Source organism: Streptomyces sp. NPDC001728, assembly GCF_040297565.1.
Lineage (GTDB): Bacteria > Actinomycetota > Actinomycetes > Streptomycetales > Streptomycetaceae > Streptomyces.
Window position 1 is genome coordinate 1 of sequence record NZ_JBEOZK010000018.1, and the last position, 55,008, is coordinate 55,008.

Genomic DNA, 55,008 nt, shown 5'->3' on the forward strand with positions numbered 1-55,008 from the left:
AGCTTCACCAGGAAGCAGTAGCTGCCGAGCAGCGCGGCCAGCCACCCCACACCAGCCTCACCCGGAAATGGACATCAAGTCGCGAACCGCCCTCTGAGAGCCATTGCCCACGGGCGGGTGCCAACAAGGCGCCCGCCCGTCCGCGTTCCTGTCAGGGGAAGCAACCGGGCGGGCTCCGTGGACCACGCGCGACCGGCCGCCGCAGAGGACCACCCGCACCTGACCGCCTCCGTCCCAAGACGTCCACGAACGTCACCCGTGGCCACTTCGGACCGTTCCTCCTCGGCACGGCCCCCATGACCCACGCGGCCCCAACGTGGCGCCAGGCGAGACCGTTCCAGTGGGCGGGGCCACATCACGCCGTCGAAACATCACCCGCCCCCGACCGCCTCCGCCACCAGCCGGATGCCCGTCTCCACCGCCGCCGGAGCCAGGTGCGCGTACCCGATGACCAGGCGTACCTCGCCGTCCGCGGGCCGTGCCGTGCCGTACTCCTCCAGGGGCCGCAGTGCCACCCCGGCCTCCGCCGCCCGCGCCAGGAACCGTTCCGGAGGGCCGAAACACCCCGGTACGCGCGCGATGACGTGCAGTCCGGCCGCGATGCCGCTCACCCGCGTGCCCGGCAGGTGCTCCGCCAGCGCGGCGAGGAGGGCGTCCCGCCGCTCCCGGTAGGCGCGCTGACAGCGGCGCAGTTGCCGGTCGTACCCGCCGCCCGTCACGAGCTCGGCGAGCACCGCCTGGTCGAGCACCGGGTTGCCGAGGTCCATCGTCCGCTTGCGCTCGACGACCTCACCGAGCAGTGCCTCGGGGACGAGCATCCAGCCGAGCCGCAGACCCGGCGCGAGCGACTTGCTGACCGAGCCCGCGTAGACCACCCGCTCGGGATCGAGGCCCTGGAGCGCGCCGACCGGCGCCCGGTCGTACCGGAAGTCGCCGTCGTAGTCGTCCTCCAGGACGTACCCGTCGACCTCCCGCGCCCAGTCGAGCAGCGCGGCCCGGCGCTCCGCCGACCAGCTGATCCCGGACGGGAACTGGTGCGAGGGCGTCGCTACCACCGCACGTACCCCCGACGCGGAGAGCGCGTCGGGCCGCAGGCCCTCCTCGTCCAGCGGCAGCCACACCGTCTCCAGGCCCGTCGAGGCGAACAGCCGCCCGTGCTCAGGGCTGCCCGGATCCTCCACACCGACCGCGTCGAGTCCTCGCGCGCGCAGCACGAACCCGAGCAGCGTCGACGCCTGCGCCACGCCCGAACAGACCACCAGCCGCTCCGGGTCGGCCACCACGCCCCGCCGCCTGGTCAGCATCCCGGCCAGCGCCTCCCGCAGCTCGGGCAGGCCCCGGGGGTCCGGGTACCCCAGCGACGGATGGGGGAGCCGCGCCAGGACGGCGCGCTGCGCCGCCGCCCAGGCGGCCCTGGGGAAGAGCGACAGGTCGGGCGTTCCCGGCCGGAAGTCGACCCGGACGTCCGGGTCCGCGTGGGCCGTTCCACGGGCTCCACGCGCGCGCGTACCCGGGTCCGGAGCGCCGCCGCCGCGCGTGCGCGTGCTGTCGGCGGTTCCAGGGTCCCGGCCCGCCTCCCCGGTCCGGACGGCGATCCGGCCCCGCGCCGCGTCACCCACCCAGGTGCCCGCGCCCCGGCCGCTGCGGAGGTACCCCTCGGCGGTGAGCTGTTCGTACGCCTCCGTCACGAGCCCGCGCGAGACGCCCAGGTCGGCCGCGAGCGCGCGGGTGGACGGCAGCCGGGTCCCGGCCGCGAGCCGCCCGCAGCGCACCGCCTCGCGCAGCGCCTCCTGGAGGGCCCTGCCGCGCCGCCGTGCCGGGGCCCCCACGGCCGGCAGCAGCAGCTCCCAGGCCACCTGCCCATGGCTCGTCATCTCGCGTGCCCCTCCCGCCCGTACCGCCCCGGGGCCGCTCGTTCCCTCCCGGCCGGGGACCATGATGCCGGGCCCGGGACACAGGGACGGACCGTACGGGCCGCCTCCGCCGACGGCGAGCCCCGCACCGCCCGCCCGCACGCACACACGCGTGGAGGCTCCCGCGGCAGCCCCCACGCGCGGCGACCCCAGCCACACCCGCCCCTACGGGTTCACCTCCACCGAGATGTGGGCCGACAGCGCCCGCAGGAAGTCCCGCGCGTCGAAGATCTCGCCCGCCGACGCGACCCCGGTCGTCCTCGTCCGCCCGGTGAGGATCCGGTCGACCGCCTCCACAGCGAGCGGCGCGGTGACGGCGTAGATGTCCTGCCCGGTGGCGACGGCCCGCCGTTCCGCGTCCCCGGAACGCACCACGACGTCCACGAGGAAGGTCTGCGCGGACCGGCCGCGCCCGTCGACAGCGGCCGGCGCCGACGCGTCCGGTGCCGACAGGTCCTGGGCGGCGTCGACGGCCATGTAGGTGCGGACCTCGGGGACCGCCAGGTGGCTGGGGATGGTCACGACGTCGGCCATGGTGAACTCCCCGATGACCGGCCGCGCGCCCATCGGCGCGGGGAAGGACCACTCCAGGACGGAGAACGCGTCGTCGTGGTACTCGAGCCGCCCGCCGGTGTAGCGGACGTGCCGGCCGTCGCGCCGCTCCCGGGAGACCTTGCCCGCGGCGAGGGTTCCGGCCGTGGGGTGCCAACTGCTCAGCCCGTACGCGACGTGCGCCTCGTCGGCCGATGTCCAGTCGCCCATCGCCGCGGTCGCGAGCAGGTCGCCCAGGCCGCCGTAGAAGGCCATCGCGGGGACGACCACCGTCCCCGCCGCGCGGGCCCGGTCCCCGAACGCCGCGAACGTGTCGGCGTTGGCCTCGATCTCGGCCGCCACGTCCACGTACGGGATCCCGGCGCGCAGCGCGGCCTCGATCACGGGAGCGCCGGTCGCCGCGAAGGGCCCCGCGCAGTTGATCACAGCCGCCGCACCGGCCAGCGCGCGGTCCAGCGAGGCCGGGTCGTCGACCGAGGCCGGCCGCACGTCGAGTCCCGGCCGCAGCGCCGCCAGGGTCCGGAGCCGGTCCGCGTCCCGGCCGGAGAGGACCGGGACGAACCCCCGGTCGAGCAGCTCCGCGACCACGAACCGCCCGGTGTGTCCATAGGCGCCGAACACCGTCACCGTGCGTCCCGATTCCATGACTTCTCCCTGTACTCGCGCTGTTCCCGAACGATCCGTCGTGACCATCCTGGTTCCGGCGGCCGTCCCGTACGAGTGTCCGGAACGACCTGGTGCGTACAATTCCGGACGTGAACACCGTCGCGCTGGCCGTCACCGAGGGAATGCGTCACTTCGAACTGTCCGTGGCGTACGAGGTCTTCGGTACCGCCCCGGCGGGGGCGCCCGACCCCTGGTACGACGTCGCCCTCTGCGGAGCGGACGCCGTGCGCGTCGGACGGTTCCGGCTCGACCCCGACGGCGGCTTCGACCGGCTGGCGCGCGCCGACACCGTCATCGTCCCGGCGCTGGCCGACGCCGAGGAGGACCCGCCCGGCGAACTGGTCGACGCGGTGCGCGCGGCCCACGAGGCGGGCGCGCGGGTGGCGTCCCTCTGCACCGGCGCGTTCGTACTGGCCGCCGCCGGACTCCTGGACGGCCGGCGGGCGACCACGCACTGGGCCCACACCGAGGCGCTGGCGGCCCGTCATCCCCGGGTGGAGGTCGACCCGGACGTGCTCTACGTCGACGACGGCAGCGTCCTCACCTCCGCCGGCAAGGCCGCCGCGATGGACCTGTGCCTGCACCTGGTCCGCCTCGACCACGGTTCCGCGGTCGCCAACACGATCGCCCGCAGCCTGGTCGTACCGCCGCACCGCGCGGGTGGCCAGGCCCAGTTCGTCACCGCCCCGGTACCCGTCCAGGACGACCATCCGCTCGCCGCTCTCCTCCCCTGGGCGATCGAACGGCTGGACCGCCCGCTGACCGTGGAGGACCTGGCCCGCCAGGCGCGGATGAGCTCGCGCCACCTGGGCCGCCACTTCCGGGCGGTCACCGGCACCACCCCGCTGCAGTGGCTCCTGATCCAGCGAATCCGGCACGCGCAGGAGCTGCTGGAGTCCACCGACGACAGCGTGGAGTCCGTCGCCGCCGCCACCGGCATGGGCACCGCCGCGACACTGCGACGCCACTTCAACCGCACCGTGGGCGTACCCCCCGACACGTACCGCCGCACCTTCCGCGCCCGCACCCGCCCGCCCGCCCCTCACCCCGGCACTTCCGGCGGGCCGGGCGCGAAGTGGTCCCCGATGGCGTGACAGAAGTGGACCTTCACCGGGGCCGCCGCGCTTCCTAGCGTCGGAGTCATGAACGCCAACGCCCTGCGCGGGGTCCTCCTCGTGACCCTCGCCTACGCCCTCGTCGGCGCCTCCTTCACCGCGAACGGTTTGCTCGGCGCGTACCCGTACGCGGGCGGCCAGGCGCTGCGCTACGGAGCCGCCTGCCTGCTCCTGCTCCCCCTGCTCGGACGTGGCGGGCTCACCCCGCTGCGGACCCTGACCGCCCGGCACTGGGTGCGGCTCGGGGCCCTCGCGGCGGTCGGCATGGTCGGCTTCAACCTGGCGGTCCTCGCCGCCGAGCGCACCGCCGAACCCGCGGTGCCCGGCGTCCTGGTCGGCTGCGCCCCGGTCGTCGTCGCCGTCCTGGTCCCGCTGGCCGAGGGACGCAGGCCCGCCCCCGCCGTGCTGTACGGCGCCCTCCTCGTCGCCGCGGGAGCCTTCGCCGTACAGGGCTGGGGGCGGACGGACCCGGCGGGCATCGGATGGTCGGTGGCGGCGCTCGCGGGCGAGGTCGGGTTCACGGTCCTCGCGGTCCCGGTGCTCCGGCTGCTCGGGCCCAAGCTGCTCACGGCCGCCGTCTGCGGGGTCGGCGCCGTCGAGGCGGCGCTCGTGGGGCTGGTCGTCGACGGAGCCGGCTTCGTCCGGCTGCCGACGGCGGTGGAGACGGGCGCCCTGGTCTGGCAGGCGGCCCTGGCCACGGTGGTCGGCTTCGTCCTCTTCTACATGGGAGTCCAGCGCGTCGGCATGGAGCGGGCCACCCTCTTCACCGGGGCCATCCCGATCGCCGCCGCCCTGAGCGCCGTCCTGGTCGGGGGCGGGTCCTTCGGCCTCCCGCAGGCGGCCGGCAGCCTGCTCGTGGGGGCCGGCGCCGCCGTCGGCACCGGCCTCTTCGCACGGCGCCGTCCCTCAGCGGGCGCTCCCGTCGAGGATCACCCGCGCGACGAGAGCCGGGTCGTCGTTCATCGGCACATGGCCGCAGCCGGGCAGCCGGACGAGCCGGGCGCCGGGGATGGTGTGCTTGGCGCGGACGCCCTGCCGGGGAAGGAGCAGCCGGTCGCGGTTGCCCCAGGCCACGGTGACCGGCACCGAGGCGACGTCCTCACGGAACCGCACGTTCCCACCGGCGGCCAGGGTCTGCCGGAACCCGGTGGCTCCGCGCAGCACGAGCGTCTCGGCACGGGCGGCCTCGGGTGAACGGCGCCCCGGGCGGGCGTAGATGGTGCTGGTGAGCACCGTGCGCCCGGCGGAGGTACGGGAGAGCCGCTCGATCGCCGGTACGGGCAACGACCGGGCCGCGCCCCGCATCGCGCGCAGCGTCGCGAAGGCGTACCGCCGCTCGCCCTCCGACCAGAAGCCGGCGGGGGAGAGGGCGGTGACCGAGCGCACCAGCTTCTCGCGGCCGAGGTGAAGGGCGAGCAGTCCGCCGAGCGAGTTCCCCGCCACGTGCGGGCGCTCGGCGCCGACGGCCCCGCAGAAGGCGGCGAGCACGCCCCCGACCGTGGACAGGTCGTACGGGCAGCCCGGCGGAAGCTCGTCGGAGGCGCCGAAGCCGGGCAGGTCCACGGCGATCACGTCCCGGTCGGCCGCCAGGATGTCCAGGACGGGTTCCCAGGCCTGCCAGTGGTGCCCGATGCCGTGCGGGAGCAGCAGCGGCTCGCCCGCGCCCCGGCGTTCGTACGTGAGGGACGCCGTGCGGGGGCCCGCCGGGCTCTCGATCGGGAACATGATCCGTTCCGGGCATGCGGGCTCCCTGTCCTGAAGCTCATCAGACGTCCGGTCCACGAGAATTACCGGTGAGTAGACCGGAGTTCAAGCCCCCGCCCGGATGTGGGGGGAACGGCCTGGACACAGCCCCGCCGGTGGGCTGGGATGGGCCGGTGCACACCGAGATCCCGACCGACACCCTGACCGAACTCTTCGAGGAGCACCGCCCGATGCTCCTCGGCGTCGCCTACCGGATGCTCGGCCGCGCCGCCGACGCGGAGGACGTCGTCCAGGAGGCGTGGCTGCGCTGGACCGCCGAGGACCGGGCCGAGGTCCGCGAGCCCCGCGCCTTCCTCGTACGGATCACCACACGGCTCGCCATCGACCGCCTCCGGCAGGCGCAGGTGCGCCGCGAGTCCTATGTCGGCCCGTGGCTGCCCGAGCCGGTCGTGACCGACTTCGGGCCCTCCGTGCCCGACACCGCCGAGCGGGCCCTGCTCGCCGACTCCGTCTCGCTGGCCGTCCTCGTCGTCCTCGAATCGCTCTCTCCGCTGGAGCGGGCCGTGTTCGTGCTGCGCGAGGCCTTCGGCTTCCCGTTCGCGGAGATCGCCACCGCCCTCGACCGCTCCGAGGCGGCCGTGCGCCAGCTCGCCGGGCGGGCCCGGCGCCATGTCGACGAGGGCAGGCCCCGCTACGACGTCGACCCGGCCGAACGCCGTGACCTCACCGAACGCTTCCTCGCCGCCGCGGCGGGCGGGGACCTCGGCGGCCTCCTCGCCCTGCTCGCCCCGGACGTACGCCTGGTCGGCGACGCGGGCGGCAAGGCCAAGACGCCGCTGCGGATCGTGGAGAGCGCCGACAAGGTGGGCCGCTTCCTCGCCGCCACCGCGTTCCAGGCGGACGAGCGCTTCGAGCTGCGCTTCGTCGAGATCAACGGCGCCCCGGCCCTGCTCGCCCTCGACGGCGGCCGGGTCGACACCCTCGTCCAGATCGAGGTGCGCGACGGCCGCATCCAGTGCGTCTACCTGATCCGCAACCCCGACAAGCTCCAGGGCCTGGCCGGTCCCGAGGATCCCGAGGTCGCCGCCGGACTCTGAGGCGCCGCGCACCTCACCCCCTCCGGCCGATCGGATCACGCCGATCGGCCGGAACTCGCCCTGTCTCCCGACCCGGGAGACGGGGCTTCTTGCTGCGCGGGGCACACGGGGGCGCGAACGTCCTGTGAACGATCTAGGCCAGAGGGTCACATTCGGGGGCGTTCGGCGGAGGATTGGTCTTGACCAAGGGGGTGGCTCGCCTTATGGTCGCAGGGTTAGTGCAGGAACCTTTAATAAACAAGGGCGCGGAAAAACGCCGCGGGACACGGCGAATTGCGGAGGATCAGGGTGGGGACCACGCAGCTGGCATCGGTACCGGAGCCGAAGTATCAACACCTCAAGACAGTGATCGGCGAAGCGCTCGACTCGGACTTCGCCGTAGGGGAGATTCTGCCCAACGAGCGCGAGCTGGCGGCCCGCTTCGGCGTCGCCCGCGCGACGCTCAGGCAGGCCCTGGAGCAGCTGGAGCTGGAAGGCCGGCTGCAGCGCCGCCGCGGCGTCGGCACCACGGTCGCCCCGCCGCGCGTCGGCGTCGACGTCTCCACCACCCAGCACGCCTGGCCCGGTGTCGGCGACGAGGCCTGGGAGCCCCTGGACTCCGCGGCCGACGCGGCCCCGGCCGCCGTCGCGCGCGTCCTGGAGAGCGGTGCCGAGGAGCGGGTGCACATCGTCCGCCGCCTCCGCGTCAGCCAGGGCCAGCCCGTCGCCGCCGAGCTGCTGTACGTGCCCGCCGGCTCCGTGCCCGGCCTCAGCGCCATCGACGCGCCCGCCGGACCCGCCCGCGCCCGCGCCGTGATGCGCGAACTCCAGCACCTCGCGCTCGACGGCCAGGACCGCTCCGTGGAACTGGGCTCCGCCCGCGCCGACGACGCCAAGGAACTCGACCGCCTGCCCGGCGCGCCCGTTCTCGTGGTGACGACCCGCTACCTCTCCGGAGGGCGTACCGCCGCCGTCTCCGTGGCGACCTACCGCGCCGACACCTGCCGCCTGACCTTCGGCGACTCGGTCGACCTGGTCATGGCCTCGTAGCACCCCACGAACACCCGCCGACGGCCCGTCGCCAGGGAACCCCTGGCGACGGGCCGTCACCGTGCCGTCGCGCGGGAACTCCTAGCGGCGGGCCTAGCGGCGGGCCGTCACCGTGCCGTCGACGGCGAAGAGCTGCTCCTCGACGTGGTCGAGGGCCAGCCGTAGCGCACCCGTGCCCACCGCGGCCTCGCCGAGCAGGGAGAGCACCACCCGCGGCGGCCGCAGGCAGAACCGGGCCAGCTCCTCCCGGAGCGGCTGGAGCACGCCGTCGAGACCGGCCGCCCAGCCGCCGACGACCACCAGCTCGGGGTCGATCGCCAGGACCAGCGCCGCCACGTCGTGCACCAGGCGCTGGATGAACCGCTCCACCGCCGCCTCGGCCCGCGCGTCGCCCTTCTTGGCCAGCGCGAAGACCTTCGCGACCGCCTGCTCGTCCAGCGGGTGCAGCGGCTCGTCGGTGGTCGAGAGCAGATGCTCGGGGGTGACCCCCCGGCCGAGCAGGTGCAGCGCGCCGATCTCGCCGGCGGCGCCGCCGAAACCGCGGTGCAGCCGGCCGCCGATCAGCGAACCGGCCCCCGGGCTCAGCCCCGCGAGCACGAACACGATGTCGTCGGAGTCGGTCGCGGCACCCTTCCAGTGCTCGGCGACGGCCGCGGCGTTGGCGTCGTTCTCCACGATCACCGGGCACCGGAACGAGCGCCGCAGCCGCTCACCCAGCGCGAGACCCGTCCAGCCCGGCAGCGCCGTACCGAGCCGGACCGTGCCGTCGGCCTCCACGATGCCGGGGGTGCCGACGCCGACGGCCCGCAGATTGGACCGGGCGACCCCGGCCCTGCGCAGCACGTCGGCCACGACCGTACGCACCCGGTCCAGACGCTCTTCCTCGGGCGCCGACTCCGACACCTCGCGCGAACCGGCGCCGATGATCCGCCCGTCCAGACCGGACAGCAGTGCGGCCACGCGGTGCGGGCCGATCTCGATGCCCAGCAGATGACCGGCCTCCGCTCGGAAGCGGAACCTCCGTGCCGGGCGCCCCTGGCGCCGGACCTCACCCTCCTCGGGAGCGGCTTCGACGACGAGACCGCCCTCCATGAGGCCCTCGACGACACCTTCGACCGTGGGCCGCGACAGACCGGTGATCCGGGTCAGGTCCGTGAGCGTGGGCGCGTCGGCGCCCCGCAGCGCATGGAGTACCACCGCGGAGTTGATCCGCCGCAGCAGAGACGGATCCCCGCCGGTCAGCCGCCCCACAGTGTGTCCTCCCAGCTCGTGCACCTCTTCGGCGGATGGTACTCAATGGGCCCGGTCGCGGCGAGTGCCGCCCCCGGCCCGCACCGGACCGGCGACCGCCCGCCGCACCTGACGCGGCGCCAACTGTCAGTGGTGGACGCTTTACTGGGTCCATGACCACGGCAGACCACCTCACGGCGATCGACTCGCTCCGGGCGCGCGGATTCGACGGCGGTCCGGGGTTCCACCTGGCGGAACTCGCGACCAGCGAGGAGTTCTGGGAGGACGACGGCACGGGCCGTGAGATCGCCGAGGACCAGTACCAAGCGGAACGCGACGGCCTCGCCGTCCTCCTCACCGCGCGCTGGGGAGAGCCCCGGGAACTCCTCCTCGGCCCGGTCCTGGAGCGGGGCATGGAGGGGGAGCGGATACCCGAGCCCTGGTCCACGCTCAGCTGCCACACCCCGGACCTGGTCCTGTGGCGGGTCGACGGGGCCTGGATCGGCCTCGGCGTCTCCCAGTGGGACAAGGAACTGCCGTTCCAGCTGCTCGCCGTGGTGACCACCGTCGACCTGCCCTGAGACATCCCGGCGGGGTGGACGGCCCAGCCGGCCGTCCGAGCCCGACGGCCTGGTCGGACGACCCGGTCAGGCAGCCCGGTCAGGCGCTCCGCGCGGCCTCCCGGAGGCGGGCGCACTCCTCGGCCATCGTCGTCGTCCATTGCGCTTGAGACCGCTCGGAGTGGGCAGCGCCCAGACCCGGGTGGTGCCGATCGTCCGCCGCTGCGGCCCGATGACGGCCTTCGGCTCGTCGAAGGCCGTGCGGTACGCGGTGACCACCGGGTCGATCCCGCAGAACAACACGGAAAGGCCGCCCGCGGCCACGTCGGGAACGACGCGGTCGCGGGCGGCCTCCAGCTGCTCCTTCGTGAACCCGGGGGTCCCGGTCAGAGGATCGCGCCGGGGGCGTACGCGGCGGCCTCCGGGTGCTGCTTGAGGATGTCCTCGACGCGCGCGACCACGGACGCGACCTGGTCGGCGGCGGCACCGGTGAAGGACAGCTTGTCCGCCATCAGCTCGTCGAGCTGCGCCCGGTCCAGCGGGATGCGCTCGTCGGCGGCCAGCTTGTCGAGCAGTTCGTTGCGCTCGGCACCCTGCTCGCGCATCGCGAGGGCGGAGGCGACGGCGTTCTCCTTGATCGCCTCGTGGGCGACCTCACGGCCGACGCCCGCGCGCACCGCGCCCATGAGGACCTTGGTGGTCGCCAGGAAGGGCAGGTAGCGGTCGAGCTCGCGGGCGACGACGGCCGGGAAGGCGCCGAACTCGTCGAGCACGGTCAGGAAGGTCTCCAGGAGGCCGTCCAGCGCGAAGAACGCGTCGGGCAGCGCGACCCGGCGGACCACGGAGCAGGACACGTCGCCCTCGTTCCACTGGTCGCCGGCCAGCTCGCCCGTCATCGACGCGTAACCGCGCAGGATGACCATCAGGCCGTTGACGCGCTCGCAGGAGCGGGTGTTCATCTTGTGCGGCATCGCCGAGGAACCGACCTGGCCGGGCTTGAAGCCCTCGGTGACCAGCTCGTGGCCCGCCATCAGGCGGATCGTCTTGGCGATCGACGACGGGGCGGCGGCCAGCTGCACCAGCGAGGTGACCACGTCGTAGTCGAGCGAGCGCGGGTAGACCTGACCGACCGAGGTGAAGGCGTGGGCGAAGCCGAGGTGACCGGCGATCCGCTGCTCCAGGTCGGCGAGCTTGCCGGCGTCGCCGCCGAGCAGGTCCAGCATGTCCTGGGCGGTGCCGACCGGGCCCTTGATGCCGCGCAGCGGGTAACGGCCGAGCAACTCCTCCAGGCGGGCGTACGCCACGAGCAGCTCGTCCGCCGCCGTCGCGAAACGCTTGCCGAGGGTGGTCGCCTGGGCGGCGACATTGTGCGAGCGGCCCGCCATGACCAGCTCCGCGTACTCGGCGGAGAGCTTGCCGAGGCGGCCGAGGACGGCGACCGTACGGTCCCGCATCAGCTCCAGCGAGAGCCGGATCTGCAGCTGCTCGACGTTCTCGGTGAGGTCGCGCGAGGTCATGCCCTTGTGGACGTGCTCGTGGCCGGCGAGGGCGTTGAACTCCTCGATCCGGGCCTTCACATCGTGCCGGGTGACCTTCTCGCGCTCGGCGATGGAACCGAGGTCGACCTGGTCGAGCACACGCTCGTAGTCGGCGAGCGCGGCCTCCGGAACCTCGATCCCGAGGTCCTTCTGCGCACGGAGCACGGCGAGCCAGAGCTGACGCTCCAGCTTCACCTTCTGCTCGGGGGACCAGAGGACGGCGAGCTCCGCGGAGGCGTAGCGGCCGGCCAGAACGTTGGGGATGCGGGGCTTCGCAGTGGCAGCAGTCACGTGGACAGATTCTACTGGCGGTTTCTGCAGGCCAGCGCCACGGTCCGATGTGGAGCTTGCTACGAGACGCAGGTCACGCGCGGGCCCCTGGCAGCCCCTACGGGACGGCCGGAGGCTCGTACGGCAGCAGCTCGGGGCGCTTCGGCGCCCGGCCGTCCCCGGACGAGCGGCCCGTCAGCCGCCGGCCGATCCACGGCCCCAGGTGCTCCCGGGCGAACCGGGCGTCGGCGACCCGGCGGCTCGCCCAGCCCGGCTGCGCCGACGGGGGCAGCGGCGTCCGCCAGTCCTCCTCGGGAGCGAGACCGAGCGCCTGCCATACGGCTTCGGCGACCCGCCGGTGCCCGTCGGCGGTCAGATGGAGCCGGTCCACGTCCCACATCCGCGGGTCCCCGAGCGAAGGGGCGCCGTAGAGGTCCACGACCAGGGCCCCGTGCCGGGCGGCCAGCTCGTCGACATGGATGAAGAGCTCCTCCATCCGGGGGCGGAAACGCTCCATGACGGGCCCGTTCCGGCCGGGGCTGCGCATCAGGACCAGCTGCCCGCAGGCCGGTGTGAGGCGTTCCACTGCCTCGGTGAGGAGGTCCCGCACCCGCACCATGTCGACCTTGGGGCGGAGGGTGTCGTTCAGGCCGCCGACCAGGGTCACCACATCGGCCTTCATGCCTGCGGCCAGGTCGACTTGCTCCTCGACGATCTGCCCGATGAGCTTGCCCCGCACCGCGAGGTTCGCGTACCGGAAGCCGGGGGCGCGGGTGGCGAGACGGCCCGCGAGGACGTCCGCCCAGCCGCGGTAGGAACCGTCGGGCTTCAGGTCCGACATACCCTCGGTGAAACTGTCGCCGACGGCGACGAGACTGTTGTACGTGGCATTGATCTCCATGGCGGAGCGATCATACCGCGCGGTATGCGCGGGGTGCCGTGGAGGACCCGGGAGGGGAGACCCGATGAGCGACGCGCTGACCGGCGCACTGGCCGAGGCGCTGACCGAGGCACTGGCCGAGCTGGTGACGGCGGTGGCGACCTGCGACGACGAGGTCCTCGACCCCGACACCGCGGTGAAGTGGCTGGAAGGCACCGGCCACACGCTCGCCGGACTCCCGGCGGCCGAGCGGCGCGCCCTCGGCGGACTGTTCCGCACGGTGGCGCTGCGACGGCCGGAGGGCCCGGGCCGGGACGAGCTGCTCGGACTCCCGGAGAGCTTCGGCCTCCTGGAGCCGACCGCCCCGGACGGCGCCACCCGCGTCGCTCCCGGGAACGACCCCGGTGCCGCCGCCCCGGGCACGTCCGACCTCGACCCCCTCGACCCCCACACCGCCGCCTGCGACGCCGTGGCCGCCCACGCCCTGCGCTTCGCCGCCGTCGTCCGGGGCGCCGACCCCGCCACCCCCGTGCCCACCTGCCCCGGCTGGACGCTCGCGGACCTCACCCGGCACCTCGGCGCCGGGCACCGCTGGGCCGAGCACCTGGTGTGGACCCGCGCCACCACGCGCGTACGGCCCGAGGACGTGCCGCTCGACCTGCCGGCGGAGCCCACCGCGTACCCCGACTGGCTGGTCGCCGGGGCCGGGTCCTTCGCCGCGACCCTGCGCGCCGCCGACCCGGACGGGCCGGTCTGGTCCCCCGGCGCCGACCCGCGCGTGCGCTCCTACCCCCGGCGGCTGCTCCGCGAGTCGCTCGTGCACCTCGCCGACGCCGAGATCGCGCTCGGCGGGGAGCCGGGCCCGGTCGACCCCCGTACCGCCGCCGACGCCGTCGACCATCTCCTCGCCGACCTGCCGTACATCCCGTGGACCGCCGAGCCCCTCGCCCAGCTCGACCGCGACGGCGCGGTCATCCGCCTCGCGGCCCGCGACGCGGACACCGCCTGGACGCTCACCCTCGGCGGGGGCGGCTTCACCTGGACGCGCGGGCGGCGGACCGACCCGGGCGTGCCCGCCGTACACGTCGAAGGCGAGACGGGGGACCTGCTGCTCCTCCTGCACCGCAGATACGCCGCCGAGGCGCCCCGCTTCGACCGCTCGGGGGACCTGGAGCTGCTCGACGCCTGGCTGGCCGCCACCGCGCTCTGAACGCACGGCCGAGGGGCCCCGGAAGACATTCCGGGGCCCCTCGTGTGTGCGTGACGCGGTGCGGTTACGGCGCCGCCGGGCGGCCCACCAGTTCCCGCAGCACGTCCTCCATCGTGACGAGCCCGGCAGGCTTGCCGTCCTCGTCGAGGACGGCCGCCAGATGGGTCCGGCTGCGGCGCATCGCCGTCAGGACGTCGTCGAGCGGGGTGACCGCCCGGACCCGGGCGATCGGCCGCAGCGCGGACACCGGGAACGGCAGATCGCGCGGCGAGACGTCCAGGGCGTCCTTGACGTGCAGATAGCCCAGGATGCGGTGGTCGGCGTCGACGACGGGGAAGCGCGAGAAGCCCGTCCGCGCCGCCAGCACCTCCAGCTCCTCGGGAGTCGTGCCGACCTCCGCGTACACCACCTTCTCCGCCGGCATCACGACGTCCTGGACCGGGCGCCGGCCCAGTTCCAGGGCGTCGTGCAGCCGCTCGGCGGCCCGGTCGTCGAGGAGTCCGGCGTCACCGGCGTCGGTGACCATCCGGGCCAGCTCGTCGTCCGAGAAGGTCGCCGCGACCTCGTCCTTGACCTCCACCCGCAACAGCCTGAGCAGCGCGTTCGCGAAGGCGTTGATCGCGAAGATCACCGGCCGCAGCGCCCGCGCGAGCGTCACCAGCGGCGGCCCGAGGAGCAGCGCGGTGCGCGAGGGCTCGGCCAGCGCGATGTTCTTCGGGACCATCTCGCCGAGCAGCATGTGCAGGTACGTGGCCACGCTCAGCGCGATCACGAACGAGATCGGGTGGACCAGGCCCTCCGGCACGCCGAACGCGTCGAAGACCGGTTCGAGCAGGTGCGCGATGGCCGGCTCGGCGACGATGCCGAGCACCAGGGTGCAGAGCGTGATGCCGAGCTGGGCCGCCGCGAGCAGCGCGGAGACGTGCTCCAGGCCCCAGATGACGCTGCGCGCCCGCCGGTTCCCGGCCTCGGCCAGTGGTTCGATCTGGCTGCGGCGGACCGAGATCAGGGCGAACTCGGCGCCGACGAAGAAGGCGTTGACCACCAGGGTGAGGAAGCCGATCAACAGCTGGACGACGATCATCGGCCGGCCTCCCCGGTCTCGTTCTCGTTCCCGGTGTCGTGCGCGGGGGCGTGCAGCAGCACGCGCGCCGCGCGCCGGCCCGAGGAGTCGACGACGTCGAGCCGCCAGCCGGCGAGCTCCACGCTGTCGCCGACGGCCGGGATACGGCCCAGCTCATGGGCGAGGACACCGGCGAGCGTCTCGTACGGGCCGTCCGGGAGGCGCAGCCCGATCGCGCCCACCTGGTCGGTGCGGGCGGCGCCGTCGGCGGACCACAGCTCATGGCCGTCCGCGTCCTCGCCCGCCCGCGCCAGGTCCGGCGTCTCGTGCGGGTCGTGCTCGTCGCGGACCTCGCCCACGACCTCCTCGACGATGTCCTCCAGGGTCGCGACCCCGGCCGTGCCGCCGTACTCGTCGATGACCACGGCCATCGTCTGCTTCCCGGACAGCCGGTCCAGGAGGCGGTCCACGGTGAGGGTCTCGGGGACGAGCAGCGGCTCGCGCAGCAGCTCCCCGATCCGGCGGTGCGGGCGCTCCGAGGCCGGTATGGCGAGCACGTCCTTGATGTGCGCGATGCCGACGACCGAGTCGAGGCTGCCGCGGTAGACGGGGAAGCGGGACAGACCGGTCGCCCGGGTCGCGTTGGCGACGTCCTCGGCGGTGGCCTGCACCTCGAGGGCGGTGACCTGGACGCGGGGCGTCATCACGTTCTCGGCGGTCAGCGCGGCCAGGTTGAGGGTGCGGACGAACAGCTCGGCCGTGTCCGCCTCGAGGGCGCCCTCCTTGGCGGAGTGCCGGGCGAGCGCCACCAGCTCCTGCGGGGAGCGGGCGGAGGCCAGCTCCTCGGTCGGCTCCATGCCGAGGCGGCGCAGGATCCGGTTGGCGGTGTTGTTGAGATGGCTGATCAGCGGCTTGAAAGCGGCGGTGAACACCCGCTGCGGGGTGGCGACGACCTTCGCGACCGCGAGGGGCGAGGAGATCGCCCAGTTCTTCGGGACCAGCTCGCCGACGACCATCAGGACGACGGTCGACAGGGCGGTGCCCAGGACCAGCGCCACCGAGGAGGCCACGGATTCGGAGAACCCGAGGTCTTCGAGCGGGCCGCGGATCAGCTTGGAGATCGACGGCTCGGAGAGCATGCCGACCACCAGGTTGGTGACGGTGATGCCCAACTGGGCGCCGGAGAGCTGGAAGGTGAGCGATCTGACGGCCTTGAGGGCCCCGGCCGCGCCGCGCTCGCCGCGCTCGGCGGCGGCTTCGAGCTCGCCGCGCTCGACCGTGGTCAGCGAGAACTCGGCCGCGACGAAGGCGCCGCACGCCACGGAGAGCAGGAGCGCCAGGAGGAGCAGAAGCACTTCGGTCATCGGTTCACCTCCGTCCCATGATCAGTCAGGGGGAGGAGGAACGCGCGGTGTCGGCTGTCGGAGCCGGTGCTTCCGGATCCGGTACGGGGATCCGTACTACTGGGAGGCTCGCCCATGGGCGGACGCTCACACCTTTCGGTCGTCGGGACGTGTGGAGAGACCATGGTAAAGGATCGGCAAAAGGGGGGGCGTGATCACCCCCTGTGGTGGTTACGCCCCCGGGCCGGCGGCCCCGCGGTGGTGATCACCCACGGGCCAGCAGGCGTCGAGGCTCAGCCGGTGAGCGGCTTCACCCAGCGGCGCCAGCGGTCCTCGCGGCCGTAGCCGGCGGCCGTCCACACGCGGTGCCCGGTCTCGTTGGCCTCCAGGACCATGGCGTCGGCCCGTCGTCCGCCGAGGGCGAGGAACCGTTCCTCCGCCGCCTTCAGGAGCGCGGTCGAGATGCCGCGCCGACGGTGCGAGGGCAGCACGGCCAGCCGGTAGAGGGAGGCGCGCCAGCCGTCCCAGCCCGCGATGACGGAGCCCACGATCAGGCCGTCGTCCACCGCGAGCAGGAGCGCCTCGGGGTCGCGCTCGATGAGCCGGGTCACCCCGTGCACGTCGTCCGAGATCGACGTCCCCTTCGCGGACTCCCGCCAGAAGGCGAGGACGGCCTCGGCGTCGTCAGGGGTGGCAGTACGTATCCGCAGATCGATCATGGCCGGATCCCATCAGGCTGGGAGCGGCCCGCGCCACGGAGTTTCGAGGGGAGAGACACCCCGCCGAGGGGCAGGAGCGCGAACCGGAGCACCCCACTACCGGCGCGCGACGCCCAGCACGCACGGGGACGACGGCAGCCGGGGCCCCTTCTCGGGGATGTCGAAGGAGCGGTGCGGGCCCAACATGAACCCGGCCGCCTCGATCGCCGCCAGCGGGGCGCGGGCGGTGTGGCAGCCGCCGAAGAGCAGCGGCCAGACCGTCCGGTCCAGACCCCGCTGCACGCGCGCGAGGCCGGGCGTGTCGGCCATCCCGTGCTCGAAGAAGCGCAGTTCCCCGCCGGGGCGCAGCACCCGGTGCAGCTCCCCGAGGGCCCGCGGGAGGTCCCGTACCGTGCACAGGACGAGGGAGGCCACCGCCGCTTCGAAGGAGGCGTCCTCCAGGGGCAGGGCCTCCGCCGTGTCCGGTAGTACGGTCACCCGGACCGGGGCCGTGCGCGCGGCCTCCTGGGCGAGCCGGCGCAGCCGGGCCTCCGGCTCGACGGCCACCACCTCGGTGACGCCTTCGGGGTAGTGCGCGAAGTTGAGCCCGTTCCCGGCGCCGATCTCCAGCACCCGGCCCGAGAGCCCCGCGAGCAGTTCCGCCCGGAGCTCGCCCAGACCGCCCTTCGTGTCGGCGGACACGCTGACCCGGGCATAGAAACGGGCGAACAGCGGATGGTGCACATGGGGCGCGGCGGACGACGGGGGCGGCGGCGCGGAGCGCGACGGTGTCATGGGAGCCTCCTCAGCCCGTCACGAAGCAGAACTCGTTCCCCTCCGGGTCCCGCATGACCTGGAACGTGCCCTGCTCGTCGGTCACCGGGTTCCCGACCCGGACGGCACCCGACCGCAGCGCCTCATCGGCCGCCGCGTCCGGGTCCTCCACCTCCAGGTCGAGGTGGACGCGGTTCTTCACCGCCTTGTCTTCCGGCACCCGCTGGAAGGCGAGACGGACGAACCCCGGCGGGTCCACGTACGACCAGTCCTCGCTCCGGTCCACCGGGGAACCCCCGAGGAGCCCGGCCCAGAAGCGGACGAGCGCCGGGGGACCCGCACAGTCGAAGACGATCTCCTGAACGTGAGCGCGCATGGCCCTAGCCTACGGAGTCATCCTCCGGCCGGGGCTGATTCGGCGGCGCGGCGCATCAGTCGCCCGGGTCACTCGGCGGCGAACCGCTCCCGGAAGGCCTCCGCGTCCCAGTCGCCCCCGAGCGCGGGCGCCAGCCAGCCGCCCGCCCCCGCCCGGAACCCGGCCGGGTCGAGCGCCCCCGACCCCTCCGGTACGGCCCCGAGCAGCGGGGCGCCCGCCGCCTCCGGCAGGTCCGCCAGATTGCAGCGCGCGGCCAGGTCCGGCGCGTCCGGCCAGCTGCCGACGACCACGCCCAGCAGCTCGATCCCGCGCGCCCTCAGCGCCTCGGCCGTCAGGGCCGTCGAGTTGAGCGTCCCCAGGCCGGCCGGGACGACCACCAGGACCGGTGCGCCGAGCAGCGCCGCCGCGTCCGCGAGTGTGCCGCCCTCCTCGTCGAAGCGGACGAGCAGCCCGCCCGCCCCCTCCACGAGCACCAGGTCGTGTGCGGCGGCCAGCTTCCGGGCCGCCTCGGCGACCTCCCGGGGGCCCACCGGAGCGAGCCCGGCCCGCCGGGCCGCCGTACCGGGGGCCAGCGGCTCCGGGAAGCGGCCCAGCTCGGCGTGGCCCACGGCGCCCGAGAGCCGGACGACCTCGGCCGCGTCACCGGCCTCATCCCGCCCGACCCCGGTCTGCGCGGGCTTGAGGACGGCGACCGACCGACCCGCGGCGGTGGCCACGGCGGCCACCGCCGCCGTCACCACCGTCTTGCCGATCTCCGTGCCCGTACCGCTGACGACGACGATTCCCACTGCTGTCCCAGTCCTTCCGCTCAGCCCGCCGAGGCGGCCGCGCGCACGGCGGCGCAGATCCGGGCCAGGTCCTCGTCGCCCGTCACAAACGGCGGCATCGTGTAGATCAGGTCGCGGAACGGGCGCAGCCACACGCCCTCCCGGACCGCCGCGCGCGTCGCCGCGGCCATGTCGACCTCGTGGTCCAGCTGGACGACGCCGATCGCGCCGAGCACCCGTACCTCCCGGACCCCGGGGAGGCCGGCGGCCGGGGCGAGACCCTCCCGCAGCCCCGTCTCGATCCGCTTGACCTCGGCCTCCCAGTCCTGGGAGAGCAGCAGGTCGATCGAGGCGCAGGCCACGGCGGACGCCAGCGGGTTCCCCATGAACGTCGGGCCGTGCGCGAGCACCGGGACCTCGCCCCGAGAGATCCCCTCGGCGACCCGGCTCGTGCAGAGCGTCGCCGCCATCGAGAGATAACCGCCGGTCAGCGCCTTGCCCAGACACATCACATCGGGGGAGATCCCCACCTGGTCGGCGGCGAACAGCGTGCCCGTACGGCCGAACCCGGTGGCGATCTCGTCGAGGACGAGCAGCACGTCGTGGGCGTCGCAGGCCTCGCGCAGCACCCGCAGGTACTCCGGGTCGTGGAAACGCATCCCGCCCGCGCCCTGCACCACCGGCTCCACGATCACCGCGGCCAGTTCGTGCGCGTGCTTCCCGATCTCGGTCCGCAGCAGCTCCGCGTACGACTCCTCGTACGCGGCCGGCGGGGCGTCCACGAACACCTGCCGCTGGAGCACCCCCGACCACAGCTCGTGCATCCCGCCCTCCGGGTCGCACACGGACATCGGCTGCCAGGTGTCGCCGTGGTAGCCGCCGCGCCAGGTGAGCAGCCGCTGCTTCTCGGGGCGCCCGAGCGAACGCCAGTACTGGAGGCACATCTTGACTGCGACCTCGACCGAGACGGAGCCCGAGTCGCTGAGGAAGACGTGCCGCAGCGGCTCGGGGGTGATCTCGACGAGCCGGGCGGCGAGCCGGACGGCGGGTTCGTGGGTGAGCCCGCCGAACATGACATGGCTCATCCGGTCCAGCTGGCCGCGCACCGCGTCGTTGAGCACCGGGTGGTTGTAGCCGTGGACCGCCGACCACCAGGAGGACATGCCGTCGATCAACTCGGCCTGTCCCTCGGCGGGTTCGGTGAGCCGGAGGCGTACGCCGGACGCGGACGCGACGACCAGCGGGTCCGTGCGGCCGGGCATGGGGCCGTACGGATGCCAGACGTGCGCCCGGTCCAGGGTGAGGAGTTCTTCGTTGCGCACGGCGTTACGCGTTCGGGGCGAGGTCCGTACCGGCGCCGCGGCGGCGCACGGCGACCAGGTCCGGCCGGGGCTCGTTGGCCGCGGGAGCCGCCGGAGCCGCAGACACCGCCGGGGCCTCGGACGCCTCGGGGGCATCGGCCGCCTCCGGCGCCGCGTGCCCGCCGCAGGGGCCGCAGCCGCCGCCCGCCTCCGCGTGGGAGCCGCAGCCCGCGCCGTCCGCGGAGGCCTCCGAACCGCAGCCCGCCGAGGCCTTCGAGTCGCAGCCGCCCGTCGCACCCGCCGCCGCGAGCGCGTCCGCACGGTGCTGGGGCAGCGTGGTGGTACCCGCTCCCTCCACTTCGAAGCCCGCGTCCGCGATCATGTCCAGGTCGGCCTGGCCGGCCTGGCCCTCGCTGGTCAGGTAGTCGCCGAGGAAGATCGAGTTGGCGATGTGCAGGGCCAGCGGCTGCATCGAGCGCAGATGGACCTCACGGCCGCCGGCGATCCGGACCTCGACGTCGGGGCAGACGAACCGCACCATCGCGAGGATCCGCAGACAGCGCTGCGGGGTGAGGTTCCACTCCTTGGCGAGCGGCGTCCCCTCGAAGGGGATGAGGAAGTTGACCGGCACCGAGTCCGAGTCGAGCGCGCGCAGCGCGTACACGACGTCGACGAGGTCCTCGTCGGACTCGCCCATGCCCGCGATCAGACCCGAGCAGGCCGACAGACCGGCGGCGTGCGCCTTCCGCACGGTGTCCACCCGGTCCGCGTACGTGTGGGTCTTGGTGATCCCCTCGTACGTCGCCTCGGAGGTGTTCAGGTTGTGGTTGTACGCGTCGGCGCCGGCGTCCCGCAGCCGCTCCGCCTGGCCGTCCGAGAGCAGCCCGAGGCAGGCGCAGACCTCGACGCCCTCGTTCTGCTCCTTGATGGCCTCGATGGTCCTGCCGACCCGCTCGACGTCCCGGTCCGTCGGACCCCGGCCGCTCGCCACCAGGCAGACCCGCTTGGCGCCGCCCGCGACACCGGCCGCCGCCGCCTGGGACGCCTCGTCCGGCTTGAGCCAGGTGTACTTGAGGATCTCGGCCTTCGAGCCGAGCCGCTGCGAGCAGTACGAGCAGTCCTCGGGGCACAGCCCCGACTTCAGGTTCACCAGGTAGTTGAGCTTCACCCGCCGCCCGAACCACTGGCGGCGCACCTTGCCGGCCGCCGCCACCACATCGAGCAGTTCGTCGTCGGAGGTCGCCAGGACGGCGAGCGCTTCTTCACGGGTCGGCAGCTCGCGCCGCAGCCCCTTCTCCACCAGCGTGTTCAGCAGGTCCATAACCGCTGATCCTGGCCTACCGCCCGCCCCTCGGCCAAGGAGGATCCGAACAAACGACTCCGATCGGGGTGTGTGGATGACCACATCCCGACCTCGGCAGGCTCCGGCTAGGGTCTGTGCGCTGCCTACAAAAGGATCGCCGTATGTCTCAGGCCGAGGAGGCACGGGCCGCGGGCCCGCGCCGTACCGCGTTCGACTGGACCGACGCCGAGGCGCGACGCCGGGCCGACGCCGGTCTGGTCCGTACGCTGCGGCCCCGGAGCGCCGAGTCGGAGCTGCTCGACCTGGCGAGCAACGACTACCTCGGGCTGACCCGCCGCCCGGAGGTCACCGGGGCCGCGGCCGAGGCGGCCGTGCGCTGGGGCGCGGGCTCGACGGGCTCCCGGCTCGTCACCGGCACCACCCGGCTGCACACCCGGCTCGAACGCGAACTCGCCGAGTTCTGCGGCTTCGAGGCCGCCCTCGTCCTCTCCTCCGGCTACACCGCCAACCTGGCCGCGCTGACCGCGCTCGGCGGCCGGGACTCCCTGATCGTGTCCGACGCGTCCAACCACGCCTCGATCGTCGACGGCTGCCGCCTCGCGCGCGCCGAGACGGCCGTCGTCCCGCACACCGACCCCGAGGCCGTCGCCAAGACGCTCGACGCGCACTCGGGCCGACGGGCTCTGGTCGTCAGCGACTCCGTCTTCTCCGTCGACGGCGACAAGGCCCCGCTGCCGAGGCTGGCCGAGGCCTGCCGCGCGCACGGCGCGGGACTCGTCGTGGACGACGCCCACGGCCTCGGCGTCCTCGGCGAAGGGGGCCGGGGCGCCCTCCACGAGGCGGGGCTCGCGGGCGACGAGGACGTGGTGGCCACGCTGACCCTCTCCAAGTCCCTCGGCAGTCAGGGCGGCGCCGTCCTCGGGCCGGCCCGGGTGATCGAGCACCTGGTGAACGCGGCCCGCACCTTCATCTTCGACACCGGGCTGGCCCCCGCCGCCGCGGGCGGCGCGCTCGCGAGCCTGCGGCTGCTGGTCGCCGAACCGGACCTCGCCGAGCGGGCCCGTACCGTCGCCACCACCCTGCACGGGCTGCTCACCGAGGCGGGCCTCACGGCGGCCCGGCCCGACGCCGCCGTCGTCTCGGTGCGGGCGCCCTCCCCGGAGGCGGCGCTGCGGTGGGCTGCGGACTGCCGCGCACAGGGGCTGGCGGTCGGCTGCTTCCGGCCGCCGTCGGTGCCCGACGGCATCTCGCGGTTGCGGCTCACCGCGCGGGCCGATCTGACGGACGCGCAGATCGAGCGCGCGGTGGCGACGATCCTCCGGACGGCGCCGGCCGCCAGGCAGGGGTGAAGGGCGGCCCAAGAGGGCTCCCGGGCCGCAGAGTTCACCGCATCGGGCGACAGATGGGGACATATCTTGGTGGAACGCCGCCCGGCGCGGTCCGATCGGTGCCACTCTGACGCCCCAAGCGCAATCCGGGGCAGCGACCCCGGCGGGAAAGGGACAGCGTCGCCATGGCAGATCAGCAGGAAGCATCCGTCACTCTGCCGAGCGAGCCCGCCTCGGTCCCCACGGCCCGGCGGTTCGTCGCGGAGGTGCTCGGCGGATGGGGCCTCGACGACGCCGCCGAGACGGCGGACGCGATCCGGATCATCGTCTCCGAACTGGCCACCAACGCCGTGCTGCACACCCTCGGCCAGTCGCCCACGTTCACGGTGGACGTCCGCCTGGAGCGCGAGGAACGGCTCCTCATCGGTGTGACGGACAGCCATCCGAGACTGCCGCGCCGCCTTCCGGCCGCGGTCCAGCAGGACAACGGCCGGGGCATGGTCATCATCCGCTCCCTGGCGGCGGAGGCGGGCGGCCGTCTCTCGTTCACCCCGACCGCGGAGGGCGGGAAGACGGTGTGGATCACCCTCCCCTGGACACCGGCCCCACTGGCGAGCCGCTAGGGCCCGGCTGGGCCGATCCCTGACCGTACGGGCCGGAGCCCTGACCGTGCGGGGGTGCGGTGGCGCCGCCGTACCCCTCGGGGTCGCACCGCTACCGTCGCCGGATCAGCGGACGCGGCCGTAGTAGACCTTGGACGACCAGATCCTGTCGAGCTTCACCCAGGAGCCTGTCTTGGGCGAGTGCCAGATCTTGCCGCTGCCCGCGTAGATGCCCACGTGGTACACCCTTCCGCCGGAGTGGAAGAAGACCAGGTCCCCCTTCTGTCTGCTGCCGGCGGAGATGTGCCGGGTCCTGTTGTACTGCTGCTGCGCGGTGCGTGGCAGCGACTTGCCCGCCTTCTTGTACGCGTAGAGCGTCAGACCGGAGCAGTCGAACCTCGTGGGCCCGGTGCTCCCGTACCGGTACGGGGCTCCCTTCTTGGACGCGGCGACGCTCAGTGCCTTGTTCGCGTAGTTCGTCGCTGCCTGGGCCTCCGCTGCCGCACCTGGTGCGAACAGCGTGCCGCCGACGGCGGCGAGGGTGAGAGCCGAGACGGCTCCGGCCCGGGACAGCAGGGACGGGACGTGCATCTGCGCGGTCATGCGCAACCCTTCGTCAGCCGCCTGCGAAGGATGACCTGTCGGGTTCGGGCTGGCGAAGATGCCCGGCCGCGGCTGCGGCTTCACCCCAAGGGACGGCCTCGCTGCCGAAACAGCGCGTACGTCCCGTCTAAATCGGGTCCTCCACTCCTGCCGATCCACTCCTGTCGACCAGACATCCGGGACAGCGGCAGGACTCGGCGTCCGCCCGGACCGCCCCGCCGCGGCGGCGGGGGCTTGTCGTCGACAGGGATCTTGACTCACGAACAGGGCGAAATCCGAGCTGAAACGGCGATATGTGAGGCTCCTCACGACTGATCCATTCGGGTGGACAGGATGCTTTCGTGATCGTCGGAGGTTTGGCCGACGAGCCCCGCACCAGCGACGGAACGCCCGATTCAGCCAGATGTGTACGCCTGCTGCGCAACTCACTCGGCATATATATCGACTTGCCGACTACGCCGAACGGGGGATCGATTCTGCGGTTCGTGTCGGCCGTCCGGACCTGGACACGGCACGCCGGAATGTCAACTCGCGCGTGCTTCCGGGACGGTGACGCGGCCAGTCCTGCGCTCCCCGTCCAGCACCCGCAGGGCGCGCGCCAAGGTGTCCGCGTGCACCTCGCTCTCGCCCCGCGCGTGCATCAGGGTCACGGCCTCGCGCAGCGCCTCGGCCCGCTTCACCAGGGCCTGGGCCGCGCGCAGCGCCCCGTAGGTGTGCGTGCCCCTGGAGGGGTTGATCCTCCCCAGGAGGTCGACGACTTCGAGGTAGGCGTCGACGAACTCGCCCTCGGCCCGCGTCAGGGCGGGCAGCGGCGGCAGCTCGGGGACCACGGCCGGCTCACCGCTCCGTGGGGCCGACGGCGTCCCGCCGGCTCGTGATCACATGGTCCACCAGGCCGTACGCCACGGCCGCCGGCGCGTCCAAGATGGTGAGGCGGTCGAGGTCGGCGTCGATCCGCTCCCGCGTCCGTCCCGTGTGCTCGGTGAGCATCCCGGCCATCAGGGCGCGCAGCCGGAGCAGTTCGCCGGCGTGCAGGTCGAGGTCGCTGAGCTGCCCCTGGAGCGGCTCGTCCACGGCGGGCTGTCGGAGGGTGATCCGTGCGCCGGGCAGCATCGCGCGCTTGCCCGGCGTGCCCGCGGCCAGCAGGACCGCGGCGGTGGACTCCGCCTGGCCGAGGCAGGTGGTCTCCACGTCGCAGTGGAGCGAGCGGAGGGTGTCGTAGACCGCGGTCATGGCGGTGACGGAGCCGCCGGGGGAGTTGATGTAGAGCGAGAGGTCCTGGCCCGGCGCCGCGTGGTCGAGGTGGAGGAGCTGGGCGATCACGTCGTTGGCGGAGGCCTCGTCGATCGGCGTGCCGAGGAAGACGATCCGGGATTCGAGGAGCTTGGAGTAGGGGTCGAGGGTCCGGGTTCCGTAGCTGGTCCGCTCCGTGAACTCGGGCAGGACATGGCGAGCATCCATGGCTGGCACCTCCATCTGTAAAAAATGTACAGGACGTACAGCTCGTAAGATGGGGAGCATGACCTACGAGATCCCGGTGACGCAAGCGCGGGCTGAGCTCGCCGACCTCATCAACCGCGTCGTGTACGGCGGTGAGCGCGTCGTCGTCACCCGGCACGGCAAGCCCCTAGTCGCCCTGGTCTCCGCCGCTGACCTGGCGGAACTGGAGGCGGCCGAGAAGCCCGCCGACGAGCAGGTGGTCAGTACGGTCTCCCGCCTGCGCACGCTCGACTCCGCTCCGGGCGAACAGGGCCGCTTCGGCATCGCCGCCCGCCACCGCGAGCCCGGCTCCTCTTGAGCGCGCGACCGGTCCGACGATCATGAGATCGCAAAGACGAAGTTAACGAGCCGGAAAAACTTCCGCCCTAACGTGCAATGTCTGCTCGCGTACCGCATCTCCGCAGTTCAACAAGGTGTTGACGATCGGTAGGGTCCGCAGCTGTCCGGGGTTCCTCCCGGCAGACGACTGTGAGGTGGAAGAGTGCAGTTGAGTCCGCACGAACAGGAACGCCTAATGATCCATGTGGCGGCGGACGTGGCGGAGAAGCGCAGGGCCCGCGGGGTGCTCCTCAACCACCCCGAGGCCGTCGCCCTGCTCACCGCCCATGTCCTCGAAGGCGCCAGGGAGGGCCGCACGGTCGCCGAGCTGATGGCCTCCGGACGCGAGGTGCTCACCCGCGAAGAAGTCATGGACGGCATCCCCGAGATGATCCACGACGTCCAGGTCGAGGCCACCTTCCCGGACGGCACCAAGCTCGTCACCGTCCACGACCCCATCATCTGAACGGGGCGCCGCGATGATCCCCGGAGAGATCCTTTACGCGGACGGCCCCGTCACCCTCAACGAGGGACGCCCCGTCACCCGCCTGACCGTGCTCAACGCCGCCGACCGGCCCGTCCAGGTCGGCTCCCACTACCACTTCGCCGAGATCAACCCCGGTCTGGAGTTCGACCGCGGCGTCGCGCGCGGGCGGCGGCTGCACATCGCCGCCGGCACCGCCGTCCGCTTCGAGCCCGGCATCCCCGTCGAGGTCGAGCTCGTCCCCCTCGCCGGCCGCCGGATCGTGCCCGGCCTGCGCGGCGAGACCGCCGGCCCCCTCGACCCCACCGCCCAGGACAAGGACGGCGACCGTGCCTGACCTCCACCGCGCCGTCTACGCCGACCTGTTCGGCCCCACCACCGGCGACCGCGTCCGGCTCGCCGACACCGACCTTCTCGTGGAGATCGAGGAGGACCGCAGCGGAGGCCCCGGCCGCGCCGGCGACGAAGCCGTCTTCGGCGGCGGCAAGGTCATCCGCGAGTCCATGGGCCAGGCCCGCACCACCCGTGCCGAGGGCGCCCCCGACACGGTGATCACCGGCGTCGTCGTCATCGACCACTGGGGGATCGTCAAGGCCGACATCGGCATCAGGGACGGCCGGATCACCGCCCTCGGCAAGGCCGGCAACCCCGACACCATGGACGGCGTCCACCCCGACCTGGTGATCGGCCCCGAGACCGAGATCATCGTCGGCAACGGCCGGATCGTCACCGCCGGAGCCGTCGACACCCACGTCCACTTCATCTCGCCGACCGTCGTCGAACAGGCCCTCGCCACCGGCGTCACCACCCTCGTCGGCGGCGGCACGGGACCCGCCGAGGGCACCAAGGCCACCACCGTCACCCCGGGCCCCTGGCACACGGCCCGGATGTTCGAGGCCCTGGACACCTTCCCCGTCAACATCGGTCTGCTCGGCAAGGGCAACACGATGTCCCGCGAAGCCATGCACTCCCAACTGCGCGGCGGAGCCCTCGGATTCAAGATCCACGAGGACTGGGGTGCCACCCCCGCCGTCATCGACACCTGTCTGGACGTGTGCGAGGAGACGGGCGCCCAGCTCGCCATCCACACCGACACCCTGAACGAGGCGGGCTTCGTCGGCGACACCCTCGCCGCCATCGCAGGCCGCACCGTCCACGCGTACCACACCGAGGGCGCCGGCGGCGGGCACGCCCCCGACATCATCACCGTGGTCTCCGAGCCGTACATCCTGCCCAGCTCCACCAACCCGACCCGGCCGCACACCCTCAACACCATCGAGGAACACCTCGACATGCTGATGGTCTGCCACCACCTCAACCCGGCCGTCCCCGAGGACCTCGCCTTCGCGGAGTCCCGCATCCGGCCCTCCACGATCGCCGCCGAGGACGTCCTCCACGACCTCGGCGCCATCTCGATCATCTCCTCCGACGCCCAGGCCATGGGCCGGATCGGCGAGGTGATCATGCGTACCTGGCAGACCGCCCACGTCATGAAGAAGCGACGCGGCGCCCTGCCCGGCGACGGCCGCGCCGACAACCACCGGGCGCGCCGATACGTCGCCAAGTACACGATCAACCCGGCCGTCGCCCAGGGCATGGGCCACCTCATCGGCTCCGTCGAGCCCGGCAAGCTCGCCGACCTGGTCCTGTGGGAGCCCGCCTTCTTCGGGGTCAAGCCGCTCGTCGTCCTCAAGGGCGGACAGATCGCCTACGCGCAGATGGGCGACGCCAACGCCTCCATCCCCACCCCCCAGCCGGTGCTGCCCCGCCCCATGTTCGGCGCGCTCGGCAAGGCCGCGGCGGCCGGCTCGGTCAACTTCGTCGCCCAGGCGGCGATCGAGGACGACATCGCCCAACGGCTCGGCGTGAACAAGGAGTTCACGGCGATCGGCAACACCCGGCGGGTGTCCAAGGCAGACATGCGGGAGAACGACGCGCTGCCCCGCGTCGAGGTCGACGCCGACACCTTCACGGTGACCATCGACGGTGAGGCGGTCGAACCGGCGCCCGCCGCCGAACTGCCCATGGCCCAGCGCTACTTCCTCTTCTGATGACGAGTCGCGCCGCCCTTCTCGTGCTCGCCGACGGGCGTTTCCCCGCCGGCGGGCACGCCCACTCCGGCGGGGCCGAGGCCGCCGTCAAGGCGGGCCGGATCACGGACGCCGCGAGCCTCGCCGCCTTCTGCCGCGGCAGGCTGCACACCAGCGGTCTCACCGCGGCGGCCCTCGCCGCCGCCGCGGCGCTCGGCCACGACCCGCACGCGCTCGACGCCGCCGCCGACGCCCGCACCCCCTCACTCGCCCTGCGCGCCGCCGCCCGCAGGCTGGGCCGGCAGATGATGCGGGCGGCCCGCGCCACCTGGCCGGGACCCGAACTCGACGCGCTCGCCGCCGCGTTCCCGCGCGGCGCCCACCAGCCCGTCGTCCTCGGGCTCGCCGCCCGCTCCGCCGGGCTCGGCCCCGAGGACGCCGCGCACTGCGTCGCGTACGAGACCGTCAGTGGCCCCGCCACCGCCACGGTCCGACTGTTGGGCCTGGACCCCTTCCAGGCCACCGCCGTCCTCGCCCGGCTCGCCCCCGCCATGGACCTGGTCGCCGAGGAAGCCGCCGCTGCCGCCCGGCAGGGCGTCGACGCCCTGCCCGCCGCCTCGGCGCCCCTCCTCGACATCACCGCCGAGCAGCACGCGGCTTGGCCCGTCCGCCTCTTCGCGTCCTGAGCACCACCCGTGAGCATGACCCGTGAGCACCGCTCCCGAGCACCCGCTCCTGAGTACGACTTCTGAGCACCACTCCTGAGAACCGCTGGAGCCGCCCCGTGCACCTCGACCACTCCCACGACCACCACGGCGCCGTCTCGGCCGACGCCCACCGCCCCGACGGCACCCGCCGCGCCCTGCGCATCGGGCTCGGCGGTCCGGTCGGCTCGGGCAAGACCGCCACCGTCGCCGCCCTCTGCCGGGTCCTGCGCGACACCCTCTCGCTCGCCGTCGTCACCAACGACATCTACACCCGGGAGGACGCCGAGTTCCTGCTCCGCAACGCCGTCCTGCCGCCCGAGCGTATCCAGGCCGTCGAGACCGGCGCCTGCCCCCACACCGCCATCCGTGACGACATCTCCGCCAACCTCGAAGCCGTCGAGGAACTGGAGGAGGCGGTCGGGCCGCTCGACCTCATCCTCGTCGAGTCCGGCGGCGACAACCTCACCGCCACCTTCTCCAAGGGACTCGTCGACGCCCAGATCTTCGTCATCGACGTGGCCGGCGGCGACGACATCCCGCGCAAGGGCGGCCCGGGCGTCACCACCGCCGACCTCCTCGTCGTCAACAAGACCGACCTCGCCCCCCATGTGGGCTCCGACCTGGAGCGGATGGCGCGCGACGCCGAGGCGCAGCGCGGCGAACTGCCCGTCGCCTTCACCTCGCTGCGCGCCGAGAACGGCGTCGCGCCCGTCGCCGACTGGGTCCGCGCCCAGCTCGTGGCCTGGACCGCGTGAGCCTGCGCGCCACGGCCCGGATCGCCGCCGACGCGGACGGAGGGCTGCCGCTCCTGGTCAGCGACGGCCCGCTCGCCCTGCGCCGCACCCGGGCGGCCGGCCCGTACACGGGCGCCGCCGGGTCGTACGCGGAGGCCTCCGGTCCGTACACCCGGGTCACCGTCGTCGGGGCGATGAGCGCCCCGCTCGGCGGTGACCGGCTCGCGATCGAGACCGAGGTACGGGACGGGGCCCGGCTCCTGGTCGACTCCGCCGCCGCCACCCTCGCCCTGCCGGGCCGGAGCGCCGAGCCCGCCGCGTACGACCTGCGGATCACCGTCGGCGACGGGGCCGTGCTCCGCTGGCTGCCGGAACAGCTGGTCTCGGTCCGGGGGTCGGACCTGCGGATGCGGACCGTCGTGGAGCTCGCGCCCACCGCGCGGCTGGTCCTCCGTGAGGAGCAGATCCTCGGCCGCCACGGCGAACCGCCCGGCACCCTGTTCACCCGGCTCACCGTGCGCAGGGCCGGACGGCCCCTGCTCGACCAGGAACTGGCCTGCGGCCCCGGCGCTCCCGGCGGCTGGGACGGCGGCGCGGTGCTCGGAGGCCACCGGGCCACCGGTCAACTCCTGGTCGTCGACCCGGCTTTCGCCGGGAAGCCGGTACGGGCCGCGCTGTTCGGGGAGAACGCCGCCGTCACCCCGCTGGCCGGGCCCGCCGCCCTCGCCACCGCGGTCGCGCCGGACGCGCTCACGCTGCGACGCCTGCTCGACAGGATTCTGTCCGAACTCGCCCCGTTCTGACCGTTCCTGAGAGGTCTTTGCGAGGTCACCGCTCAGCGGTACACCGTTCACCGGTTATTGGTTCGGCAAAGAAACAGGTGTTCGCCCTTTCATCTGGAGCCCCCGGGACGAAAGGATCCCCCGACAACCAACACGCGGCGCTGCCACGGGGGCGGCGCCCACTGGGGGAGGACATGTGAGACGCACAGCGGTGCTCGGCTCGGCCGGCACTCTGATAGCGGGCACGCTCGTCGTGGGCGCACTCGCCGCCCCGGCGGCGAACGCCGACAGCAACCGCCATCTGCGCGACGCGGAGTCGATCGGCGTCGCCGTCGCCGCCGCCCGCGCCGCCCAGACGGGCATCGACTGGCAGGACTGCCCGGCCGACTGGGGCCTGGAGAAGCCGATCAAGTGCGGCTGGGTCAGCGTTCCCGTCGACTACGCGAAGCCCAACGGCAAGAAGATCAAGATCGCCGTCGACCGCATCAAGGCCACCGGCACCCCCGCCGAGCGCCAGGGCGCGCTGCTCTACAACCCGGGCGGTCCCGGCGGCTCCGGCCTCCGCTTCCCCCGCCGGGTCACCACCAAGAACGCGATCTGGGCGAACGCCGCCAAGGCCTACGACTTCGTGGGCTTCGACCCGCGCGGCGTCGGCAAGTCGGCCCCCATCTCCTGCGTCGACCCGACCGACTTCGTCAAGGGCCCCAAGCCCGACCCGGTCCCCGACAGCGAGGCCGACAAGCTCGCGCAGCGCAAGCTCGCCGCCGACTACGCCAAGGGCTGTGCCGAGAAGAGCGGCGACCTGCTGCCCTTCATGAACACCCCCAACACCGCCCGCGACCTCGACGTCGTCCGCGCCGCCCTCGGCGAGCAGAAGCTCAACTTCGTCGGCGTCTCCTACGGCACCTACCTCGGCGCGGTCTACGGCACGCTCTTCCCGAGCCACGTCCGCCGCATGGTCCTCGACAGCGTCGTCAACCCGTCGACGCGGAAGATCTGGTACGAGGTCAACCTCGACCAGGACATCGCCTTCGAGGGCCGGCTCAAGGACTGGATGACCTGGGTCGCCCAGAACGACGCCACCTACCACCTCGGGGACACCCTGGCGGAGGTCCAGCAGCAGTGGGTGACCCTGCGCGCCGCCGCCAAGAAGGCCCCCCTCGGCGGGAAGGTCGGCCCGGCGGAGCTCATCGGCTTCTTCCAGAACGCCCCGTACTACGACTCCACCTGGGCCCTGGTGGCCGAGGCCTGGAGCGCGTACGCCGCCGGTGACCCGCAGCCGCTGATCGACAACGCCGCGGCCGACCTCACCGACACGGCCGGCAACATCGCCTCGGAGAACGGCAACGCCGTCTACACCGCGGTCGAGTGCAACGACGCCGCCTGGCCGACCAGCTGGAAGAAGTGGGACCGGGACAACACCCGCCTCCACGAGCAGTACCCCTTCATGACCTGGGCCAACGCGTGGATGAACCTCCCCTGCGCCACCTGGTCCGCCCCGCGCCAGCGCCCGACGGAGGTGAAGACCGGCAAGGGCCTGCCGCCGGTGCTCATCGCCCAGTCCGAGCGTGACGCCGCCACCCCGTACGCCGGCGCCGTCGAGCTGCACAAGCGTTTCAAGGGCTCGCGACTGATCACGGAGAAGGACGCCGGCTCGCACGGCATCACCAACCTGGTCAACCCCTGCCTCAACGCCAAGGTCGAGACCTACCTGCTGACCGGCAAGGTCGACGCCACGGACCAGACGTGCGCCCCGCACGCCACTCCGCAGCCGTAACACCGTCCGGAACCGGATGAGGAGGGGGGCGGGGCCGTGCGACGGCCCCGCCCCTCTCCACCGTCTCACCGCGAGGCCAGCCAGGCGTCCTCGGCCGCGTAGTCGAAGAAGTCCACCCCGTACTTCGCCAGCCCCGGGAAGACCTCCCGCCAGTCTCGTCCCGCCACCCGCTCGCTCAGCCACGCGACCGTCTCCGGCAGCGACGCGGTGTACGACACCACCGGCCGGTAGCCCAACTCCCGCTGCGCCGCCGTCATGTCGTAGACGATCGGATGCTCCGAGGTCCACGGGGTGAGCCCCACGAGCCCGTCCGGCGCTCCCTCGATCAGCACCGTCTCACTCGTGACGCCCACGACCGCGTCGATCGCCCCCCCGATCTCGGCCACCGTCGGCGCCTCCGGGTCCGCGCCGTTCAGCACCCGGCTGCCCGGCTTCGCCGCCGCCAGCCGGATCAGCTCCGCCAGGTTGTCGACATGGGCCGGATGGAACCGCGAGGTCCCGCCGTACGCGAGGAGACGCACCGGCCGGCCGTCCAACGCCCGCTTCACGAACCACAGCTCGCGCGGACCCGGGCAGTGCGGCCCGTGGATCGCGCCCGCCCGCACCAGCGTCGTCGGCAGTGTCTCGCCCGCCGCGAGCAGATGCCGTTCCAGGGCGATCTTGCGCGTGCCGTACGTGCCGTGACCGGGGGCGACCGTCCGCCAGTCCTCCGGGATCGGCACCGGATAGGCCGGGAAGCCGTCCGGCCGGTCCTGCGTGTCGAAGCTGCGCCCCTTCTCGTCCTCGTACACCGCCCCGCTGGAGATCACCACCGCCGAACCGATCCGGTCCGCCAGCCCGGTCAACTGTGCGGCGTGCCCGGCGTCGTACGCCACCATGTCCACCAGGACGTCGGTGCCCCCGCCGAGCGCCGACGCCAAGGCGCCCTCCTCGTTCCGGTCGAGCCGGACCGACCGGACCTCGTCCGGCCAGCCGCCGTCCCTGCCGCCGCCCCGCGAGGCGGCCGTCACCTCCCAGCCGTCCGCGACGAGCGCCCGCACGGCCGCCCGCCCCACCTGTCCCGATCCGCCCAGCACGAACGCGTTTCCCTTGGTCATGAACGCGACGCTAAGGGCGGCGGGGACGGCGGCCCAGGGCATTGCGCCACGCGCGGATCCGCCCTCAGCGTTCTCCCCGGGGGAACTTTCGCGCCGGGCCCTCGTTCTCCTCCGCCGCGGCCTTCACCACCGCCGCGTACTCGTCCACGTACTCCTGCCCGGACAACCGCAGGATCTCGTACATGATCTCGTCCGTCACCGCGCGGACCACCGCCTTCTCACCGGCCGAACCCCTGAACCGGGAGAAGTCCAGCGGCTCCCCGAACCGGATGGTGACCCGGCGGACCCTCGGCACGACCTTCCCCGGCGGCTGGATCTCGAAGGTCCCCACCATCGCGCAGGGCACCACCGGCACCCCCGCCGTCAGCGCCATCACCGCCACCCCCACCTTGCCCTTGTACAGCCGCCCGTCGTGCGAACGCGTCCCCTCCGGGTAGATGCCGAGCAGCTCCCCCCGGTCCAGCACCCCGAGCCCCTCACGGATCGCCGCCCGCCCGGCCTCCTTCCCCGACCGGTCCACCGGGATCTGGCCGGCGGCCCGGAAGAACGCGGCCGTCAGCCGCCCCTTGATCCCCGGCCCCGTGAAGTACTCCTGCTTCGCCAGAAAGGTGATCCGCCGGTCGAGCACCACCGGCATCAGGAAATGGTCCGAGAAGGAGAGGTGGTTGCCCGCGACGATCGCCGCACCCTCCTCCGGGATGTGTTCGAGCCCCTCGATCCGGGGCCGGAAGAGCAGTCTCAGGAGCGGTCCGAGCAGTACGTACTTCATCAGGTGGTAGAACACCCGCGACCCCCGTTCGTCGTCCTTCCACCCGTTGTATCGGCGCGGGGGCCCGTGGTCCACTGGTGGGGGAGCGTCACCATGACGGACGACCAGCGTGGTACCAGACGCCCCGGCCGTGTCCTCACCGCGCTGCTGTGCGCGCTGACGGCGGCCGGGCTGTACGGCTGCTCCCACCCGGGCACACCGGAACCGTCCCCCACACCCACCCCCGTGCCCGCCACCACGAGCCCCGCAGCCACCGGGCGCTCGCCCTTCACCGGGCTCCCGGCGAAACCCGCCCCCGTCCTCGCCGTCAAGATCGACAACGTGGCCGAGGCCCGCCCCCACACCGGCCTCGGCTCGGCCGACCTCGTCTACGTCGAACAGGTCGAGGGAGGGGTGACCAGGCTCCTCGCCGTCTACTCCTCCCGCCTCCCCGACCGGACCGGCCCCGTCCGCAGCGCCCGCGAGTCCGACATCGAACTCCTCGCCCAGTTCGGTACCCCGGCGCTCGCCTACTCCGGCTCCCAGACCGCCCTGAAACCCCTGCTCAAGGCCGCCCCGCTGTACCCGCTGCCACAGGAGGACGCCCCCCGGGCGTTCGTCCGCAGCGCCGCCCGTCCGGCCCCCCACAACCTGTACCTGCTGCCCGGCCGCGCCCTGGCCGCGGCCCCGGACGCCGGCCTCTCCCAGGACATCGGCTTCCGCTTCGGGCCCGCCCCCGAGGGCGGCACCCCGGTCCGCGAGCGCACCGTGCGCTACCCCGCCGCCCGCTACACCTTCACCTGGAACGCGGCGGAGAAGGACTGGCGGGTCGCGATGGACGGGCGTGCGGCCCGCACCACCGATACGGGACCGCTCAAGCCGACGACCGTCGTCGTCCAGCACGTGAACATCCGCCCCTCGCGCTTCCACGACTTCCTCGGCAACATCTCCCCGTACACCGAGAGCGTCGGCAGCGGTACGGCGCAGGTGCTGCGGGACGGGCGGTCGTACGAGGCCCACTGGGCCCGGCCCAAGGCGACGTCCGGCACCACGTTCACCACCCCGGCCGGCAAGCCGCTCGCCTTCGCACCGGGACAGATCTGGGTGGTACTCGCCCCCAAGGGCTAGCCCCTTCCGGAAGGCCCGGGGGAGGTGCCACGGCGGGACCGCCCGTCACGAGGCGACCACGGCCGACCCGTCAGGAGGCGACCACGGCCGACCCGTCAGGAGGCGACCACGGCCGACGGGAACCGCGCGGTGGCCAGCACCGAGCCGTCGGGAGCGAGCAGCTGGGCGCCGGACACCGCCGAGGGATCCACGTTCGCCGGCGCGCCCCAGTAGCCGTACCCGCCCTTGAGGGCGAAGGAGCCGAGGGGAACCGCGCTGCCGTCGGTACGTTCGAGGCGGCAGCGGACCGGTCCGTCCCGTCCGTTCAGCTCGACGGACATGTAGACCCAGCCCGGCGTGCCGGGGTGGGCGTAGATCCGGCCGACCTCGCGACCGTCGGCGACCAGAGCCGCCTCCAGCAGACCGCTGTGCGCCGGATGCGCGGGGGCGGAGGCCACCAGCGGCTCGTTCACGGCGGTGCTGATCGCCCAGCCACCGAAGCCACAGGCGACCGCGAGGGCGGCGCCGGCCGCCGCGAGCCGGGGACGCAGGAGGCGGCGCCGCGCCGACGTCCGGGACCGCTCGGGCCGGTCGGACTTCTGGATGGGCTCGGGCGGCCCGGAGTTCTCCACGCGCTCGGGCCGCTCGCCGAACCGCTCGGTGAACAGCTCCCCGAACCGTGCGGTGACGCGGGTCTCGAAGCCCACCGGCGGCTCCGAGCCGGGCAGCAGCCCCAGCAGGCCGTCACCGAGGGGGGTCAGCCGCGCGATGTGCTCCCGGCACCCGGGGCAGTGGTCCAGATGCGCGACCGCGAGGGCACGCTCCCGCGCCGGGAGCACACCCAGCGCCAGTTCGGCGTCGAGCTCCCTCAGTCCCTCACAGGTCAGGTCGTCGCTCATCGCCGGTTCACCTCGGCTCCCCATGCCGCCCGCAGCCTGCGCAGCGCCGTCCTGATCCGCGTCTTCGCCGTACCCAGCGGAATGTCCTCGAAGTCGGCGACCTCCCGCGCGGTCATCCCGTAGATCGCGGCCATCGCCAGCGCGCGGGCCTGTTCCCTCGGCAGGCGGGCCAGGGCCGCCCCGATCCCGGCCGTCGTCTCGGCGTCGAGGGCCCGGTCCTCGGGGGTGTCGGTCATGACGCCGAGGAGGGCGTCCAGATCCTCCGGGGCCACAGGGTCGGCCCGGCGCGCCCGCACCGCGTCGACCGCGAGGTTGTGGGCGATGGTCGTCAGCCAGGTCTTCACCGAACCACGCCGCGCGTCGTAGACCGAGGCGTGCCGCCAGGCCCGCTCGAAGGTCTGCTGGGCGATGTCCTCGGCGAGCTGGGTGTCGCCGACGACGGCGACCGCGACACCGAACACCGTGCGCTGGAAACGGCGCACGAACGCGACGGCGATCTCGGGATCTCCGGTGGTCAGGCCGGACAGCAGCGCCTCGTCCGGCGCGTGCCCGAGCGACATACCCATGCTCCGCATACCCCTGGATACGTTTCGCCGCCCCCAGGGGATTGCGCCGGATCCGGATCCGTGCGGGAACACCCCCTCATTCTCCTCCTCCGGCCCCGCGCAATCCCTCCGCGCCGCTCGTCCGTATCCCCTGCGGAACGGAAATCCCGAAGAGCGAATCCCCCCGGAGAACGCATCCCCGAGGACGAGAACGGGCGGAGGGCGGAGTGATGACAGGGACACGCACGCGGAGCCGCGTGGCGCTCGGGGTGGCGGCCGGAGCGCTCACCGGGCTGCTGGCAGCCTGCGGGAGCGGCGGCGGGTCGGCGAGCACCTCACCACCGGCACAGACCACCTCACCACCGGCACAGAGCAGCACGGCGGGCAGCACCCAGGTGACCGCCGACCTCTCCGACTTCCACATCGCGTTGTCGCAGCAGACGTACAAGGCCGGCGGCTACACCTTCGTCGTCAACAACATCGGCCACCACGTCCACGCCCTGGAGGTCGAGGGCCCCGGCGGACAGGCCCGCTCGCAGAACCTGGATCCCGGCAAGAGCACCAAGCTGACCGTGACGCTGAAGTCCGGCAAGTACGAGATCTACTGCCCCGTCGACGGACACAAGGACCTGGGCATGAAGACGGAGATCACCGTGAGTGGTGCCGGGGGAGCGGTGAACCAGAGCCCGACGGGCAATGGCAATGGCAATGGCAATGGCAATGGTTACTGAGCGGGCCTGGAGCGTCGTCGCGCTGCGCCTGGCCGGTGCCGCTCTGACGGCGGCGATGGCGGCGATCCACCTCCGCCTCTGGGACACCGGCTACCGGGACCTGGCGACGATCGGCGTGCTCTTCCTGCTGAACGGCATCGGCGGCGCGCTGCTGACCCTCGCGCTGCTGGCCGCGCCGACCCGGTTCCTCGCCGTCCCGGCCGCCCTGGGCGCGCTCTTCACGGCCGGCACGCTGGCCGGTCTGGTCGTCAGCCTCACCACCGGACTCTTCGGCTTCCAGGAGTCCATCGACGCGGAACTGGTCGTACCCACGATCGTCGTCGAGTCGGCGGGAATCATCGTGCTCGCGGTCCTGGCCGCCGTCACCGCGCGCGGCTTCCCCCGCCGCACGACCGGAGGAGAGGCGGGTGGGTAGCCCGGCGGCCGGTCGACCACCGGGACGATCAGGGATGCGCGGGCCCGGCCCCCGCCGGTGGGCGGGGGCGCGGCGCGGGCGGGGACGCGCTGTCCGACGCGGCCATCCCGATCGTCGCCACACCGAGCACCACCCAGCCGAACCAGAGCCAGCCGCTGCTGCCGAGCGCCACCGTGTACGCCGTGGTCAGCACCAGCGCGGCGCAGGTGAGCACCGCCATCGTCTTCGTGGGACCGGACATTGCGTCCTCCTCCCGACCGAGGTCGCGGAAGCCGTCCAGCCCATCGTCACCCCGGGAGAGGGGCGCGCGCTACTCCCCGGACGCTCCGGCGTGCGCCGGAGTCAGCGGCCTCGGGTCTGGAGCGAGGCGAGGTAGGCGTTGTACGCCTCCAGCTCCTTGTCGCCGTTCCGGTCGGCGGCCCGGTCCTGGCGGACCGCCTGCCGCTGCTCGGAGTGGTACCACTGGTAGACCAGCGCGATCAGCACCAGCACCGACGGGATCTCGCTGAACGCCCAGGCGATGCCGCCCGCCGCGTTCTGGTCGGTGAGCACGTCGATCCCCAGCGAGGCCGGCGGGTTCTCGTACGCCTTGACCATCGGCTCGGTGGCCATCATCAGCGCGATGCCGAAGAAGGCGTGGAACGGCATGCCCGCGAACAGCTCCAGCATCCGCATCACGAACCCCGGCCGGTGCGGACCCGGGTCGACGCCCATGATCGGCCAGAAGAAGACCACGCCCACCATCAGGAAGTGCACCATCATCCCGATGTGCCCCGCCTTCGAGCCCATCAGGAAGTCGAAGAGCGGAGTGAAGTACAGCGCGTACAGGCTCGCGATGAACATCGGGATCGTGAAGCCGGGGTGCGTGATCACCTTCATGTACCGGCTGTGCAGCAGCTTCAGCAGCAGTTCGCGCGGACCCGTGGAGCCGCGGCCCGCCACCGGGAGCGCCCGCAGCGCCAGCGTGATGGGCGCGCCGAGCAGCAGCAGGATCGGCGACAGCATGGAGATCACCATGTGCTGCACCATGTGCACGCTGAACATGACCATGCCGTAGTCGTTGAGCCTGGTGCACATCACGAGCGCGATCGTCAGCACGCCGACCGTGAAGAACACCGTCCGGCTCACCGGCCAGGCGTCCCCGCGCCGCCGTAGCCTCACCACGCCCCACCCGTACAGCCCGAGCCCCGCGAGGCAGCCGATCAGGAAGAAGAGGTCGGGCGAGAACTCCAGGCCCCGACCCAGCGTGAACGGCGGCAGATCCGTGGTCATGCCGTGCCCGCTGTGATCCATCGTGTGCACTCCTGGAGCCCGATTCGCGCTTGTTGTCCGCACCAGACTAGAACCGCCCCCGGTCGCGATCGCGACCGGGGGCGGATGTCACGCGAAGACGACCCTCAGAGCACGCACTCGGCCTCGGCGTAGCGGTCGGCCGGGACCGTCTTGAGGGTCTCCACGGCCTGGGCCAGCGGAACCATCGTGATCTCGGTGCCGCGCAGCGCGGTCAGCATGCCGAACTCGCCCCGGTGCGCCGCCTCGACCGCGTGCCAGCCGAAGCGGGTGGCGAGGACGCGGTCGTACGCGGTGGGGGTGCCGCCGCGCTGGACGTGGCCCAGGATCACCGGGCGGGCCTCCTTGCCGAGCCGCCGCTCCAGCTCGGCGGAGAGCTGGTTGGCGATCCCGGTGAAGCGCTCGTGACCGTAGATGTCGGTGCCTGCGGTCTTGAAGTCCATCGAGCCCTCGGCCGGCTTCGCGCCCTCGGCCACGACGACGATCGCGAACCGCTTGCCGGCCTCGAAGCGCTCGCCGACCCGGGCGGTCAGCTCGTCGATGTCGAAGGGCCGCTCGGGGACGACGACGGCGTGGGCGCCGGCGGCCATGCCGGAGTGCAGCGCTATCCAGCCGGTGTGACGGCCCATGACCTCGACGACCAGGACGCGCTGGTGGGACTCGGCGGTGGTCTTCAGCCGGTCCAGGGCCTCGGTGGCGACGGTCACGGCGGTGTCGAAGCCGAAGGTGACGTCGGTGGAGGCGATGTCGTTGTCGATGGTCTTCGGGACGCCGACGATCGGGAGGCCCGCCTCGGAGAGGAGGTTCGCCGCCTTGAGGGTGCCCTCGCCGCCGATCGGGATGATGGCGTCGAGACCGAGGTCGGCGACGTGGCCGCGGGCGCGCTCGACGCCGCCGACCAGATGCGCGGGCTGGACCCGCGAGGAGCCGAGGATGGTGCCGCCCCGGGCGAGGATGCCGCCCACCGCGTCCAGATCGAGCTTGCGGTAGTCGCATTCCAGGAGGCCACGCCACCCGTCGTGGAAGCCGATGACCTCGTCGCCGTGGTCGACGACCGCGCGGTGCACGACGGATCGGATGACAGCGTTCAGACCGGGGCAGTCTCCGCCGGAGGTGAGCACGCCAATGCGCATAGCCCAAAAACCTTTGCAACGTGGGCCGACTCCCGGACCACGTCGTCCGGCTGGATCCCCGCCACCCTATCGCCGCAGGGTGGCGGGGCCGAACCGGATGTCCGCACAGTGGACAACGTACGTTCGTACGAGGGACCGGCGGTGGTGCGGGGCCGACTCAGGCGGGCTGCGAGGCGGCCGCGATGCGCTCGGCGCGCAGCGCCTCGTACCAGCGGTCGTCGGTCGGCGGCAGCGCGTTCACGTCGAGGGCCAGCTTCAGGAGCAGGTCCGCGATCTGCGGGTTGCGGGCCATGACCGGGCCGTGCATGTACGTACCGAAGACGGTGTCGTTGTACGCGCCCTCGGTGCCGTCGCCGGTGCCGTTGCCGTTGCCGTAGACGGTCCGGGCGAACGGCCGGGCCGTGGGGCCGAGATGGGTGATGCCCTGGTGGTTCTCGAAGCCCGTCAGCTGGGGGAGGCCCAGCTGCGGGTCGATGTCCGCGAGGACGTCGCCGACGCAGCGCTCGCCCTCGCCGCGGGTGGAGATCACGTCGATCAGGCCGAGGCCGGCCTCGCGCTCGCCGAGGTCGTTGATGAACTCGTGGCCCAGGATCTGGTAGCCGGCGCAGACCGAGAAGATGATCGCGCCGTTGGAGGCGGCCCGGCTGAGGCCGCCGTCCCGCCGCAGCCGCTCGGCCGCGAGCCGCTGCGGGCGGTCCTCGCCGCCGCCGATCAGATAGATGTCGCCGGAGGTCGGGATCGGCTGGTCGCTGCGGACGTCGACGCGCTCGACGCTGAGGCGGCGCTGCTCGGCGCGGCGCTGCACGACCAGGACGTTGCCCTGGTCGCCGTAGGTGCTGAGCAGGTCCGGGTAGACCCAGACCAGGCGCAGGCTGCTGTCACTCATGCTGCATGTCCTCTACGGGTCAGTTGCCGACGCGGCGGCGGACGTCCTGGAAGGCGGTGTAGTTGGCGATCAGCTCGATCTGGCCGGGCGGGGCCATCGAGACGGCCTCGTCCAGCGTCTCGCAGACGCGGAAGTCCACACCCGCGACCTCCAGGCGGACCGCGAGGTCGAGCCGGCGGTCGCCGATCACCATGATCGGGTGCCCGGCGAGCCGGGCGTAGTCCACGTCCCACAGCCAGGAGGTGTCCGTGCCGTCGGCGCCGCGCGCGTTCACGGAGAGGATCACCGGGGCGGGCGGCCCGTCGATGAGGGAGAACGTCTCGAGCCAGCCGGCCGGGTTCTTCGCCAGCAGCAGGCGCAGCTCGCGGCTCTGGAAGGAGACCACGTCGTAGCGGCCCGCGACGGCCTGCACCTGGTACATGCGCTCCAGGGCCACCTGCGGCGGCACCCCGAAGACGGCGGCGACGGCGGCCGAGGTGGCGGCGTTCGCCTTGTTGGCGCGGCCGGGCAGCTGGAGCCGGATCGGCCAGGCCGAACCGTGCGGGTCGAGCACGTGGTCGCCGCTGAGCGCCCAGCTCGGGGCGGGGCGGCGGAAGCCGCACTCGCCGCAGAACCAGTCGTCGCCCGGACGCTGCATCACACCGCCGCAGGCGGGGCAGGACCACGCGTCGTCCTTCCACTCCTGGCCGGCGGCGACCCACACCACGTTGGGGGAGGAGGAGGCGGCCCACACGATGAGCGGGTCGTCGGCGTTGGCCACGACCACGGCCTTGGTGCCGTTGAGGCCCTCGCGCCACTTCTCGGCGAGCATCCGGGTCTCCGCGGCGCGGTCGAGCTGGTCGCGGGAGAGGTTGAGCAGCGCGATGACCTTGGGCGTGGTGTCACGGGCGACGCCGGCGAGGTACTTCTCGTCGACCTCGATGACGCCGTACTTGGAGTCCGTGCCGCCGGCCAGCGCCGAGGTGATCCCGGCGGGCATGTTGGCGCCGAGCGCGTTCGAGACGACGGGGCCGGCGGCGCGCAGGGCCTCCGCGATCAGCCGGGTCGTCGTCGTCTTGCCGTTGGTCGCCGACACCAGGACGACGTCCAGATGCTGTGCGAGCCGGCCGAGGAGGTCGGGGTCGAGCTTCAGCGCCACCTTGCCGCCGATCACGGATCCGCTGCCGCGTCCCGCCGCACGCGACACCGCGGCCGCGGCCTTGCCAGCCGTCACGGCCAGCTTGGCGCGCGGCGACAGCGGCTCTGGATTACCGGGGTGTCCTGACATCTCTCTTGTTCCTCCTTGCGTCGGTCCGGGCTCAGCCTATCGAGATCCGGCCAGCAGCCCGAACAGCGGCACCGCCGAGCGGTCGCGGGAAACAGCCAGGTCACGGCGGACCGTACCCTTACGGCCATGCGAAACCGCCCCATCCCCGGCAGTTCCGGCCTCGTCCGAGCGATGTCCCTGCTCGGCGACCCCGTGCTGCACAGCCCCTGCGAGCCCGTCACCGACTTCGGTCCCGAACTGTTCCGGCTCGTCGAGGACATGTTCGCCACGATGTACGCGGCGAACGGCGTGGGCCTGGCGGCGAACCAGGTCGGCGTCGGCCTGCGGGTCTTCGTGTACGACTGCCCGGACGACGAGGAGACCCGCCACCTGGGCCATGTGGTGAACCCGCGCCTGGTGGCGGCGGACGGCGACGTGCTCCGCGGCCCCGAGGGCTGTCTGTCGCTGCCGGGCCTGGAGGCCCCGACGCCCCGTCACGACCGTGCGGTGGTGGAGGGCGTCCGCGTGGACGGCACGCCGATACGGGTCGAGGGCACCGGGTTCTTCGCCCGCTGCCTCCAGCACGAGACCGACCACCTGGACGGCGGGGTCTACGCGGACCATGTCACGGGGTGGCGGAAGTCACGTCTGCTCCGGGCGATTCGCAAGGAGCCGTGGGGCGGGAAGGCCTCGGTGCTGGAGCGCTGAGGTTCCGCTAGAAGCCCGGTCCGCCGGGGAGGTCGTCGGCCGCGGCCAGTCGGCCCCAGAGGACGTCCGCCAGGCTCCGGACGAGTTCCGCGCGGGAGCAGGGGCGCTCGCCGAGCCACCAGTCGCCGGCCGCGTGCATCATGCCGACGATCCCGTGCCCCCAGATCCGGGCCTGGACCTCGGCACCGGGTCCCAGGTCGACGCGCTCGGCGATGACCTGGCCGAGCTCCTCGCCCATGCGGCGGAGCAGCGGGGCGGAGTGGCGGCCGACGTCGAAGCCCTGCTCGGTCTGGTGCGGCTCCTCCGCCGGGTGCATGAGGAAGCGGTAGACCTGGGGCATCGCCTCGATCGAGCCGAGGTAGGTGTCGAGGGTGGACTCGACGCGGTGGCGGCGGTCGGGGGCGGGCGCGTCCAGGGCGGACCGCAGCGCCGCGAGGAGCGCGTCCGTGTGCCGGATGGCGAGGGCGCGGTACAGGCCGCCCTTGTCGCCGAAGTGGCGGTAGAGGATCGGCTTGGTGATGCCCGCCTCGGCCGCGATCGCGTTCATGGAAGCCTGGGGGCCGTCCCGGAGCACCACCCGGTCCGCCGCCTCCAGCAGTTCGCGCCGCCGCTGCTCGGCGGGCGTCTGCCGGTCGGTGGTCCGGTGTGCGATGTCCATCAGCGTGTCTCCCCGCCCGTGCGTTTCCCTGAGGCTTCGCAACGTAACACCCGGCCGCCTTCCGTTGCCGGTCGGGCCGAACCGCCCCACCGCAGGTTGACAGCCTCTACCCACCGGTAACAGACTGCTGTTACCGGAAGTAACGTACTGCTGGGAGGGAAATATGGGCGAGTTCACGCTCGAACTCAACGAGGACCAGAAGCAGGTCCGCGACTGGCTGCACGGCTTCGCCGCCGATGTCATGCGGCCCGCGGCCGCCGAATGGGACGAGCGTGAGGAGACCCCCTGGCCGATCATCCAGGAAGCGGCCAAGCTCGGCATCTATTCCCTCGACTTCTACGCCCAGCAGTTCTTCGACCCGACCGGCCTCGGCATCCCGATGGCGATGGAGGAGCTGTTCTGGGGCGACGCGGGCATCGCGCTCTCCATCGTCGGTACCGGCCTCGCCGCCGTCGGCGTCCTCGCCAACGGCACCGAGGAGCAGATAGGCACCTGGATCCCGCAGATGTACGGCGACCCCGACGACGTCAAGGTCGCCGCCTTCTGCTCGTCCGAGCCCGACGCCGGCTCCGACGTCGCCTCCATGCGCACCCGCGCCGTGTACGACGAGGCCAAGGACGAGTGGGTGCTCAACGGCACCAAGACCTGGGCGACCAACGGCGGCATCGCCAACGTCCACGTCGTCGTCGCCGTCGTCGACCCCGCACTCGGCTCCAAGGGACACGCCTCCTTCATCGTCCCGCCGGGCACCCCGGGCCTCTCCCAGGGCCAGAAGTTCCAGAAGCACGGCATCCGCGCCTCCCACACCGCCGAGGTCGTCCTCAAGGACGCCCGCGTCCCCGGCGGCTGCCTCCTCGGCGGCAAGGAGAAGCTCGACGAGCGCCTCGCCCGCGCCCGGGAGAAGGCGAAGTCCGGCGGTGGCGAGCGCGTGAAGAACGCCGCCATGGCCACCTTCGAGGCCTCCCGCCCCGCGGTCGGCGCGATGGCCGTGGGCACCGCCCGCGCCGCGTACGAGGTCGCCCTCGACTACGCCAGGACCCGGGTCCAGTTCGGCCGCCCGATCATCGAGAACCAGGGCGTCGCCTTCCAGCTCGCCGACATGGCCACCCAGATCGACGCGGCCAGGCTCCTCGTCTGGCGCGCCTCCTGGATGGCGACGGCGGGCAAGCCCTTCACGTCGGCCGAGGGCTCCATGTCCAAGCTGTACGCGAGCGAGGTGGCCAAGAAGGTCACGGCCCAGGCCATCCAGATCCTCGGCGGCAACGGCTACACCCGTGAGTACCCGGTGGAGCGGATGCACCGCGACGCGGCCATCTACACCATCTTCGAGGGCACCAGCGAGATCCAGCGGATGGTCATCAGCCGCGCCCTCGCCAAGTGACCCGAGGCGTGTGACGTCGCCGGATCGCCCGCGCGGTCCGGCGCACGGAGCGCACACCGGCCCCGAGCCCCCGCCCGTCCCGGCGTGGTGACCCGGGTCACATCCGGACCCTGTCAGGAATCCGGGGGCCGTCTCGTTCAAGACGCACGCGAACGAGACAGGAGCAACGCCATGAAGCACCGCATCGTCGTCCTCGGCGCCGGCTACGCCGGGGCCTTCGCCGCCGGGAACCTCTCCCGCCGGCTCTCGCCCGCCGACGCCGAGGTCACCGTCGTCAACGCCGTGCCCGAGTTCGTCGAGCGGATGCGGCTCCACCAGCTCGCGATCGGCCAGGACCTCGCGGTGCGCGGGCTCGACGAGGTCTTCGCCGGCACCGGGGTGCGGCTGCGCCTCGGGCGCGTCACGGGCATCGACCCCGAGCGCCGGACCGTCGCCGTGGCGGGCGGGGAGGGCGCCGGCGAGCTGCCCTACGACACCCTGCTCTACGCGCTCGGCAGCTCCGTCGCCCACCACGGCGTCCCCGGCGCGGCCGAGCACTCCTTCGACGTGACCGGCCGGGACTCGGCGCTGCGGCTGCGCGAGCGCCTGGCGGGTCTGGCCGCGGGCGGCACCGTGCTCGTCGTCGGCGAGGGGCTGACCGGCATCGAGACCGCCACCGAGTTCGCCGAGTCCCGGCCCGACCTCACGGTGGCGCTCGCCGCCCGCGGCGAACTGGGCGCCTGGCTCTCCCCGAAGGCCCGCCGCCATCTCCGCGGGGCCTTCGACCGGCTCGGCGTCACCGTCCACGAGCACACCGACATCACCGCCGTCGAGCCGACGCGGGCGGTCGCCGCCGACGGCACCTCCCTGCCGGCCGATGTGACCGTGTGGTCGGCCGGCTTCGCCGTGCACTCCCTCGCCGCAGCCGCGGGCCTGGAGGTCGCGGGGACCGGGCAGATCCTCGTCGACGGCACCATGCGCTCGGTCTCGCACCCGGACGTCTACGCCGCCGGTGACTGCGCCTACGCGATCGACGGCAACGGCCGGCCGCTGCCGATGTCCTGCGCCTCGGCCGGACTCACCAACATGCGGGCCACCGCAGCGATCATCGCCCGCCTGACGGGCGGTGAGGTCCCCACGGGCGCACTCACGTACCACGGCAACCACATCAGCCTCGGACGGCGGGACGCGATCTTCCAGACGGTCGACGGGGAAGCCCGCTCCACGTCCTGGTACCTGGGCGGCAAGCCCGCCGCTCGGCTCAAGTCGGCGGTGCTCAAAGGGGCCTGGTGGGGCATCGCCCACCCGACCTTCGGCCTGCCGAAGCGCAGGCGCGCCCTGACCACCGCGGCGGACCGTTCCGCCGCGCGGGTCGCCGCCTAACCTGAGCACCATGGACAGCGACGCCATCGAACGCTTCGAGGCCGGCCGGGGACGGCTGGCCTCGCTCGCGTACCGGCTGCTCGGCTCGGCCGCCGACGCCGAGGACGCCGTGCAGGACACCTTCCTGCGCTGGCAGGCGGCGGACCGCGCGCGGATCGAGGTGCCGGAGGCCTGGCTGACCAAGGTCCTCACCCGTCTCTGCGTCGACCGGCTCCGCTCCGCGCACGCCCGCCACGAGCGCGCGGCCGGCGCCTGGTTGCCCGAGCCGCTGCTCGACGGCGACCCGATGCTCGGCCCCGCCGCCACCTTCGAGCAGCGGGAATCGGTCTCCCTGGCCGTACTCACCCTCATGGAGCGCCTCTCACCGGTCGAACGGGCCGCCTATGTGCTGCGCGAGGCCTTCTCGTACCCGCACGCCGAGATCGCCGGGATCCTCGACATCACCGAGTCCGCCAGCCAGCAGCACGTCCACCGGGCCCGGACCCGGATCGCCGCCGAGCGCGGCCGAGGCGAGGAGGTCGACCCCGCGACCGCGCGCCGGGTCGTCGAGGAGTTCCTCGCCGCCGCCGCGTCGGGGCGCACCGAACGACTGGTGGCGCTGCTCACCTCCGACGTGACGGCGGTATCCGACGGGGCCGGGCTCGCCCGCCGGCTGCTGCGGTACACGACGCCCGAGCGCGTCGCCTCCTCTGTGCGGGCCGGTTTCCGGCCCACACCGGCGAAGCGGCGGCTGGCCGGGGGCTCGCCCGCGTTCCACCTCGCGCGGGTCAACGGCTCCCCGGCCGTCCTCGCCGTGGTCGACGACCGGGTCGTGGGCGCCGTGGCGTTCGAGGTCGCCGACGGCAAGGTCGCGTCCCTGTGCGGGATCGCCGCCGCCGACCGGCTCGCGCGCCTCGGCGAGGCCTGGCGGCGGTACGGACCCGACGCGCCGGCCGTCCACACCTGGTGACCGGAGCCACCGGCCGGGGCCGGGGCGGGTGCGCGCCCCGCCCGCGCTCTCAGACGAGGCAGAACTCGTTGCCCTCCGGGTCCTGGAGGACCACCGCGTAGTAGTCCATGCCGTTCGGCTCGTCCATCGCGTACAGGATCGTGGCGCCCAGGGCCGTCAGACGGGCCACCTCGCCGTCCACCCGCTCCCGGCGCAGAGCCAGCGGGACAGCGCGCCCGCCGCCGACCTTGAGGTCCAGATGGACACGGTTCTTGACGGTCTTCGGCTCGGGGACCTGCTGGAACCAGACGCGCGGGCCCAGGCCTTTCGGGTCCACGATGGATTCCGGCAGCTCTCCGGCGTCGTCGCCCAGCTCGTCCTCGGGGACGCCGATCGCCTCCCAGTACGCCCGCCAGGTGGCGTGGCCCTCGGGCGGCGGATCGGGGACGTAGCGCAGGGCCTCGATCCAGAAGGGCACCAGCCGCTGCGGGTCGGCGCAGTCGATGGTCAGTTGCAGGGTCATCTCGGGTCGCCCGGATGCTTCCGGCGATACGGCTCGTTCCATGGTGCGAGCCTCTCAGACGGCACTGACAACCGCGCCGTTCGAGTCAACCGGCCAGATTCGGACCGCTGTTCGGCCAATCCTACCCGTGAGTCACCTACTGGGGGAGAATCGCTGCGCATCCGCCGACCGAGGGGAACCGTCCATGGCCAGCACCACCGGTACCGAAGCGCCCGAACTCGCGGGACTGCCCCTGCTCGGTTCCCTGTTCGACCTCAGGAACGACTCCCTGGGCACCTTCCTGCGGGCCCGGCGCGAGCACGGCGACGTCGTCCGCATCTGCGCGGGACCGCCCGGCATCCGCACCACCGTGTACGGCGTCTTCTCCGCCGAGGGCGCACAGCAGGTCCTCGCCGGCGAATCGGCCAACTTCCGCAAGGACAACACCTTCTACCAGGAGATACGCGAGTCCTTCGGCAACGGGCTGCTCACCAGCCAGGACGAGGACTACCTCCGTCAGCGCCGGCTCGTCCAGCCCCTCTTCACCCGCCGCCGCGTCGACGGCTACGCCTCGGCCGTCGCCACCGAGGTCGCCCTCCTCACCGGGGAGTGGCGGGACAGCGGCGCCGAATCCGTCGACGTCCTCCAGGAGATGGCCCGCCTCGCCCTGCGCGCCGTCGCCCGCATCCTCTTCGGCACGGACGTCGACGAAGCCGTCGAGATCGTCGAGAACAGCTTCCCCGAACTCGGCGCCTATGTGCTGCGCCGCGGCTACTCCCCGCTCAACGTCCCCCGCGACTGGCCCACCCCCGGCAACCGCCGCGCGGCCCGCGTCCACCGGGCCCTGAACGAGGTCTGCGACCGGATCATCGCCGAACGCCGGGGCGCGGGCCGGGCCCCCGGTGACGGCGACGACCTCCTCACGCTGCTCGTCGGGGCGGAGAGCGCCGAGGACGGCAGCTTCGACGCGACCGAACTGCGCGAGCAGGTCCTCGTCTTCCTGCTCGCCGGTCACGAGACCACCGCCACCTCCCTCGGCTTCGCCCTGCACCTCCTCGCCCTCCACCCGGAGGAGCGGAAGCGGGCCCACGAGGAGGTCGACCGGGTGCTCGGAGACCGGGACCCCGGCGCCGCCGACCTCGACGCGCTGCCGTACGTCACCCGGGTGCTCAAGGAGGCCATGCGGCTCTTCCCGGCCGCCCCGGCCATCGGGCGCCGCGCCGTCGCCGCCACCGTGGTCGGCGGCGTGACCGTCCCGGCCGGCGCGGACGTGATCGTCGCCCCCTGGGTCACCCACCGCCACCCGGACTACTGGGAGGACCCGGACCGCTTCGACCCGGACCGCTTCACCCCCGAGGCGGAGGCGGCCCGCCCCCGGTACGCCTGGTTCCCCTTCGGTGGCGGCCCGCGCGCCTGCATCGGCCAGCACTTCTCGATGCTGGAGTCGGTGATCGCCCTCGCGATGATCCTCCGGCGGTACGACTTCGAGGCGGTCGACACCGAGGTGCCGGTCGCCCCCGCGATCACCCTCCAGGCGGCCGGCCCGGCCCGCTGCCGCCTGCGGCCCAGGCAGGCGTAGGGTCCCCTGGCGGCGGCGGCGGCCGGTCCGGGCGGGGCTCAGTCCGTCCGTTTCCCGTTCTGCAGGTGCAGGGAGCGGAGGGCCGCTTCGAGGGCGAAGCGGTGGTTGGGATCGAGGAGCCGGTCGCCGAAGTGGTTGTCCAGGTTCCGCAGCCGGTAGCGGACCGTCTGGGCGTGCACGCCCAGCATCTCGCCGACCTGTTCGGCGGGGGCCCGGGTGGAGATGTGGACGCGTAGGGTCTCGATCAGCCGCTCGCGCCGGGTGCCGGACAGGCTGTCGAGCGGGGCCAGTTCGCGCCGGGTGAGATGGGCGACGAGTGCCGGGTCGGAGAGCAGCCACAACGTTGTCAGGTGGTCCTCGCAGTGCACGACGGGGGCGTCGGGAACGATGCCGTCGTCGATGAGCTGGAGGACCCGCCGGGCCCAGCGGATGGAGTGCGCGGCCTGCGCGGCCGGCATGGTCGGGCCGATGGCGGCGGGGGTGCCGGCCAGGGCGGAGCCGAGCATCGCGAGGCGCTCGGCGGTGAGCGGGCCGGGGATGAGCAGATGCGGCTCGGGGAGCGTGAGGTCGGCCAGGACGTCACGGTCGAGGCCGGCCTGGACGAGTTCGGCGACCGGGGGCCGGACCGCCACCAGGGTGCATTCGGCGGGGAGCTGCCAGGAGGCCTCCTGGCACAGTTCGGCGATGGTCGCCCGGGGCAGCGGGGGACCGGCGACGACGAGGTGGAGCAGCTGTCTTCGCAGCGCCGCCACATCGGTCACCGCTCTCGCCTGGACCATCAGATAGCCCTCGCGGGAGAGGGCCTCCAGCTCGTCTACGTACGCGAAGAGCGCGTCCGCGAAGGCGAGGATGAGGGTGGGGGAGAGGTTGTACGTGCGGCCGATGCTCTTGGCCCGCCGTAACGCGATGCGTGCGCCCAGGCGGTACGCGCCCTGCAGGGTGTCGAGGTCCCGGCCCTCGTAGGCCTCCACCCGGCCGAACTTGCGCAGCAGCTCGTCCCGGAGCGCCGAGTTCCGCCCGGGGTCCGCGACCCGTTCCACGAACGCCGCGAGCGCCTGCTCCACGCCCAGCCGGATCGCGTCCGAGTGGGGCCCCTTGAAGAGGTGGGCGTACACGGGGTAGGCCCGCTGGACCTCCACGCCGATCTCCTTGATCAGGCCGGGTATCTCCGGTCTCATCAGGGCGGCGAACTCCCGGGGGAGCGGATCCAGCGGCTCACCGATGTGCGGTGACTGTGCGGTTGCGGGCATGAACCGATCCCTTGCTCTGCTACGTGACCGGTGGGGGAGCGGCGGGCGGCGCCCGACCTGGTGCGGAGGGCGCCGCCGTGGCCGTCGGTTACGTACCGACGTTGACTGCTGAAGCTAAGACAACTGCTGTGTGCTGTACACAACTTGAGCAGGAGTTGATCCGCCCGAAGGGGCCCGGGGAGTCGACTCGGCCGGTTATCGCCCTTGGGTGGCCGTTACTTGACGGCCGCGTGCCAGTTCTGCGCGAACAGCTTTCCGGCGTCGGGCGCGGCGACACCGGGGGCGTAGAGGCCGGTCAGGTAGGTCTGGGTGTTGTTGAGCGTGATGCTGTTCTTCCCGGCGGCGGACGGCAGTCCGGTCTTGAGGTTCACCGCGCCGTTGACGAGGCCGAGGCCCAGGCCGCAGCCGCTGGCGCCCGGGACGGCGAAGGTCGTGTCGGTCTGGGTGGAGCCGAGCATGTTCAGGCGGCTCATGTCGCCCTCCTCGTTCGGGGAGCCGTCGCCGTTGAAGCGCTCGACGGAGAAGTCGGGGGAGGTGAGGTTGCTCGGGTACAGCATGATCGGGTTGGTCTTCGTGCCGATGTAGCAGTTGCTGCCGAGGAACGGGTTCTGGAGGTGGATGCGGACCGGGATCCGCACGATCGGCATGTCGGTGAGGACACCCGCGATCTGGTTGAAGTCCGAGGGAGTGCCGACCGATTCCACGGTGGCGGTGATCTTGTTCAGGCTGGCGTCCGACAGCTGCCGGCAGATGTCGGTGATGAACGGGATGTCGCTCGGACACATCAGCCCGAGCAGACCGCCGGGGACGGTGGCGGAGTCGGCGATGAGCGAGCCGGCGGGCGGTCCGACGACCGTGTTGGTGCCGTCGGCGTTCTGGATCACGCCCATCTGGAGGTTCGTCTTCCCGGTGACGACGGTCGTGTTGCCGAGCTTGATGGTGCCGCTGGGGGAGGAGGACGAGACGCACTGCGGCGCCTGGTCGAGGCCGTCTGCGGCGAGCATCGCGGGGGCGTCGACCGGGCAGCGGTCGAACGGGGCCCAGGAGCCGTTCAGCACGGGGGAGGACGCGGTCGCCGTGCCGACGGAGACGAAGGCGCCGAGCGCGGTGAGGGCGGAGAGGGTGGCGAGACGGGTGCGGGAGGAGACGAGGGGCATGGCGGTTTGCCTTCCGTTGGAGGGAGCGGAGAAGAAGGAGGGGCGGGTGCGCGGGCTCAGCGCTCGGGCTTGGGGACCACGTACGGCTGACGGTCCGTGGTGCACTGGCCTTCGGTGGGCACCTCGACGCCCACGGCGCAGGTCTGGCCCTGGATCTGCTTGATGTAGTTGCCGGGCCCGGAGATGGAGGCGGTGAGGAGCCGGTCGAGGTTTTCGCCGCCCGCGCCGCAGCCCTTGAAGGCGGGGACGCTCACCTCGCCGGTGAGCGGGCCACCGGTGGTGAGGACGTATCCGGTGGCGTCGGTGCCGTTGATGAGCTGCCCCTTGCCCAGGAGCACCAGGTGGTCTCCGGGGTACTTGGCGGGCTGGGGTTCGGGAGAGCTGATCGGCTTCTCCGTACGGCAGGAGGGGCCGACGTCCAGCCGGGTGCCGTTGACCCTGACGTCGAGGACGCGCAGGACCAGGGGGACCCGGATGTAGCTCTCCGCGATGTTGTCGGGGAAGACGAGGAGGATGTCCGACTCGACGGTCATGGGGCCCGCCTGCTCCAGGACCAGCGTCGCCGTGACCGGGGCGAAGCCGAAGGTCAGGAAGGTGGACTCGAAGGGCGGGGACTGCTTGCGCCCCTGGTAGGAGAGGCCGCCGACCGACTTCTGGACCAGGTGCAGGGTGCCGTCCGGGCGGAACTCGATCTCCGGTATGCCCTGCTCGATCTGGACGCAGGAGAGCGGGATGAGCGAAGCGCCGTTCAGCTTCCGCACGTTGGAGTAGCCGGTGATGTACGCCGACAGCGACGTGGGGGTCGGCTTCTCGGTCACACAGGGCGGTGCGGCCCGCCGGTCCGGGGCGGCGCCCGGCGTGTTCGCGTCGGCCGCCTTCGCGCCGTCGCCCGCCCGGGGCCCGGTCAGCGGCCCCTTCGCGACCGGGCCGTTCGCCTCCTCGCCCGTACCGGCCTGGCCCTTCCCTCCCGCGGTGGGCGGCGCCTTCGGGGCGTCCGGCCGGGGGAAGGGGGACGAGGTGGAGGGCGGGAGCGGGCCGGACGGCGAGGCGGGCGGCGTGCTCGGCTCCCCGCCGGGGGTGCCGGCGCCGACCGGGACCGTGGCGAGCAGCGTGCGCTCCCGCGCGTCCTCACCGGGTACGCAGCCGACGGAGAGCGCGGCGGGAGTGGTGGCCGCGCCGTCGGCGGTGCTCGGGGCGAGGTCGACGGCCAGACCCCCGGCGGTGAGGGTCAGATCGCCCGCCGCGTCCGTGGTCAGGATCGGGACGTCGCCGGTCGTGGTGAGCGTCAGGGGGCCGTCGGCGGGTACGGCCAGGGGTTCGGCCGTTCCGCGCCAGACGGCGTCCGTGCCCCGTCCGTTCTGCGCCGCGCCGACCGTGAGCTGTGTCTCCGCGCGTACGGTGGCGGCCTTCAGCGCGAGGAGGTCCGCCACGGCCGCGGCCGGGAGTTCCAGTGTCGTGGTCACGTCGGTGGGCCGGATCTCCTCGCCGACGGCGGCCCGTTCGGGGAGGGTGCCCTTGATCCGTACCGTCGCGGGCTGCGGGCCGGAGGGCAGGGTGCACAGATAGGGGATCTCGGCGTCGACCTCGTGCGTGCCCAGGGCCACGGCCGCGGCGGGGAGAAGGGGGGCGAGTGCCACGAGTGCGGCGATGGCCGCGCCGCGCGCGGGGGCGCGGGAAGTGCGCTGGGCGGCTCGCTGGCCTCTCATCTGGTGCTCCGCTCGGATCGTGCGCTCGCGGGCGCGAGGGGGTGAGGGCGGTCGGGTGCGGACAGCCCGCGTCCGCCCGGCCGGGGTCGCCGGCCGGGCGGACGCGGGTTCCTGCGTCGTTACGGGTTGGAGCCGACGATCGTCGGGATGGTGCTGGTGCCCGACACCTTGGCGAGGTAGGCGCCGGTGAAGAGCGGCTTGGCGCCGACCGGTACGGCGGAGCCGCAGTTGGTCGACGAGACGACGTTCAGCTCGCCGGAGGTGCTGGCGACGGCGAGCTTGCCCGTCGAGTTGGTGTACGTGCTGGAGGCCTTGCCCGTCACGCGGAAGACACAGGCGCCGACGGTCACCGTGGCGTCGACGTTGCCGACGTAGCCCTTGGTGACACCGGTCGCGGCGGTGTAGTCCTGCGCCACGATCGTCCAGGGGGTGGTCGGCACGGTGGTCACGTTGCCCAGGACGCTGGTGCAGGGCGCGCCGCTGGCGCCGAAGGCGATGGAGCTGATGGATCCGACCGTCGCCGGGTTGCCGGTGGCGCTCTGCATCGTGCCCGAGGCGTTCGACTTCGTACACGTCATGGCGATGCCGTTGACGCTCAGGACGATGTTTCCGCTGTTCGCCGCGGTGAAGCTGGCCGGCGTGGGGTTGACCGTCCAGACCGTGGAGGCCACCGCGGAGGCGGGGCTGACGGCGAGGACGAACGCGGCGGAGGCGGCTCCGGCGACGACGGCGAGGTTTCTGATCGGCTTCTTCATGGCTCTGGGACGCTCCTTGGGGATTGACCGGCAGAGATGGCCGCGGTGGGGGTGGAGAACGGCCGGCGGCCCAGCGATTCTCGGCCGCGAAACCTGACGTTACTTGCGGGAAACTTAGCTGAACAATGGCGGAGTCCAAGATTCTTTGAACAGGTTGCATTGCCTGTCAAGTGGGTGAGCGATGGCGAGAATCCACTTGGTTCCGCGGTGCGCAATGTCGACAATTATGATCGATCAACCAGGGTGGTGGATGGCCATTCGGTGCCCTCCCGCGAAAAGTCGGAATCCGGTATTGCCGAGGGAGGTTACTCGGCCGTAGCGTTCCCCGGGCCGACGCTGAGTCGCAGGTCGGCGCAGCAATCTATCTCGCCGGAGACAAGAGTTGATTCCGACTTTGTCTGCGCGGTGACAAACGCCGGAGCGGATCAAGGATTTTGCGCCACATCTATTGTCCGGGTGATCAGTTCCGGCTTACCGTGCGCCCGCGGCGCACACCCGACACACGCTTGCTGGAGGTGGTATGGGAATCGAAGTAGTCGTTGAGGGTCTGACCATGTCCTTTGGCAAGCAGAACATCTGGCAGGACGTGACGCTGACTTTGCCGGCCGGAGAGGTGAGCGTCATGCTCGGCCCTTCCGGAACCGGTAAGACCGTCTTCCTGAAATCGCTCA

The 55,008-nt window shown here is 72.8% G+C and carries 56 protein-coding genes, 1 pseudogene and 1 riboswitch (1 of these 58 only partly in view); of the genes and pseudogenes, 24 read left to right on the forward strand and 33 right to left on the reverse strand.

Annotation, left to right across the window (positions count from 1 at the left end; all coding sequences use genetic code 11):
* Nucleotides 1-371 precede the first annotated feature (371 nt).
* Together pdxR and ABT154_RS24340 are read right to left on the reverse strand one after the other, a co-directional pair.
* Nucleotides 372-1,874, reverse strand: coding sequence for a MocR-like pyridoxine biosynthesis transcription factor PdxR (gene pdxR / locus ABT154_RS24335; protein WP_351859002.1), 1,503 nt, complete (start codon nt 1,872-1,874; stop codon nt 372-374).
* 204 nt (nt 1,875-2,078) lie between these two features.
* On the reverse strand, nt 2,079-3,110 hold the full coding sequence (locus tag ABT154_RS24340; protein ID WP_351859004.1) for a saccharopine dehydrogenase family protein: 1,032 nt from the start codon (nt 3,108-3,110) through the stop codon (nt 2,079-2,081).
* Nucleotides 3,111-3,220: 110 nt separating this feature from the next.
* Between ABT154_RS24340 and ABT154_RS24345 the strand changes: the two genes are divergently transcribed.
* The gene (locus ABT154_RS24345) at nt 3,221-4,225 is read left to right on the forward strand and encodes a GlxA family transcriptional regulator (protein ID WP_351859005.1); all 1,005 of its coding nucleotides are present in this window, start codon (nt 3,221-3,223) and stop codon (nt 4,223-4,225) included.
* 927 nt (nt 4,226-5,152) lie between these two features.
* Here ABT154_RS24345 and ABT154_RS24355 read toward each other — a convergent pair.
* A complete protein-coding gene (locus ABT154_RS24355; protein ID WP_351859007.1) occupies nt 5,153-5,971 on the reverse strand; it encodes an alpha/beta fold hydrolase in 819 nt (272 codons plus the stop codon).
* A 164-nt stretch (nt 5,972-6,135) separates the two neighbouring features.
* Between ABT154_RS24355 and ABT154_RS24360 the strand changes: the two genes are divergently transcribed.
* Nucleotides 6,136-7,047 (forward strand): RNA polymerase sigma-70 factor, encoded by a 912-nt coding sequence (locus tag ABT154_RS24360; protein WP_351859248.1) that lies wholly within the window; start codon nt 6,136-6,138, stop codon nt 7,045-7,047.
* Nucleotides 7,048-7,335: 288 nt separating this feature from the next.
* Nucleotides 7,336-8,076, forward strand: a complete 741-nt coding sequence (locus ABT154_RS24365; protein ID WP_351859009.1) for a GntR family transcriptional regulator — start codon at nt 7,336-7,338, stop codon at nt 8,074-8,076.
* 93 nt (nt 8,077-8,169) lie between these two features.
* Here the strand turns inward: ABT154_RS24365 and ABT154_RS24370 are convergent, their stop codons facing one another.
* Entirely contained in the window at nt 8,170-9,327 is a 1,158-nt protein-coding gene (locus ABT154_RS24370; RefSeq protein ID WP_351859011.1) for an ROK family transcriptional regulator, read from the reverse strand.
* Nucleotides 9,328-9,479: 152 nt separating this feature from the next.
* Between ABT154_RS24370 and ABT154_RS24375 the strand changes: the two genes are divergently transcribed.
* A complete protein-coding gene (locus ABT154_RS24375; protein WP_317874418.1) occupies nt 9,480-9,887 on the forward strand; it encodes a hypothetical protein in 408 nt (135 codons plus the stop codon).
* Nucleotides 9,888-9,966: 79 nt separating this feature from the next.
* Here ABT154_RS24375 and ABT154_RS33970 read toward each other — a convergent pair.
* The 3 genes and pseudogenes from ABT154_RS33970 to ABT154_RS24390 form a co-directional block, all read right to left on the reverse strand.
* Nucleotides 9,967-10,256 (reverse strand): annotated as a pseudogene (locus ABT154_RS33970) (hypothetical protein).
* The gene (gene purB / locus ABT154_RS24385; RefSeq protein ID WP_317876784.1) at nt 10,253-11,695 is read right to left on the reverse strand and encodes an adenylosuccinate lyase; all 1,443 of its coding nucleotides are present in this window, start codon (nt 11,693-11,695) and stop codon (nt 10,253-10,255) included. Before purB ends, ABT154_RS33970 begins: the two are co-directional and overlap by 4 nt.
* A gap of 97 nt (nt 11,696-11,792) precedes the next feature.
* Nucleotides 11,793-12,575 carry an SGNH/GDSL hydrolase family protein gene (locus ABT154_RS24390; RefSeq protein ID WP_351859013.1) on the reverse strand — a complete coding sequence of 261 codons (783 nt, stop codon included), beginning with the start codon at nt 12,573-12,575 and terminating at the stop codon, nt 11,793-11,795.
* 64 nt (nt 12,576-12,639) lie between these two features.
* Between ABT154_RS24390 and ABT154_RS24395 the strand changes: the two genes are divergently transcribed.
* The gene (locus ABT154_RS24395; protein WP_351859015.1) at nt 12,640-13,764 is read left to right on the forward strand and encodes a maleylpyruvate isomerase N-terminal domain-containing protein; all 1,125 of its coding nucleotides are present in this window, start codon (nt 12,640-12,642) and stop codon (nt 13,762-13,764) included.
* Between the two features lie 64 nt (nt 13,765-13,828).
* Here ABT154_RS24395 and ABT154_RS24400 read toward each other — a convergent pair whose 3' ends face one another.
* The 8 genes from ABT154_RS24400 to bioB form a co-directional block, all read right to left on the reverse strand.
* On the reverse strand, nt 13,829-14,848 hold the full coding sequence (locus ABT154_RS24400; protein ID WP_351859017.1) for a hemolysin family protein: 1,020 nt from the start codon (nt 14,846-14,848) through the stop codon (nt 13,829-13,831).
* Complete coding sequence (locus ABT154_RS24405) at nt 14,845-16,191, reverse strand: hemolysin family protein (RefSeq protein ID WP_351859019.1); 1,347 nt, start codon at nt 16,189-16,191, stop codon at nt 14,845-14,847. The genes ABT154_RS24400 and ABT154_RS24405 overlap by 4 nt, the downstream gene beginning before the upstream one ends.
* Before the next feature lie 272 nt (nt 16,192-16,463).
* Complete coding sequence (locus ABT154_RS24410; protein ID WP_351859021.1) at nt 16,464-16,889, reverse strand: GNAT family N-acetyltransferase; 426 nt, start codon at nt 16,887-16,889, stop codon at nt 16,464-16,466.
* 96 nt (nt 16,890-16,985) lie between these two features.
* On the reverse strand, nt 16,986-17,663 hold the full coding sequence (locus ABT154_RS24415) for a class I SAM-dependent methyltransferase (protein ID WP_351859023.1): 678 nt from the start codon (nt 17,661-17,663) through the stop codon (nt 16,986-16,988).
* Between the two features lie 10 nt (nt 17,664-17,673).
* Nucleotides 17,674-18,018, reverse strand: coding sequence for a VOC family protein (locus ABT154_RS24420; protein WP_351859025.1), 345 nt, complete (start codon nt 18,016-18,018; stop codon nt 17,674-17,676).
* Nucleotides 18,019-18,086: 68 nt separating this feature from the next.
* Nucleotides 18,087-18,806 (reverse strand): dethiobiotin synthase, encoded by a 720-nt coding sequence (bioD, locus tag ABT154_RS24425; RefSeq protein WP_351859027.1) that lies wholly within the window; start codon nt 18,804-18,806, stop codon nt 18,087-18,089.
* 20 nt (nt 18,807-18,826) lie between these two features.
* Nucleotides 18,827-20,047, reverse strand: a complete 1,221-nt coding sequence (locus ABT154_RS24430) for an adenosylmethionine--8-amino-7-oxononanoate transaminase (protein WP_351859250.1) — start codon at nt 20,045-20,047, stop codon at nt 18,827-18,829.
* 64 nt (nt 20,048-20,111) lie between these two features.
* Complete coding sequence (gene bioB / locus ABT154_RS24435; RefSeq protein WP_351859029.1) at nt 20,112-21,407, reverse strand: biotin synthase BioB; 1,296 nt, start codon at nt 21,405-21,407, stop codon at nt 20,112-20,114.
* A 143-nt stretch (nt 21,408-21,550) separates the two neighbouring features.
* Between bioB and ABT154_RS24440 the strand changes: the two genes are divergently transcribed.
* Together ABT154_RS24440 and ABT154_RS24445 are read left to right on the forward strand one after the other, a co-directional pair.
* Nucleotides 21,551-22,738 carry an 8-amino-7-oxononanoate synthase gene (locus ABT154_RS24440; protein WP_351859031.1) on the forward strand — a complete coding sequence of 396 codons (1,188 nt, stop codon included), beginning with the start codon at nt 21,551-21,553 and terminating at the stop codon, nt 22,736-22,738.
* Between the two features lie 164 nt (nt 22,739-22,902).
* On the forward strand, nt 22,903-23,340 hold the full coding sequence (locus ABT154_RS24445) for an ATP-binding protein (protein WP_351859033.1): 438 nt from the start codon (nt 22,903-22,905) through the stop codon (nt 23,338-23,340).
* 105 nt (nt 23,341-23,445) lie between these two features.
* Here the strand turns inward: ABT154_RS24445 and ABT154_RS24450 are convergent, their stop codons facing one another.
* The 3 genes from ABT154_RS24450 to ABT154_RS24460 all read right to left on the reverse strand — a co-directional run bounded on the left by ABT154_RS24450 (nt 23,446) and on the right by ABT154_RS24460 (nt 25,383).
* Complete coding sequence (locus ABT154_RS24450) at nt 23,446-23,922, reverse strand: C40 family peptidase (RefSeq protein WP_317877966.1); 477 nt, start codon at nt 23,920-23,922, stop codon at nt 23,446-23,448.
* 3 nt (nt 23,923-23,925) lie between these two features.
* Nucleotides 23,926-24,047, reverse strand: a riboswitch (cyclic di-AMP (ydaO/yuaA leader).
* Nucleotides 24,048-24,446: 399 nt separating this feature from the next.
* A complete protein-coding gene (locus ABT154_RS24455) occupies nt 24,447-24,752 on the reverse strand; it encodes a hypothetical protein (protein WP_317877967.1) in 306 nt (101 codons plus the stop codon).
* Nucleotides 24,753-24,759: 7 nt separating this feature from the next.
* Complete coding sequence (locus tag ABT154_RS24460; RefSeq protein ID WP_351859036.1) at nt 24,760-25,383, reverse strand: ATP-dependent Clp protease proteolytic subunit; 624 nt, start codon at nt 25,381-25,383, stop codon at nt 24,760-24,762.
* Nucleotides 25,384-25,441: 58 nt separating this feature from the next.
* Here ABT154_RS24460 and ABT154_RS24465 point away from each other — a divergent pair, with 58 nt between their 5' ends.
* From ABT154_RS24465 to ABT154_RS24500, 8 genes are all read left to right on the forward strand, one after another.
* Entirely contained in the window at nt 25,442-25,720 is a 279-nt protein-coding gene (locus ABT154_RS24465; protein WP_351859038.1) for a type II toxin-antitoxin system Phd/YefM family antitoxin, read from the forward strand.
* Between the two features lie 183 nt (nt 25,721-25,903).
* Nucleotides 25,904-26,206, forward strand: coding sequence for an urease subunit gamma (locus ABT154_RS24470; protein WP_351859040.1), 303 nt, complete (start codon nt 25,904-25,906; stop codon nt 26,204-26,206).
* Between the two features lie 13 nt (nt 26,207-26,219).
* A complete protein-coding gene (locus ABT154_RS24475; RefSeq protein WP_351859042.1) occupies nt 26,220-26,561 on the forward strand; it encodes an urease subunit beta in 342 nt (113 codons plus the stop codon).
* Nucleotides 26,554-28,275, forward strand: coding sequence for an urease subunit alpha (locus tag ABT154_RS24480; protein ID WP_351859044.1), 1,722 nt, complete (start codon nt 26,554-26,556; stop codon nt 28,273-28,275). The genes ABT154_RS24475 and ABT154_RS24480 overlap by 8 nt, the downstream gene beginning before the upstream one ends.
* The gene (locus ABT154_RS24485; protein WP_351859046.1) at nt 28,275-28,940 is read left to right on the forward strand and encodes an urease accessory protein UreF; all 666 of its coding nucleotides are present in this window, start codon (nt 28,275-28,277) and stop codon (nt 28,938-28,940) included. Before ABT154_RS24480 ends, ABT154_RS24485 begins: the two co-directional genes overlap by 1 nt.
* 98 nt (nt 28,941-29,038) lie before the next feature.
* Complete coding sequence (gene ureG / locus ABT154_RS24490; protein WP_351859048.1) at nt 29,039-29,716, forward strand: urease accessory protein UreG; 678 nt, start codon at nt 29,039-29,041, stop codon at nt 29,714-29,716.
* Nucleotides 29,713-30,498, forward strand: a complete 786-nt coding sequence (locus ABT154_RS24495) for an urease accessory protein UreD (protein ID WP_351859050.1) — start codon at nt 29,713-29,715, stop codon at nt 30,496-30,498. The genes ureG and ABT154_RS24495 overlap by 4 nt, the downstream gene beginning before the upstream one ends.
* Nucleotides 30,499-30,673: 175 nt before the next feature.
* On the forward strand, nt 30,674-32,254 hold the full coding sequence (locus ABT154_RS24500) for an alpha/beta hydrolase (protein WP_351859052.1): 1,581 nt from the start codon (nt 30,674-30,676) through the stop codon (nt 32,252-32,254).
* A gap of 65 nt (nt 32,255-32,319) precedes the next feature.
* Here the strand turns inward: ABT154_RS24500 and ABT154_RS24505 are convergent, their stop codons facing one another.
* Together ABT154_RS24505 and ABT154_RS24510 are read right to left on the reverse strand one after the other, a co-directional pair.
* Nucleotides 32,320-33,351, reverse strand: a complete 1,032-nt coding sequence (locus ABT154_RS24505; RefSeq protein WP_351859054.1) for an NAD-dependent epimerase/dehydratase family protein — start codon at nt 33,349-33,351, stop codon at nt 32,320-32,322.
* 64 nt (nt 33,352-33,415) lie between these two features.
* Entirely contained in the window at nt 33,416-34,135 is a 720-nt protein-coding gene (locus ABT154_RS24510) for a lysophospholipid acyltransferase family protein (protein WP_351859056.1), read from the reverse strand.
* A 78-nt stretch (nt 34,136-34,213) separates the two neighbouring features.
* Here ABT154_RS24510 and ABT154_RS24515 point away from each other — a divergent pair, with 78 nt between their 5' ends.
* Nucleotides 34,214-35,227 (forward strand): DUF3048 domain-containing protein, encoded by a 1,014-nt coding sequence (locus ABT154_RS24515; protein ID WP_351859058.1) that lies wholly within the window; start codon nt 34,214-34,216, stop codon nt 35,225-35,227.
* A 95-nt stretch (nt 35,228-35,322) separates the two neighbouring features.
* On the opposite strand, the gene ABT154_RS24520 is transcribed toward ABT154_RS24515, so the two are convergent.
* Entirely contained in the window at nt 35,323-36,105 is a 783-nt protein-coding gene (locus tag ABT154_RS24520; RefSeq protein WP_351859060.1) for a zf-HC2 domain-containing protein, read from the reverse strand.
* Nucleotides 36,102-36,665, reverse strand: a complete 564-nt coding sequence (locus ABT154_RS24525; protein ID WP_502969576.1) for an RNA polymerase sigma factor — start codon at nt 36,663-36,665, stop codon at nt 36,102-36,104. The genes ABT154_RS24520 and ABT154_RS24525 overlap by 4 nt, the downstream gene beginning before the upstream one ends.
* A gap of 215 nt (nt 36,666-36,880) precedes the next feature.
* On the opposite strand from ABT154_RS24525, the gene ABT154_RS24530 reads away from it, so the two are divergent.
* Entirely contained in the window at nt 36,881-37,381 is a 501-nt protein-coding gene (locus ABT154_RS24530; RefSeq protein WP_351859063.1) for a cupredoxin domain-containing protein, read from the forward strand.
* Nucleotides 37,371-37,796: a hypothetical protein gene (locus ABT154_RS24535; RefSeq protein WP_351859065.1), complete on the forward strand. Its 426-nt coding sequence runs from the start codon at nt 37,371-37,373 to the stop codon at nt 37,794-37,796. The genes ABT154_RS24530 and ABT154_RS24535 overlap by 11 nt, the downstream gene beginning before the upstream one ends.
* Nucleotides 37,797-37,824: 28 nt before the next feature.
* Here the strand turns inward: ABT154_RS24535 and ABT154_RS24540 are convergent, their stop codons facing one another.
* From ABT154_RS24540 to ABT154_RS24560, 5 genes are all read right to left on the reverse strand, one after another.
* The gene (locus tag ABT154_RS24540; protein WP_351859269.1) at nt 37,825-38,037 is read right to left on the reverse strand and encodes a hypothetical protein; all 213 of its coding nucleotides are present in this window, start codon (nt 38,035-38,037) and stop codon (nt 37,825-37,827) included.
* 101 nt (nt 38,038-38,138) lie between these two features.
* On the reverse strand, nt 38,139-39,089 hold the full coding sequence (locus tag ABT154_RS24545; RefSeq protein WP_351859067.1) for a cytochrome c oxidase assembly protein: 951 nt from the start codon (nt 39,087-39,089) through the stop codon (nt 38,139-38,141).
* Between the two features lie 104 nt (nt 39,090-39,193).
* On the reverse strand, nt 39,194-40,219 hold the full coding sequence (locus ABT154_RS24550) for a 6-phosphofructokinase (RefSeq protein ID WP_317873492.1): 1,026 nt from the start codon (nt 40,217-40,219) through the stop codon (nt 39,194-39,196).
* A 157-nt stretch (nt 40,220-40,376) separates the two neighbouring features.
* The gene (locus ABT154_RS24555) at nt 40,377-41,105 is read right to left on the reverse strand and encodes a type 1 glutamine amidotransferase (protein WP_056555152.1); all 729 of its coding nucleotides are present in this window, start codon (nt 41,103-41,105) and stop codon (nt 40,377-40,379) included.
* Between the two features lie 19 nt (nt 41,106-41,124).
* Nucleotides 41,125-42,372, reverse strand: a complete 1,248-nt coding sequence (locus ABT154_RS24560; RefSeq protein WP_351859069.1) for a Mur ligase family protein — start codon at nt 42,370-42,372, stop codon at nt 41,125-41,127.
* A gap of 126 nt (nt 42,373-42,498) precedes the next feature.
* Between ABT154_RS24560 and def the strand changes: the two genes are divergently transcribed.
* A complete protein-coding gene (gene def, locus ABT154_RS24565) occupies nt 42,499-43,059 on the forward strand; it encodes a peptide deformylase (protein WP_351859071.1) in 561 nt (186 codons plus the stop codon).
* A 7-nt stretch (nt 43,060-43,066) separates the two neighbouring features.
* Here the strand turns inward: def and ABT154_RS24570 are convergent, their stop codons facing one another.
* Nucleotides 43,067-43,717, reverse strand: a complete 651-nt coding sequence (locus tag ABT154_RS24570; protein WP_351859073.1) for a TetR/AcrR family transcriptional regulator — start codon at nt 43,715-43,717, stop codon at nt 43,067-43,069.
* A 163-nt stretch (nt 43,718-43,880) separates the two neighbouring features.
* Here ABT154_RS24570 and ABT154_RS24575 point away from each other — a divergent pair, with 163 nt between their 5' ends.
* The 3 genes from ABT154_RS24575 (at nt 43,881) to ABT154_RS24585 (ending at nt 47,409) form a co-directional block, all read left to right on the forward strand.
* Nucleotides 43,881-45,098: an acyl-CoA dehydrogenase family protein gene (locus ABT154_RS24575; RefSeq protein WP_351859075.1), complete on the forward strand. Its 1,218-nt coding sequence runs from the start codon at nt 43,881-43,883 to the stop codon at nt 45,096-45,098.
* A 171-nt stretch (nt 45,099-45,269) separates the two neighbouring features.
* Nucleotides 45,270-46,460, forward strand: a complete 1,191-nt coding sequence (locus ABT154_RS24580) for an NAD(P)/FAD-dependent oxidoreductase (RefSeq protein ID WP_351859077.1) — start codon at nt 45,270-45,272, stop codon at nt 46,458-46,460.
* 10 nt (nt 46,461-46,470) lie between these two features.
* A complete protein-coding gene (locus tag ABT154_RS24585) occupies nt 46,471-47,409 on the forward strand; it encodes a sigma-70 family RNA polymerase sigma factor (RefSeq protein ID WP_351859079.1) in 939 nt (312 codons plus the stop codon).
* Nucleotides 47,410-47,458: 49 nt separating this feature from the next.
* On the opposite strand, the gene ABT154_RS24590 is transcribed toward ABT154_RS24585, so the two are convergent.
* On the reverse strand, nt 47,459-47,953 hold the full coding sequence (locus ABT154_RS24590) for a VOC family protein (protein ID WP_351859081.1): 495 nt from the start codon (nt 47,951-47,953) through the stop codon (nt 47,459-47,461).
* A gap of 142 nt (nt 47,954-48,095) precedes the next feature.
* On the opposite strand from ABT154_RS24590, the gene ABT154_RS24595 reads away from it, so the two are divergent.
* Nucleotides 48,096-49,469 carry a cytochrome P450 gene (locus ABT154_RS24595; RefSeq protein ID WP_351859082.1) on the forward strand — a complete coding sequence of 458 codons (1,374 nt, stop codon included), beginning with the start codon at nt 48,096-48,098 and terminating at the stop codon, nt 49,467-49,469.
* A 38-nt stretch (nt 49,470-49,507) separates the two neighbouring features.
* Here ABT154_RS24595 and ABT154_RS24600 read toward each other — a convergent pair whose 3' ends face one another.
* The 4 genes from ABT154_RS24600 to ABT154_RS24615 form a co-directional block, all read right to left on the reverse strand.
* The gene (locus ABT154_RS24600; RefSeq protein WP_351859083.1) at nt 49,508-50,719 is read right to left on the reverse strand and encodes a PucR family transcriptional regulator; all 1,212 of its coding nucleotides are present in this window, start codon (nt 50,717-50,719) and stop codon (nt 49,508-49,510) included.
* A gap of 215 nt (nt 50,720-50,934) precedes the next feature.
* A complete protein-coding gene (locus ABT154_RS24605; protein WP_351859085.1) occupies nt 50,935-51,876 on the reverse strand; it encodes a hypothetical protein in 942 nt (313 codons plus the stop codon).
* A 56-nt stretch (nt 51,877-51,932) separates the two neighbouring features.
* Nucleotides 51,933-53,582, reverse strand: coding sequence for a DUF6801 domain-containing protein (locus ABT154_RS24610; RefSeq protein ID WP_351859087.1), 1,650 nt, complete (start codon nt 53,580-53,582; stop codon nt 51,933-51,935).
* Nucleotides 53,583-53,701: 119 nt separating this feature from the next.
* On the reverse strand, nt 53,702-54,337 hold the full coding sequence (locus ABT154_RS24615) for a hypothetical protein (protein ID WP_317876229.1): 636 nt from the start codon (nt 54,335-54,337) through the stop codon (nt 53,702-53,704).
* 520 nt (nt 54,338-54,857) lie between these two features.
* On the opposite strand from ABT154_RS24615, the gene ABT154_RS24620 reads away from it, so the two are divergent.
* Nucleotides 54,858-55,008 carry the beginning of an ABC transporter ATP-binding protein gene (locus ABT154_RS24620; RefSeq protein ID WP_351859090.1) on the forward strand. Its footprint extends 866 nt past the window's final position, so 151 of the gene's 1,017 nt are visible here — the first part of the coding sequence; it begins with the start codon at nt 54,858-54,860; its stop codon lies beyond the right edge, outside the window.

Bases quoted from the DNA above. Each gene is read 5' to 3' on its own strand.
- ABT154_RS24340 (WP_351859004.1), bottom strand. From the start codon at position 3,110: ATGGAATCGGGACGCACGGTGACGGTGTTCGGCGCCTATGGACACACC.
- ABT154_RS24465 (WP_351859038.1), top strand. From the start codon at position 25,442: ATGACCTACGAGATCCCGGTGACGCAAGCGCGGGCTGAGCTCGCCGAC.
- ABT154_RS24440 (WP_351859031.1), top strand. From the start codon at position 21,551: ATGTCTCAGGCCGAGGAGGCACGGGCCGCGGGCCCGCGCCGTACCGCG.
- ABT154_RS24375 (WP_317874418.1), top strand. From the start codon at position 9,480: ATGACCACGGCAGACCACCTCACGGCGATCGACTCGCTCCGGGCGCGC.
- ABT154_RS24505 (WP_351859054.1), bottom strand. From the start codon at position 33,351: ATGACCAAGGGAAACGCGTTCGTGCTGGGCGGATCGGGACAGGTGGGG.
- ABT154_RS24615 (WP_317876229.1), bottom strand. From the start codon at position 54,337: ATGAAGAAGCCGATCAGAAACCTCGCCGTCGTCGCCGGAGCCGCCTCC.
- ABT154_RS24545 (WP_351859067.1), bottom strand. From the start codon at position 39,089: ATGGATCACAGCGGGCACGGCATGACCACGGATCTGCCGCCGTTCACG.
- pdxR (WP_351859002.1), bottom strand. From the start codon at position 1,874: ATGACGAGCCATGGGCAGGTGGCCTGGGAGCTGCTGCTGCCGGCCGTG.
- ABT154_RS24570 (WP_351859073.1), bottom strand. From the start codon at position 43,717: ATGGACATCGCACACCGGACCACCGACCGGCAGACGCCCGCCGAGCAG.
- ABT154_RS24450 (WP_317877966.1), bottom strand. From the start codon at position 23,922: ATGACCGCGCAGATGCACGTCCCGTCCCTGCTGTCCCGGGCCGGAGCC.
- ABT154_RS24420 (WP_351859025.1), bottom strand. From the start codon at position 18,018: ATGCGCGCTCACGTTCAGGAGATCGTCTTCGACTGTGCGGGTCCCCCG.
- ABT154_RS24445 (WP_351859033.1), top strand. From the start codon at position 22,903: ATGGCAGATCAGCAGGAAGCATCCGTCACTCTGCCGAGCGAGCCCGCC.
- ABT154_RS24560 (WP_351859069.1), bottom strand. From the start codon at position 42,372: ATGTCAGGACACCCCGGTAATCCAGAGCCGCTGTCGCCGCGCGCCAAG.
- ABT154_RS24575 (WP_351859075.1), top strand. From the start codon at position 43,881: ATGGGCGAGTTCACGCTCGAACTCAACGAGGACCAGAAGCAGGTCCGC.
- ABT154_RS24600 (WP_351859083.1), bottom strand. From the start codon at position 50,719: ATGCCCGCAACCGCACAGTCACCGCACATCGGTGAGCCGCTGGATCCG.
- ABT154_RS24555 (WP_056555152.1), bottom strand. From the start codon at position 41,105: ATGAGTGACAGCAGCCTGCGCCTGGTCTGGGTCTACCCGGACCTGCTC.
- ABT154_RS24530 (WP_351859063.1), top strand. From the start codon at position 36,881: ATGACAGGGACACGCACGCGGAGCCGCGTGGCGCTCGGGGTGGCGGCC.
- ABT154_RS24400 (WP_351859017.1), bottom strand. From the start codon at position 14,848: ATGATCGTCGTCCAGCTGTTGATCGGCTTCCTCACCCTGGTGGTCAAC.
- bioB (WP_351859029.1), bottom strand. From the start codon at position 21,407: ATGGACCTGCTGAACACGCTGGTGGAGAAGGGGCTGCGGCGCGAGCTG.
- ABT154_RS24390 (WP_351859013.1), bottom strand. From the start codon at position 12,575: ATGGAGATCAATGCCACGTACAACAGTCTCGTCGCCGTCGGCGACAGT.
- ABT154_RS24535 (WP_351859065.1), top strand. From the start codon at position 37,371: ATGGTTACTGAGCGGGCCTGGAGCGTCGTCGCGCTGCGCCTGGCCGGT.
- ABT154_RS24590 (WP_351859081.1), bottom strand. From the start codon at position 47,953: ATGGAACGAGCCGTATCGCCGGAAGCATCCGGGCGACCCGAGATGACC.
- ABT154_RS24605 (WP_351859085.1), bottom strand. From the start codon at position 51,876: ATGCCCCTCGTCTCCTCCCGCACCCGTCTCGCCACCCTCTCCGCCCTC.
- ABT154_RS24415 (WP_351859023.1), bottom strand. From the start codon at position 17,663: ATGACACCGTCGCGCTCCGCGCCGCCGCCCCCGTCGTCCGCCGCGCCC.
- ABT154_RS24475 (WP_351859042.1), top strand. From the start codon at position 26,220: ATGATCCCCGGAGAGATCCTTTACGCGGACGGCCCCGTCACCCTCAAC.
- ABT154_RS24355 (WP_351859007.1), bottom strand. From the start codon at position 5,971: ATGTTCCCGATCGAGAGCCCGGCGGGCCCCCGCACGGCGTCCCTCACG.
- ABT154_RS24520 (WP_351859060.1), bottom strand. From the start codon at position 36,105: ATGAGCGACGACCTGACCTGTGAGGGACTGAGGGAGCTCGACGCCGAA.
- ABT154_RS24580 (WP_351859077.1), top strand. From the start codon at position 45,270: ATGAAGCACCGCATCGTCGTCCTCGGCGCCGGCTACGCCGGGGCCTTC.
- ABT154_RS24540 (WP_351859269.1), bottom strand. From the start codon at position 38,037: ATGTCCGGTCCCACGAAGACGATGGCGGTGCTCACCTGCGCCGCGCTG.
- def (WP_351859071.1), top strand. From the start codon at position 42,499: ATGCGAAACCGCCCCATCCCCGGCAGTTCCGGCCTCGTCCGAGCGATG.
- ABT154_RS24610 (WP_351859087.1), bottom strand. From the start codon at position 53,582: ATGAGAGGCCAGCGAGCCGCCCAGCGCACTTCCCGCGCCCCCGCGCGC.
- ABT154_RS24405 (WP_351859019.1), bottom strand. From the start codon at position 16,191: ATGACCGAAGTGCTTCTGCTCCTCCTGGCGCTCCTGCTCTCCGTGGCG.
- ABT154_RS24485 (WP_351859046.1), top strand. From the start codon at position 28,275: ATGACGAGTCGCGCCGCCCTTCTCGTGCTCGCCGACGGGCGTTTCCCC.
- ABT154_RS24550 (WP_317873492.1), bottom strand. From the start codon at position 40,219: ATGCGCATTGGCGTGCTCACCTCCGGCGGAGACTGCCCCGGTCTGAAC.
- ABT154_RS24595 (WP_351859082.1), top strand. From the start codon at position 48,096: ATGGCCAGCACCACCGGTACCGAAGCGCCCGAACTCGCGGGACTGCCC.
- ABT154_RS24410 (WP_351859021.1), bottom strand. From the start codon at position 16,889: ATGATCGATCTGCGGATACGTACTGCCACCCCTGACGACGCCGAGGCC.
- ABT154_RS24395 (WP_351859015.1), top strand. From the start codon at position 12,640: ATGAGCGACGCGCTGACCGGCGCACTGGCCGAGGCGCTGACCGAGGCA.
- ABT154_RS24525 (WP_502969576.1), bottom strand. From the start codon at position 36,665: ATGTCGCTCGGGCACGCGCCGGACGAGGCGCTGCTGTCCGGCCTGACC.
- ABT154_RS24460 (WP_351859036.1), bottom strand. From the start codon at position 25,383: ATGGATGCTCGCCATGTCCTGCCCGAGTTCACGGAGCGGACCAGCTAC.
- ABT154_RS24430 (WP_351859250.1), bottom strand. From the start codon at position 20,047: ATGCCCGGCCGCACGGACCCGCTGGTCGTCGCGTCCGCGTCCGGCGTA.
- ABT154_RS24585 (WP_351859079.1), top strand. From the start codon at position 46,471: ATGGACAGCGACGCCATCGAACGCTTCGAGGCCGGCCGGGGACGGCTG.
- ABT154_RS24515 (WP_351859058.1), top strand. From the start codon at position 34,214: ATGACGGACGACCAGCGTGGTACCAGACGCCCCGGCCGTGTCCTCACC.